At 70.5% G+C, this 55,692-nt stretch carries 54 protein-coding genes and 1 pseudogene (1 of these 55 only partly in view); 28 read left to right on the forward strand and 27 right to left on the reverse strand.

Annotation, left to right across the window (positions count from 1 at the left end; all coding sequences use genetic code 11):
* Positions 1–110 precede the first annotated feature (110 nt).
* Positions 111–665: an SgcJ/EcaC family oxidoreductase gene (locus tag AB0B45_RS46685; RefSeq protein ID WP_358144790.1), complete on the reverse strand. Its 555-nt coding sequence runs from the start codon at positions 663–665 to the stop codon at positions 111–113.
* Here AB0B45_RS46685 and AB0B45_RS46690 point away from each other — a divergent pair.
* Positions 636–788 carry a hypothetical protein gene (locus AB0B45_RS46690; protein ID WP_358144679.1) on the forward strand — a complete coding sequence of 51 codons (153 nt, stop codon included), beginning with the start codon at positions 636–638 and terminating at the stop codon, positions 786–788. The two genes, AB0B45_RS46685 and AB0B45_RS46690, sit on opposite strands and share 30 nt — an antisense overlap.
* On the opposite strand, the gene AB0B45_RS46695 is transcribed toward AB0B45_RS46690, so the two are convergent.
* Positions 779–1,654 carry an NAD-dependent epimerase/dehydratase family protein gene (locus tag AB0B45_RS46695; protein WP_358144681.1) on the reverse strand — a complete coding sequence of 292 codons (876 nt, stop codon included), beginning with the start codon at positions 1,652–1,654 and terminating at the stop codon, positions 779–781. The genes AB0B45_RS46690 and AB0B45_RS46695 overlap by 10 nt on opposite strands.
* A 129-nt stretch (positions 1,655–1,783) precedes the next feature.
* On the opposite strand from AB0B45_RS46695, the gene AB0B45_RS46700 reads away from it, so the two are divergent.
* Positions 1,784–2,320 carry a MarR family transcriptional regulator gene (locus AB0B45_RS46700; RefSeq protein ID WP_358144682.1) on the forward strand — a complete coding sequence of 179 codons (537 nt, stop codon included), beginning with the start codon at positions 1,784–1,786 and terminating at the stop codon, positions 2,318–2,320.
* A gap of 307 nt (positions 2,321–2,627) precedes the next feature.
* Positions 2,628–3,227, forward strand: a pseudogene (locus AB0B45_RS46705) (hypothetical protein); the annotation flags it as partial.
* Positions 3,228–3,298: 71 nt separating this feature from the next.
* Here AB0B45_RS46705 and AB0B45_RS46710 read toward each other — a convergent pair.
* On the reverse strand, positions 3,299–6,190 hold the full coding sequence (locus AB0B45_RS46710) for a DUF11 domain-containing protein (RefSeq protein ID WP_358144683.1): 2,892 nt from the start codon (positions 6,188–6,190) through the stop codon (positions 3,299–3,301).
* Positions 6,191–6,668: 478 nt separating this feature from the next.
* Between AB0B45_RS46710 and AB0B45_RS46715 the strand changes: the two genes are divergently transcribed.
* The 3 genes from AB0B45_RS46715 to AB0B45_RS46725 all read left to right on the forward strand — a co-directional run bounded on the left by AB0B45_RS46715 (position 6,669) and on the right by AB0B45_RS46725 (position 9,565).
* Positions 6,669–8,216 carry a serine hydrolase domain-containing protein gene (locus AB0B45_RS46715; protein ID WP_358144684.1) on the forward strand — a complete coding sequence of 516 codons (1,548 nt, stop codon included), beginning with the start codon at positions 6,669–6,671 and terminating at the stop codon, positions 8,214–8,216.
* Positions 8,217–8,244: 28 nt separating this feature from the next.
* Positions 8,245–8,646 (forward strand): SDR family oxidoreductase, encoded by a 402-nt coding sequence (locus tag AB0B45_RS46720; RefSeq protein WP_358144792.1) that lies wholly within the window; start codon positions 8,245–8,247, stop codon positions 8,644–8,646.
* Positions 8,647–8,731: 85 nt separating this feature from the next.
* Positions 8,732–9,565, forward strand: a complete 834-nt coding sequence (locus AB0B45_RS46725; RefSeq protein ID WP_358144685.1) for a citryl-CoA lyase — start codon at positions 8,732–8,734, stop codon at positions 9,563–9,565.
* Positions 9,566–9,580: 15 nt separating this feature from the next.
* Here the strand turns inward: AB0B45_RS46725 and AB0B45_RS46730 are convergent, their stop codons facing one another.
* A complete protein-coding gene (locus AB0B45_RS46730) occupies positions 9,581–13,255 on the reverse strand; it encodes a hypothetical protein (RefSeq protein ID WP_358144688.1) in 3,675 nt (1,224 codons plus the stop codon).
* A 177-nt stretch (positions 13,256–13,432) separates the two neighbouring features.
* On the opposite strand from AB0B45_RS46730, the gene AB0B45_RS46735 reads away from it, so the two are divergent.
* Positions 13,433–13,858: a hypothetical protein gene (locus AB0B45_RS46735; RefSeq protein WP_358144690.1), complete on the forward strand. Its 426-nt coding sequence runs from the start codon at positions 13,433–13,435 to the stop codon at positions 13,856–13,858.
* A 60-nt stretch (positions 13,859–13,918) separates the two neighbouring features.
* Here the strand turns inward: AB0B45_RS46735 and AB0B45_RS46740 are convergent, their stop codons facing one another.
* Both AB0B45_RS46740 and AB0B45_RS46745 read right to left on the reverse strand, forming a co-directional pair.
* Entirely contained in the window at positions 13,919–14,299 is a 381-nt protein-coding gene (locus AB0B45_RS46740) for a GNAT family N-acetyltransferase (RefSeq protein ID WP_358144794.1), read from the reverse strand.
* A 114-nt stretch (positions 14,300–14,413) separates the two neighbouring features.
* Complete coding sequence (locus AB0B45_RS46745; RefSeq protein WP_358144691.1) at positions 14,414–15,748, reverse strand: hypothetical protein; 1,335 nt, start codon at positions 15,746–15,748, stop codon at positions 14,414–14,416.
* Between the two features lie 910 nt (positions 15,749–16,658).
* On the opposite strand from AB0B45_RS46745, the gene AB0B45_RS46750 reads away from it, so the two are divergent.
* The 3 genes from AB0B45_RS46750 to AB0B45_RS46760 all read left to right on the forward strand — a co-directional run bounded on the left by AB0B45_RS46750 (position 16,659) and on the right by AB0B45_RS46760 (position 19,320).
* Positions 16,659–17,495 carry an aminoglycoside phosphotransferase family protein gene (locus AB0B45_RS46750; RefSeq protein ID WP_358144692.1) on the forward strand — a complete coding sequence of 279 codons (837 nt, stop codon included), beginning with the start codon at positions 16,659–16,661 and terminating at the stop codon, positions 17,493–17,495.
* 275 nt (positions 17,496–17,770) lie between these two features.
* A complete protein-coding gene (locus AB0B45_RS46755) occupies positions 17,771–18,094 on the forward strand; it encodes a YciI family protein (protein ID WP_358144694.1) in 324 nt (107 codons plus the stop codon).
* Complete coding sequence (locus AB0B45_RS46760) at positions 18,091–19,320, forward strand: DUF6596 domain-containing protein (RefSeq protein WP_358144696.1); 1,230 nt, start codon at positions 18,091–18,093, stop codon at positions 19,318–19,320. Before AB0B45_RS46755 ends, AB0B45_RS46760 begins: the two co-directional genes overlap by 4 nt.
* 186 nt (positions 19,321–19,506) lie before the next feature.
* On the opposite strand, the gene AB0B45_RS46765 is transcribed toward AB0B45_RS46760, so the two are convergent.
* Positions 19,507–20,277 carry a class I SAM-dependent methyltransferase gene (locus AB0B45_RS46765; protein WP_358144698.1) on the reverse strand — a complete coding sequence of 257 codons (771 nt, stop codon included), beginning with the start codon at positions 20,275–20,277 and terminating at the stop codon, positions 19,507–19,509.
* Between the two features lie 358 nt (positions 20,278–20,635).
* Between AB0B45_RS46765 and AB0B45_RS46770 the strand changes: the two genes are divergently transcribed.
* From AB0B45_RS46770 to AB0B45_RS46785, 4 genes are all read left to right on the forward strand, one after another.
* Positions 20,636–20,863: a hypothetical protein gene (locus AB0B45_RS46770; RefSeq protein WP_358144699.1), complete on the forward strand. Its 228-nt coding sequence runs from the start codon at positions 20,636–20,638 to the stop codon at positions 20,861–20,863.
* Positions 20,860–21,303 carry a hypothetical protein gene (locus AB0B45_RS46775; RefSeq protein ID WP_358144701.1) on the forward strand — a complete coding sequence of 148 codons (444 nt, stop codon included), beginning with the start codon at positions 20,860–20,862 and terminating at the stop codon, positions 21,301–21,303. The genes AB0B45_RS46770 and AB0B45_RS46775 overlap by 4 nt, the downstream gene beginning before the upstream one ends.
* Positions 21,304–21,563: 260 nt before the next feature.
* Positions 21,564–22,907 carry a serine hydrolase domain-containing protein gene (locus AB0B45_RS46780; protein ID WP_358144702.1) on the forward strand — a complete coding sequence of 448 codons (1,344 nt, stop codon included), beginning with the start codon at positions 21,564–21,566 and terminating at the stop codon, positions 22,905–22,907.
* A 105-nt stretch (positions 22,908–23,012) separates the two neighbouring features.
* Positions 23,013–23,528 (forward strand): hypothetical protein, encoded by a 516-nt coding sequence (locus tag AB0B45_RS46785; RefSeq protein ID WP_358144704.1) that lies wholly within the window; start codon positions 23,013–23,015, stop codon positions 23,526–23,528.
* Here AB0B45_RS46785 and AB0B45_RS46790 read toward each other — a convergent pair.
* Genes AB0B45_RS46790 through AB0B45_RS46800 form a run of 3 tightly spaced genes read right to left on the reverse strand, consistent with a single transcriptional unit; the run spans position 23,525 to position 27,500 of the window.
* Positions 23,525–24,259: a nucleotidyltransferase domain-containing protein gene (locus AB0B45_RS46790; protein WP_358144706.1), complete on the reverse strand. Its 735-nt coding sequence runs from the start codon at positions 24,257–24,259 to the stop codon at positions 23,525–23,527. The two genes, AB0B45_RS46785 and AB0B45_RS46790, sit on opposite strands and share 4 nt — an antisense overlap.
* Positions 24,256–24,903 (reverse strand): nucleotidyltransferase domain-containing protein, encoded by a 648-nt coding sequence (locus tag AB0B45_RS46795; protein WP_358144708.1) that lies wholly within the window; start codon positions 24,901–24,903, stop codon positions 24,256–24,258. The genes AB0B45_RS46790 and AB0B45_RS46795 overlap by 4 nt, the downstream gene beginning before the upstream one ends.
* The gene (locus tag AB0B45_RS46800; protein WP_358144710.1) at positions 24,900–27,500 is read right to left on the reverse strand and encodes an MXAN_6230/SCO0854 family RING domain-containing protein; all 2,601 of its coding nucleotides are present in this window, start codon (positions 27,498–27,500) and stop codon (positions 24,900–24,902) included. Before AB0B45_RS46800 ends, AB0B45_RS46795 begins: the two co-directional genes overlap by 4 nt.
* 210 nt (positions 27,501–27,710) lie before the next feature.
* Between AB0B45_RS46800 and AB0B45_RS46805 the strand changes: the two genes are divergently transcribed.
* Genes AB0B45_RS46805 through AB0B45_RS46815 form a run of 3 tightly spaced genes read left to right on the forward strand, consistent with a single transcriptional unit; the run spans position 27,711 to position 30,406 of the window.
* A complete protein-coding gene (locus tag AB0B45_RS46805) occupies positions 27,711–29,516 on the forward strand; it encodes an AMP-binding protein (RefSeq protein WP_358144712.1) in 1,806 nt (601 codons plus the stop codon).
* A gap of 40 nt (positions 29,517–29,556) precedes the next feature.
* Complete coding sequence (locus tag AB0B45_RS46810; RefSeq protein ID WP_358144714.1) at positions 29,557–30,162, forward strand: LysE family translocator; 606 nt, start codon at positions 29,557–29,559, stop codon at positions 30,160–30,162.
* A gap of 10 nt (positions 30,163–30,172) precedes the next feature.
* Positions 30,173–30,406, forward strand: coding sequence for a hypothetical protein (locus tag AB0B45_RS46815; RefSeq protein ID WP_358144716.1), 234 nt, complete (start codon positions 30,173–30,175; stop codon positions 30,404–30,406).
* Positions 30,407–30,454: 48 nt separating this feature from the next.
* Here the strand turns inward: AB0B45_RS46815 and AB0B45_RS46820 are convergent, their stop codons facing one another.
* Positions 30,455–31,312, reverse strand: coding sequence for a hypothetical protein (locus tag AB0B45_RS46820; RefSeq protein ID WP_358144718.1), 858 nt, complete (start codon positions 31,310–31,312; stop codon positions 30,455–30,457).
* Between the two features lie 34 nt (positions 31,313–31,346).
* Between AB0B45_RS46820 and AB0B45_RS46825 the strand changes: the two genes are divergently transcribed.
* Complete coding sequence (locus tag AB0B45_RS46825; protein WP_358144720.1) at positions 31,347–31,919, forward strand: CGNR zinc finger domain-containing protein; 573 nt, start codon at positions 31,347–31,349, stop codon at positions 31,917–31,919.
* Between the two features lie 38 nt (positions 31,920–31,957).
* Here the strand turns inward: AB0B45_RS46825 and AB0B45_RS46830 are convergent, their stop codons facing one another.
* Positions 31,958–33,103 carry an MFS transporter gene (locus tag AB0B45_RS46830; RefSeq protein ID WP_358144721.1) on the reverse strand — a complete coding sequence of 382 codons (1,146 nt, stop codon included), beginning with the start codon at positions 33,101–33,103 and terminating at the stop codon, positions 31,958–31,960.
* A 12-nt stretch (positions 33,104–33,115) separates the two neighbouring features.
* On the reverse strand, positions 33,116–33,610 hold the full coding sequence (locus AB0B45_RS46835; RefSeq protein ID WP_358144723.1) for an FBP domain-containing protein: 495 nt from the start codon (positions 33,608–33,610) through the stop codon (positions 33,116–33,118).
* 47 nt (positions 33,611–33,657) lie between these two features.
* Here AB0B45_RS46835 and AB0B45_RS46840 point away from each other — a divergent pair, with 47 nt between their 5' ends.
* Entirely contained in the window at positions 33,658–34,245 is a 588-nt protein-coding gene (locus AB0B45_RS46840) for a TetR-like C-terminal domain-containing protein (RefSeq protein WP_358144725.1), read from the forward strand.
* A gap of 70 nt (positions 34,246–34,315) precedes the next feature.
* Here AB0B45_RS46840 and AB0B45_RS46845 read toward each other — a convergent pair whose 3' ends face one another.
* Complete coding sequence (locus AB0B45_RS46845; RefSeq protein WP_358144726.1) at positions 34,316–35,047, reverse strand: SDR family oxidoreductase; 732 nt, start codon at positions 35,045–35,047, stop codon at positions 34,316–34,318.
* 85 nt (positions 35,048–35,132) lie between these two features.
* On the opposite strand from AB0B45_RS46845, the gene AB0B45_RS46850 reads away from it, so the two are divergent.
* Positions 35,133–35,714, forward strand: coding sequence for a TetR family transcriptional regulator (locus AB0B45_RS46850; RefSeq protein WP_358144728.1), 582 nt, complete (start codon positions 35,133–35,135; stop codon positions 35,712–35,714).
* A 151-nt stretch (positions 35,715–35,865) separates the two neighbouring features.
* Here AB0B45_RS46850 and AB0B45_RS46855 read toward each other — a convergent pair whose 3' ends face one another.
* On the reverse strand, positions 35,866–36,441 hold the full coding sequence (locus AB0B45_RS46855) for a TetR/AcrR family transcriptional regulator (protein ID WP_358144729.1): 576 nt from the start codon (positions 36,439–36,441) through the stop codon (positions 35,866–35,868).
* Positions 36,442–36,529: 88 nt separating this feature from the next.
* On the opposite strand from AB0B45_RS46855, the gene AB0B45_RS46860 reads away from it, so the two are divergent.
* The 4 genes from AB0B45_RS46860 (at position 36,530) to AB0B45_RS46875 (ending at position 41,014) form a co-directional block, all read left to right on the forward strand.
* Complete coding sequence (locus tag AB0B45_RS46860; RefSeq protein WP_358144731.1) at positions 36,530–37,438, forward strand: NmrA/HSCARG family protein; 909 nt, start codon at positions 36,530–36,532, stop codon at positions 37,436–37,438.
* Positions 37,435–38,589 carry an LLM class flavin-dependent oxidoreductase gene (locus AB0B45_RS46865; protein WP_358144733.1) on the forward strand — a complete coding sequence of 385 codons (1,155 nt, stop codon included), beginning with the start codon at positions 37,435–37,437 and terminating at the stop codon, positions 38,587–38,589. The genes AB0B45_RS46860 and AB0B45_RS46865 overlap by 4 nt, the downstream gene beginning before the upstream one ends.
* A gap of 440 nt (positions 38,590–39,029) precedes the next feature.
* Positions 39,030–40,295 carry an MFS transporter gene (locus AB0B45_RS46870; protein WP_358144734.1) on the forward strand — a complete coding sequence of 422 codons (1,266 nt, stop codon included), beginning with the start codon at positions 39,030–39,032 and terminating at the stop codon, positions 40,293–40,295.
* Between the two features lie 371 nt (positions 40,296–40,666).
* On the forward strand, positions 40,667–41,014 hold the full coding sequence (locus AB0B45_RS46875) for a hypothetical protein (protein WP_358144736.1): 348 nt from the start codon (positions 40,667–40,669) through the stop codon (positions 41,012–41,014).
* A gap of 129 nt (positions 41,015–41,143) precedes the next feature.
* On the opposite strand, the gene AB0B45_RS46880 is transcribed toward AB0B45_RS46875, so the two are convergent.
* On the reverse strand, positions 41,144–41,551 hold the full coding sequence (locus tag AB0B45_RS46880) for a PASTA domain-containing protein (RefSeq protein ID WP_358144738.1): 408 nt from the start codon (positions 41,549–41,551) through the stop codon (positions 41,144–41,146).
* A 237-nt stretch (positions 41,552–41,788) separates the two neighbouring features.
* Here AB0B45_RS46880 and AB0B45_RS46885 point away from each other — a divergent pair, with 237 nt between their 5' ends.
* Together AB0B45_RS46885 and AB0B45_RS46890 are read left to right on the forward strand one after the other, a co-directional pair.
* The gene (locus tag AB0B45_RS46885) at positions 41,789–42,277 is read left to right on the forward strand and encodes a hypothetical protein (protein WP_358144740.1); all 489 of its coding nucleotides are present in this window, start codon (positions 41,789–41,791) and stop codon (positions 42,275–42,277) included.
* An 899-nt stretch (positions 42,278–43,176) separates the two neighbouring features.
* The gene (locus AB0B45_RS46890) at positions 43,177–43,647 is read left to right on the forward strand and encodes a pyridoxamine 5'-phosphate oxidase family protein (RefSeq protein WP_358144741.1); all 471 of its coding nucleotides are present in this window, start codon (positions 43,177–43,179) and stop codon (positions 43,645–43,647) included.
* Between the two features lie 83 nt (positions 43,648–43,730).
* On the opposite strand, the gene AB0B45_RS46895 is transcribed toward AB0B45_RS46890, so the two are convergent.
* From AB0B45_RS46895 to AB0B45_RS46935, 9 genes are all read right to left on the reverse strand, one after another.
* Positions 43,731–44,492: an SDR family oxidoreductase gene (locus AB0B45_RS46895; protein ID WP_358144743.1), complete on the reverse strand. Its 762-nt coding sequence runs from the start codon at positions 44,490–44,492 to the stop codon at positions 43,731–43,733.
* A 218-nt stretch (positions 44,493–44,710) separates the two neighbouring features.
* Positions 44,711–45,367, reverse strand: coding sequence for a hypothetical protein (locus AB0B45_RS46900; protein ID WP_358144744.1), 657 nt, complete (start codon positions 45,365–45,367; stop codon positions 44,711–44,713).
* 229 nt (positions 45,368–45,596) lie between these two features.
* Positions 45,597–46,028 carry a DNA-binding protein gene (locus tag AB0B45_RS46905; RefSeq protein WP_358144745.1) on the reverse strand — a complete coding sequence of 144 codons (432 nt, stop codon included), beginning with the start codon at positions 46,026–46,028 and terminating at the stop codon, positions 45,597–45,599.
* Positions 46,029–46,092: 64 nt separating this feature from the next.
* Positions 46,093–46,572, reverse strand: coding sequence for a nucleoside deaminase (locus AB0B45_RS46910; RefSeq protein ID WP_358144747.1), 480 nt, complete (start codon positions 46,570–46,572; stop codon positions 46,093–46,095).
* 202 nt (positions 46,573–46,774) lie between these two features.
* A complete protein-coding gene (locus tag AB0B45_RS46915; RefSeq protein ID WP_358144749.1) occupies positions 46,775–47,485 on the reverse strand; it encodes an SRPBCC domain-containing protein in 711 nt (236 codons plus the stop codon).
* Between the two features lies 1 nt (position 47,486).
* Entirely contained in the window at positions 47,487–48,083 is a 597-nt protein-coding gene (locus AB0B45_RS46920) for a helix-turn-helix domain-containing protein (protein ID WP_358144750.1), read from the reverse strand.
* 32 nt (positions 48,084–48,115) lie between these two features.
* Complete coding sequence (locus AB0B45_RS46925; RefSeq protein WP_358144752.1) at positions 48,116–49,315, reverse strand: RNA polymerase sigma factor; 1,200 nt, start codon at positions 49,313–49,315, stop codon at positions 48,116–48,118.
* Position 49,316: 1 nt separating this feature from the next.
* Positions 49,317–49,658, reverse strand: a complete 342-nt coding sequence (locus tag AB0B45_RS46930; protein ID WP_358144754.1) for a YciI family protein — start codon at positions 49,656–49,658, stop codon at positions 49,317–49,319.
* 77 nt (positions 49,659–49,735) lie between these two features.
* Positions 49,736–50,725 carry a helix-turn-helix domain-containing protein gene (locus tag AB0B45_RS46935; protein WP_358144755.1) on the reverse strand — a complete coding sequence of 330 codons (990 nt, stop codon included), beginning with the start codon at positions 50,723–50,725 and terminating at the stop codon, positions 49,736–49,738.
* A gap of 96 nt (positions 50,726–50,821) precedes the next feature.
* On the opposite strand from AB0B45_RS46935, the gene AB0B45_RS46940 reads away from it, so the two are divergent.
* Entirely contained in the window at positions 50,822–51,700 is an 879-nt protein-coding gene (locus tag AB0B45_RS46940; RefSeq protein ID WP_358144756.1) for an NAD(P)-dependent oxidoreductase, read from the forward strand.
* A 182-nt stretch (positions 51,701–51,882) separates the two neighbouring features.
* Positions 51,883–54,162, forward strand: coding sequence for an ATP-binding domain-containing protein (locus tag AB0B45_RS46945; protein ID WP_358144757.1), 2,280 nt, complete (start codon positions 51,883–51,885; stop codon positions 54,160–54,162).
* 43 nt (positions 54,163–54,205) lie between these two features.
* Here AB0B45_RS46945 and AB0B45_RS46950 read toward each other — a convergent pair whose 3' ends face one another.
* A complete protein-coding gene (locus tag AB0B45_RS46950; protein WP_358144759.1) occupies positions 54,206–54,985 on the reverse strand; it encodes a GNAT family N-acetyltransferase in 780 nt (259 codons plus the stop codon).
* 25 nt (positions 54,986–55,010) lie between these two features.
* Positions 55,011–55,692 carry the 3' portion of an MFS transporter gene (locus AB0B45_RS46955; protein ID WP_358144762.1) on the reverse strand. The gene runs 452 nt beyond the window's last position, so only the last 682 of its 1,134 coding nucleotides appear in the window; its start codon lies off the right edge, out of view; the stop codon is at positions 55,011–55,013.

The raw sequence follows: 55,692 nt of genomic DNA on the forward strand, positions 1-55,692 counted from the left end.
ACACAGTCCTCGCCGATCAGGTCGGTGAGCAGGTCGGGGTCGTGGTCGATGAAGGCGCGGTTGAAACGGTCGATGACCTCGGTGGTGGTACGGAACGACATGCTGACACCTCATAGATAGAACGGTCGGTATAATGATGGATTAACATAGACTGGTTGATCTGCTGTCAACCGCTGGAAGGCGCCGTAGGGCGGTGCGGGCCGGGCCGCCAGGGCCGCACCGCCCGGCCCGTGGCCGCCGGGCGCGGGTTCCTCGACCCTGGCTTTGGACCGTCCTGTCTCGCCGCCCATGCCCGGCGGGTCTGGCCTTCTTCTCTGCGCGGCGGCGATCTTCCACTCCCCGTCGTCCTTCGCCAGGATGTAGAAGGGCCTGCCCTCGGGCTGGTCCTCGATGGTGCCGTCGAGCTGGACCGGCCGCTGGCGGACGTTGACGGCCGCCACGTCCGGGCGGACGAACAGGATGCGGACGACCTCGTAGCTGGCGGTCGAGTGCTTCATCGCGCTGGGCAGGACCTTGTAGGTGAACGTGTTGATCTTGCCCCAGCCCGACAGGCGTTTGCCGTGGCCGGTGGTCCAGACGGGGTCCTGGGTGCGGGACAGGCTCATGAACGCAGCGGGCAGTTCGTTCTGCTGGGCGTGCTCGACGTCGGTGACGAGCTGGACGATCGCGTCGACCTCGGCCTGCTACGCGTCGGCGGTGCCGAAAACCTGGATGCTCATTGCCTTCTCCTCATGGACAAGCGCTGTCGTGGTGCTGATCCGGGGGTGGTGCCGTCGTCCTACCGGTAGGAGCCTTCGCCGAGGTCGGCGATCGCGCCGTCGCGCTGGGGACGCCAGCCGAGCTTGTCGCGTGCGGCGTCGCCGCTGACGCTCTGGTCGAGGGCGAGGGCGTCGGCGAACAGGGCACCGAGGGCCTCACGCGCCTGGTCGAGCGGCCAGCCCTGCGGTTCCGCCTGGACGCCGGCGGCGCGTCCGGCCGCGGAAGCGAGGTCGTGGACGGCGACCGCGGTCTCGGTCACACCGTGCCAGAGCGACCCGGCGGGCGCCCGCTCCACTGCGGCGACGAACAGGTCGGCGAGGTCGTCGACGTGCACCATGGGCCAGCGCACCGCCTCTTCCCCGACGAACCTCGGCGCCGCGTGTTCGCGGGCCAGGCTGACCAGGAGAGCGGGAATGCCGCCACCCCGGCCGTGCACGATGCCCGGGCGGATCACCAGGGCGCGCACACCGCTCTCGGCGGTGTCGAGCACCTGACGCTCGATCGTCGGCCGGTATCCCACGATCGGGATGGGGTTGGCAGGGGTGTTCTCGTCAACGGGGCCGGGCCCGGTGGCTCCCAGCACCCAGACACCGCTGGTGTAGACGAAAGCCCGCCCGGTGCCGCGCAGCGGATCCGTCAGCGCGGCGATCGCAGCGGCGTCAGTCTCGGCGTCTCCAGTGGGCGTCGCCATGTTGATCACGGCGTCTATGTCGGGGGTCACCGCCTGGGTGAGCGAACGCGGATCGGTCAGGTCGCCGACACGCTGTTCACGTCCGTTCTCCGGGCGGTCGTCGGTGGCGCGGGTCAGTTCGACGATCTGGTGTCCGGCCTCGTCCAGGTGGTCCGCGACCGCCGAGCCGAGGTAACCGCTGGCACCGACAAGCAAGATCTTCATCAAGGTCTCCTCGAAAATTTCGATGTCGAAAACTTAAACCACGGCGTTCACAATAGTCAAATCCTTCGATGTCTAAGTGTTAGCCTCTGTGCAAGCCCACGCTCAGGACAGCTCAGGACAGGACTCACGATGACGACCGACGAACCCCACGACGGAGTGGACGTGATCATCAGCCAGTGGCGGACTGCGCGGCCCGATCTGGACTGTTCACCGATGGAGATCATCGGTCGCTTGTCCCGGGTCTCCCGCCTCCTCGAACGCGCCATCAGGGACAACTTCTCCGTGCACGGCATCGAGCCCTGGGAGTTCGATGTGCTGGCCACCCTGCTGCGCTCCGGGCCGCCCCACGTCCTCAGCGCCGGCGAACTCAGCGCGGCGGCGATGGTCAGCTCGGCCGCCCTGACCAACCGCATCGACCAGCTCGAGAAAAGGGGCCTGGTCGTCCGCGCCGTCGATCCGGCCCACCGGCGCCGCGTCCTGATCTCCCTCACCGATCAAGGGCTGAGCCTGGTCGACAGGCTCGTCGAGCATCACGTCGCCAACGAGCGGCGGCTCCTGGAGGGCCTGAGCTCCGCCGACCGCGACCAGATCCCCGTGCTCCTGCGCCGCCTGCTCGTCTCCCTCGGCGACACGGGGCCGGACACGTCCTCTCGGCATCGGCTGTGAAGCGGCGCCATGACATCACGCCGACTCCTCGGTCACATGATTAGGCGTTGTTTGCGGGACCGGGTTCCCGCGTGTGGCGCGGGGGTGGAGGCGGCGTTGTACGGGAACCGTCTATCCAGGGTCGTTCGACACCCCACTGCGGTTCTCCGAAGGCCTTACCGGTCTGGTGGCGGCGAACCTCCGGGGAAAGACCAGCGCTCTGGAACTGGTGACGTGGTGCCTGCGCCGCCAAGTGAGCGTCGATGGCCTCGACCACCACGGCGGCGGTCCGCGCGTCGCGCAGATCGTTCGGCTGGTGCAGCGCAGCGGCAAGGCCCGGCTGTTCGACGGCCGCAGCGGTGAGCCGTTCCAGTATCCGATCGCGCTCGGCTACATCCACATCCTGAAGCTGCTTTACCTGGTCGACGACAAGATTCACGCGCGGTCGACCGGTCCGTACTCGATGATCACCCAGCAGCCGCTCGGCGATAAGGCGCAGTTCGGTGGACAGCGTTTCGGCGAGATGGAGGTGTGGGCGCTGGAGGCCTACGGCGCCGCTTACGCCCTGCAGGAGCTGCTCACCATCAAGTCCGACGACGTTCTCGGCCGGGTGAAGGTCTACGAGGCGATCGTCAAGGGCGAGAACATCCCCGAGCCCGGCATTCCCGAGTCCTTCAAGGTGCTCATCAAGGAGATGCAGTCGCTGTGCCTCAACGTCGAGGTGCTGTCCAGCGACGGCATGTCGATCGAGATGCGCGACACCGACGAGGACGTCTTCCGCGCCGCGGAAGAGCTCGGAATCGATCTGTCCCGGCGTGAGCCGAGCAGCGTCGAGGAGGGTCTGAGCGCCTTACGGCTTCTGAGCGACGCCCACGATCGCCATCCGGGGCACCTCCGCCACGAACAGGCCAACCGGACGGACGCGTAACGGCCTGCCGTACTCCTGGCGCCGTTCCTGAACGCGTGAGAGGGCCGGAACCCGGCCCTCTCACGGGACGGTCAGTAGACTTCGATCTTGTTGGCGTTGATGTCGTCCAGGATCGCGATGATCCCGCTGTAGCGGGCGGCCGTGCCGGAGTCCACCGGCAGGGTCAGGGTCTCCTGGGCGTACAGCGCGGCGCCGCGGACGTTGCCCAGCTGCAGCGGATCCGTGATCGCCGTGCCGGCGTTGATGCGCCGGGTGGCCACGTTGAAGTACGTGCCCAGCAGGTGCTCGGCAAGCACGCTCTTCGGCTCGTTGTGGCCGCGGAAGGCCGTGGTGATCTCGGCCGCTGACAGAGCGCCGCTCTCGTCGGTGTCGTAGCGCTGGTCGGTAGCCTGGACGCGGGCCAGGAACTCGGCGGTCCACAGCTCGTCGTGGGTCTTCCAGAACCCCTTGGAGCGCGGGTCGCGGGTGGGCGGCACGGCCGTCACCGTCGTGGTGGCCGAACCGTTGACCGGGTCGAAGGTGCAGGCGCCGGTGGTGTTCTTGTAGGCAACCGAGACCTCGGCGGTGTAGGTCGTGCCGGGCAGCGCCAGCAGCGTGGGCCGGGCGGTGAAGACGATCGTCCGTTCACCCGAAGTGGCCGCGAGGGCGCCCACGTCCCAGGTGAGCTTGCCGCCCGTCACCGTGGTCGGCTTGGGTCCGCTGCCCTGGTCGAGGGCCTTGCTGTAGTAGACGCCGTCGGGAAGGGTGGCGATGACGGTGACACCGGAGGCGGCGCCGCCGCCGGTGTTGGCGTAGGTGATCGTGTAGGTGATCGCTTCACCGGCATTGACCGCGGGTGTCGCGGTCAGGCTCGCCGTCAGCACCGGGGCGTGCACGGTGGTGGTGGCCGCGGCAGTGTTGTCGCTGACGTACGGGTCGGGGATGCCCTTCTCGTCCACGCCCTTCACCGTGACGGTGTTGGTGAGCTTCGTGCCGTCGGCCGTCGCGCACGGCACCTGGTAGGTGAACTTCGGCGTGATCGTGTCGACCGCGCCGGCGGTCAGGTCGGGCAGGGAGCGTTCCTGCTTGACGCCGTCGGGCAGCGTGTCGGTGAGCTGGACGCTCTTGGCCGTCTCGGGGCCGAGGTTGGTCACGGCCACGGTGTAGCCGACGGTGTCGCCGCCCGCCGCCTCTTCCTGGTCGGCCGTCTTGGTGACCTTGAGGTCGGCCTTCTGCGACATGGCCAGGACCGTGCTCTCGGTGAGCTCCCGAGGCATTCCCGGCCGGGCGCCGTCGAGGAAGAACGTGCCGTTGAGCCGGGGGTTGTACTGGATGTTGGCCCAGTCGTCGAAGCCGTCCAGCTGCTGGTCGGCGCTGGCGGCGCTGCAGCCGAACTCGTTGGCCGGGTCGATGGACTCGATGAAGTTGATGTCGGCCTCGATGTCGGTCTCGTTCGGGCCGTTCTTCTCGTTCCAGTCGAGCGGGAGGCTGTTGGCCGTACGCACCCGCAGCTTGCCGCCGACGCCGTAGACGGTGTCCCGGCCGGGTTTCGGTGTGCCGCCCACCCCGTTCTTCTCGTTGAGGTGCTCCTCGTCGAGGACGCCGAAGGCGGTGCCCCGGGCCGTGCTGGAGTAGTCCAGCGGCCTGTCGGTGTCGTTGTTGGCGAACTGGAGAGTGTAGTTCATCACGCTGAGATAATTGGGCTTGCAGTTGGTGATGTCGTCGCCGCCGTGTCCCAGGCCGAGCGTGTGCCCGAGCTCGTGCATGAACGTGGCGGCCTCAGCATTCCTGCGGCCCTGGATGGCGCTCATCGACGTGCCGCCGAACGATTGGAGCGTCACCAGGAGGTCGTTGCCGCCCCGCGGGGCGGTGCCCGACCATTCGGCGATGCCCGACGACTCGTTGTCGTCGTTGGTCGTGGAGTCGTACTCGACCGTGTCGCCGAAGATCGCGTAGCGGAATGCCTCGCGCTTGGCCGCCAGGATGTCCGCGCAGTCGGGGCTGTTGCGATCGGCCACGGTACCGAAGTGGCCGTCACAGGGAGCGCTCTTCTTGCCCGACTTGAGATCGTTGAAGTCGTCCTGGTCGTTGGATCCGTCCGTCTCGAAGAGAAGCTTGGACACCAGCGGCAGATTGCTCTCGTCGACGGCCGCGTGCAGGTTGACGCCGCGGTACAGGGTCTTCTGTTCGGGCGGCGCGTTGGGGTCGGGATTGGGGTAGGGGTCGACGGGCGCCTTGGCGAAGGCCGCGATGACGTCGTCGAGCGCGCCGTTCTGCGGCGCCCGCCCGTTCATCGCGTCCACCTCGACGAACAGGTCCTTCCGGTACGGCACGGCGCCGTACGGCGGATCGCCCAGAGGCAGCTCGACCGCGCCCCCGTTGACGTTGAGCCCCTGGCCCGGCGTCTCCCACGTGTTCATGAGGCCGTCGCCGTCACTGTCGGCCTCCCTGGCCACGTTGAGGCAGTGCGGCGTGGTGATGGTGAAGTAGCCGCGTGCGGAGTCCTCCCCGGAGGTCTCACTCTCCCCCGCCAGCGTCGGCATGCCCGCACCCTGCTGCTCGGTCAGGTTGCCGCCGGTGAAGACGCAGGTGTCCAGGTTGAACGACAGGTCCAGGTAGTCGCCCGTCTTGGCCCAGTGGATGACGTCGTCCTGGCTCAGGTCGTCCTGGTCCCACAGCTCGAGATGGATGGGGACGGAATTCTGCGAGGTGTCGACGGCGACCTTGTGCACCCAGTTGGTACGGAAGTCGGACCCGTGGGCGCAGCAGTAGGCGTCCTTGCCGTCCCACAACTCCTCATTGCCGATCTTGAACTTCGGATAGTAGTCGTTGCCGCAGGCCTCGCCCACACCCTCATCGCACGAGAGCTCGACGACCCGGTAGAGGTGGACGGTGACCTCCACCGTCGCGGCCTGGGCGGGAGCAGTGCCGAGATACGCCAGCACCAGGAACGACGCGACGAGCGCGCGCAGTAACAGACGCATGTTCCCCCCTCGGAAACGGAAAGCACGGCGAACGTATCCGGAGGATCACGCGCAGTCATGAGTACACCCCTACTCACCTCTCCCTCAGCGACCTCTGATCGATCGTTGAGAGAGCTTCCGACTCGGCCGCCCAGAATTCTGGGCATGACAGATATCGCACGTTGCTCGCCGCCACCGCCCTGCCCACCGCCGCCGAGGCGCGGGTCTCGGGCCCGTTCCGGCTCGGCGTCGCCTTCGGTGACCCTCCCGGACGGGATGGTGCTCTGAACGCGGCTCGCCGTGGATCCCGTTATCCGGTACATGCTCAGACCAGCCTGGCCGGACATGATGACGATGACCTGCGGGGATGTGGTGGCGCGGTGTGTTTCGGGCGTACTCCGGCTGTCCCCCCACTTGGTCGCGCAGGCCAATGTCCAGGCCATCTACTTTGCGTGTTCCGACAAACTTGGGCGCTTCACCCCCTGCGACCATGTCGGGCATGGATGTCGCAGAGAGGTTGTCTGACCTGGTGCACTCGTCGGTGCGGCCGGGGGGTCCCGGGCTCGCGATCGGGGTCTACTCCGACGGAAGGCTGATCCGCCACGCCGCTGCCGGAATGGCAAGCGTGGAGTTCGAGGTGCCGATCGACAGCGGGACGCGGTTCGACATCGCGTCGATGAGCAAGCAGTTCACGGCCACGGCAGCCCTGCTGCTGTGCCGCGACGGGCGGCTCTCGCTGGACGACGACATTCGCAAGCACCTGCCGGAGCTCGAGCTGTCCGTGCCGGTGACCGTCGCCCAGTGCCTGCGTCACACCGGTGGCCTGCGAGAGTGGCTGTCCCTGTCCATGCTGGCCGGCCGGTCGCTGACCCGGATAACGCAAGCCCAGGCGCTGGCCTTCGTCGCCGGGCTGGCCGAGGTCAACTTCGAGCCGGGCACCGACTTCTCCTACTCCAACACCGGCTACATCCTCGTGACATCCGCCATCGAACGGATCACCGGGCAGTCGTTGCGCGCGTTCACGACCGAGCGCATGTTCGCCCCGCTGGGCATGACCGACACCCACTTCCGTGACGACAGCCAGGAGCCGCTGGCGAGGTACGCCTACGGCTACGGCGTCTCGGAGCAAGGGGCGCGCCGCGCGGACACCGAGGAGTGCGCCGTCGGCGATGGCATGATCGTGACCAGCGTCGCCGACCTGGGGCCATGGTTCGGCTTCCTCCACGACGGCCGGGTCCTCGGCGCTGACATACGCGACGCGCTGCTCGAACGGGACGACACGGATGCTCCGTATGCCCTCGGCATCTACCACACGACGGTCAGCGGGCAGCCCGCGTTCGGCCATGCGGGCGGCGCACCTGGCTACCACTCTCAGCTGCTCCTCCTGCCCGAGCAGGGCATCGGCATCGCGGTGCTGACCAACAACACCTCGATCGACCCCGGCAGGGTCGGCTACCAGGCGCTGCGCCTGGCCGCCGGGCTGCCCGACGAGGCCGAGCCCGCCCTCATCGCAGACCAGGCGGCGGCCGAGGCGCTGAGCGGGTTCTGGTGCGACTCGGGCACCGAGACGACGTTCCAGGTCGAGCAGGCGGACGACGGCAGGATCACGCTGACCGGCGGCGGCCACCTCTCAGGCACGTTCGCGCTTACGAGTGACGGGACCTGGCACGGTGAGGACAACCGGCTGCACGTGATCGATGGCGAGATCATGGCGGGGTCGATCTACGCCCCGGGACGGGCCCGCGCCTTCCTGCCCTGTGCGGCGCCGGTCGAAGGCGCCAGGCTGCCCGCGGCCGTCTACCTCAGCCCCGAGGTCGGAACCCTGGCCACGATCACCGACGAAGGTGTCCTGGAGCTCGGGCTGAGCCTGGTGGCGCTGATCGAGCCGGCCCCCGACGGCTGCTTCTCCGCCGGCATGGCCACCCTCCGCCCGGACGGCGACGACCTCCTGGTCAGTGTCCCCGGCACGTACCGGCTGCGGTTCGTCCGCCAGCCCGACGGCGCCCGCCCGGTCGGTGTGCCGCCCGGGCTCAACCTCACGACCTAAGCGCGTACGAACTGACGCCACGGTGCTGGTGAATGCCGCCGCCCAAGGCTCAGGCTCGATCGTCAACGTCACCTCCATGTCGTCCAGGAAGGGCTACGCCGGCCGGTCCGACTTCGCCGTCGGCAAGGCCGGCGCGCACCTGCTCTCCCACTGCCTCGCCGACGAGCTCGGCCCCTCCGGCATACGGGTCAACTGCGTGGCGCCCGGCTGGATCGCCAGCGAGGTGCTCGACGAATGGATGCGCACCAGGGCGGCGGCCGAGGGCGTGCCGTTCGAGGAGATCCGCGACCGCGACGTGCGGGCCATGGCCCTGCGCCGCATCGCCACCGAGGAGGAGGTCTCGCGCGCGATCATCTTCCTCGCCTCCGACCAGGCCAGGGCCGTCACCGGCGCCACCATCGACGTGAACTCCGGCCAGCTGTTCACCTGACCGGCGACCTGGTTACCGTGGAGGGTGACGGCACCCCCGGCGTCGCCATGCACCTGCCGCCTGCCGGAGAGGAGCACGAGCCCGGATGAGCCGCTACCGCACGTCCATCGGAAGCTCGGACGAGAACACGATCACACTGCTGGGCCACGACCTGCCCGGGGAGCTGATGGGCCGGGTCGGATTCGGCGAGCTGGTCTTCTGGCTGGTGGCCATGCGCCGGCCGACGCCCGGCGAGCTGCGGCTGTTCGAGGCGGTGCTGATGGCGCTCGCCGACCACGGCTTCACGCCCGCGGCCATCACGGCCAGGCTCACCCTGACCAGCGCCCCCGAGTTCTACCAGGGCGCGCTCTCGGCGGGGCTGCTCGGCGGCGCCTCGCGCTTCCATGGCGCGGCCGAAGACTGCGCGCGGTTCCTCTCCCACGCCCTCGCGGAGGGCCTGGACGCCCCTGAGGCCGTGGCCGCCCGCAGGCACATCCCCGGGCTCGGCCATCCGGTGCACACGAACGGCGACCCGCGAACGCCGGTGATCTACCAGATCGCCCGCGAAGAAGGCCTGTACGGCAAGCACATGCGCTTCCTCGAGGAGGTCGCCGCATGCCGTCCCGACGAGTCGATCAACGGCGCGGGAGCATGCGGCGCTGCCCTCGCCGACCTGGGCTTCCCCGTCGAGGTCATGCGCGGCTTCGCCCTGCTCGCCTGTACGGCGGGCCTGCTCGGCCACCTGGCCGAGGAGCAGCGCCGCCCGATCGGCCCGGACATCTACCGCGACATCGAACAGTCCGCGGACTACCTGGATCCGGAAGAACAGGTTGAGGTACCGGTCGGCCACGGCGAAGGCGCCGCGCACGGTGCCGGCGTTGCTCCTGCCGAACGTGGTGGGCACCATGCTCCCCGCGTCGAACTCGATGACCGCGGGTAGTGCGGGCCGTTCGTCTCAGCTGGGGTTCGGGCAGGGTGGCTGGAACGGGACGTCAGCCACATGCTTCCGCCATTCCGCCTCGGTGATCGCGTCCCCCGACTCCCGGCAGACCCTTGCCGCGATCCGCGCCGGATCCACCTCCCACAACCGCACATCGCCTCCGGCGCTGACCAGCGTGCTCCCGTCCGCGCTGAAGGCCAGGTCCGTGTAACTCTCCCCTGGGCTGTTGACGGCGATGTGGCCACGCGGGCGCGCCGGGTCCGTGATGTCCCAGAGCCACAGCTGGCCCGCCCCGGTCCCCACCGCCAGGACTTTGTCGCGCGGGTCGAAGGCCACGGCGAAGATCCTGCCGTCGGGCCCGGTCAGCGGCGCGCTCACGAGAACGGGCTGGGCCGGGCCGGTCACCTGCCACAGCCTGATGGTTCCCGAGGCGTTGCCCGCCGCGAGCATCGTGCCACCGTGGCTGAAGGTCACCGACCGGACGTCGTCTCCCATCCCTGTCATGAGCGTCGCGCCGCGTACCGGTCGGGCCGGGTCGCGCACGTCCCACAGGGCCACCACGCCACCCTGCGTCGCCGTGGCCAGCCTGCGCCCGTCCGGGCTGAACGCCACGGCGAAGACCTGCCCGGAGTCCGGGCTGAGCGTGCCGAGCGCCCGCAACGTGCGCGCGTCCCACAGGTGCACCGTGCCGTCGTCGCTGCCGGCCACCAGCAGCCTGCCGTCCGGGCTGAACGCGACACTCTGGATGAGCGCGGTCGGCCCGAGCAGGGATGCGCGGCGAACCGGCCGCCGCGGGTCGGTGATGTCCCACACGAGCACGGCGTTGCCGAGGCGGGTGCTGCCTGCCAGCGTGCGCCCGTCCGGGCTGACGGCGACCGTACTGCCCATCCTGTCGTACGGCGGAGGCGCGGTCAGCGGCGGGCTCACCGGCACGGGCCGGCGTCCGGCCACGTCCCAGAGCCTGATGTCACCCGCGGCGGCGGCCAGCAGGGTGGAGCCCGCGCGGAAGGCCACGTTGTCGATCGGGTGCTCGGTGGCTTCGATCATCGGACCCGGCAGGTCCCACACCCTGGTCACGCCGTCGGCCCCGTTGGTGATGACGAGGCGGTCGCCGTTCCTGAACAGCACGGCGGTCACCGGCTCGGGGTGCGGCAGGGCGCTGACGACCCGCCCGGAGGCCACGTCCCACACCCGGGCGGTGTTGTCCGCGCTCCCGACTCCGAGCAGCCGGCCGTCCGCGCTGAAGGAGACCACGTTGATCCACACGCTGACCTCGGCGACCAGCGGTTGCCCGAACGGCTGCGGCCGGTCGGCGCGGGTCGTGTCCCACAGCCGCACGGAACCGTCGTTGCTGCCGACGGCGACCAGTTTGTCGTGGTAGGCGATGGCGTTCACCCGGCTCGGCAGTGCCAGCGGCGGCCCGGCGCGCCTGACGGCAGTGGGGTCGCTGGTGTCCCACAGCTGTAGCGCGCCGGCCGTGCCGGTGCCGTTGCCCGCGGCCAGCACCCGCCCGTCGGGCCGGAACGCGAGAGCGCGGACGGCGCCTTCGGGGCCGGTGAGCGGGGGCCCGAGCGTGGATGTCCGCAGGTCCAGGAGCCGGATCGTGCCGTCGCGGCTGCCGATGGCCAGGGCCTGCCCGCCGGGGCTGAAGTCGAGCGCGTAGACGGTGTCGGCCGGGCCGCTCACCGGGCCGCCCAGCGGCCGCGGGTGCGCGGGGTCGGCGACGTTCCAGAGGCGGACGGTGCGGTCCTTGCCGCCGGTGGCCAGGACGCGGCCGTCCGGGCTGAACGCAACCGCGTAGATGGGGCCGGCGTGGCCGGTGAGCGGGGCGCCGACCCGTGTGGGGCGGCGCGGGTCGGTCAGGTCCCACAGCAGCACGGTGCTGTCGGTGACGGCCGCGCCCGCGGCGGCCAGCAGCCGTCCCGACGGGGAGACGGTCACCGCCTGGAGCGCCCGGCCCGGACGGACCAGCCGGGTGACCGCGGGCGCGCCGGCGACCTCCACGAGTCCGGACCGCGCCTCGAGTGTCGGCGCGATGCGATGGGCGGCCACCGCCAGCTGGGCGGCGAGCACGGGATCGGTGCCCCGCAGCCGTGCCGCCGTCATCGTCATGGTCCTGGAGATCGCCACGTCCCGCGCCTGGTCGGCTTCGACACGTTTCCACTGGGAGTAGGCGGCCAGGCCGCCGGCGAGTACGGCAAGCACGGCCAGCGCCGCCAGCAACTGGTAGAGGTGGCGGTTCCTCCGGCGGTGCTGCTGGACGCTCACGTCGAGAAACCGCTGCTCCAGCGGGTTCAGCTGGGCGCGGTGCGCCGGATCGCCGGCCCATTCCCGCGCCGCCTCCAACTGCCCGCCCCGGTAGAGCACGCCGGAGTCGCGTTCGCTGGACTCCCATAATCGGGCGGCTCTGGTGAGCTGCCGGAACACGCGCAGCCCAGCCCGGTCCGCGTCGATCCATGACCGCAGCCGTGGCCAGGCGGACAGCAGGGCCTCATGGCTGATCTGCACGGTGTCCGCGTCCACGGTCAGCAGCCGGCGCTCCACGAAGTGGTCGAGCACCGGCTCGACCTCGTCGGCCAGCTCGTCGCGCCTCACTTTGCGCCGGGTGTCGGCGGTGTCGGTGCCGAGGTGGGTCAGCCGCAGGAACAGCTGCCTGGCGAGCTCCTGCTGGTCGGCCGTGAGCTCGGCGTAGACGGACTCGGCGGTGGTGGCCACCGCTGCCTGGAGACCGCCGCTGGCCCGGTAGTGTTCCACGGTCATCCTGCGGCCACGGCAGTTCTCCCAGGTGGCCAGGAGCGTGTGGGACAGCAGCGGGAGCGCGCCCGCCTCGTGCGGGGTGATCTCACGCAGGAGCAGTTCGACCAGGCCGGAGTCGATGTCGACGCGGGCGCGGCGGGCCGGCCCCTCGATGGCCTGCCGCAGCTGGCTTTCCGTCATCGGGCCGACCACGAGCTGGCGGGACTGCAAGGCGCTCGCCAACGCCGGGTAGCGCAACGCGTGCGGGTAGAAGTCCGCCCGCATGCCGACCACGACCGGAGTCGTGCCCGCCAGGTCCGCCAGCTCGCCGACGAACCGCAGCCGGTCGCCGTCCTGCATGTCGGCGGTGAAGATCTCCTCGAACTGGTCGACGATCACCACCCCGTCCGCCGGCTCAGGGAACGGGCGTTCGCCGGGGGTCAGCAGCACCCAGGACGGCAACGCGGGAATCAGCCCGGCGCGTAACAGCGACGACTTGCCCGACCCCGACGGCCCCACCACCATGGTCAGCCCCGGCGACATCTGGTCGACCAGCCGCCGGGTCAGCTCCTGCCGTCCGAAGAACCAGTCGGCGTCCTCCGGTCGGAAACACTCCAGCCCCCGGTAGGGCGGCACCTGATCGTTCGGCCGTGGGCCTGGGACTCGCCGTACCCGCAGCAGCGCCAGCACCCACCGCTCGCGCGCTTCCGGTTCCGTGACGCCGCACGTGATGAGGACCTTCTCGTACTGATCGGTTTGCGAGGCGAGCGGCACGTTCGCCCCGCGGAACCACCCGCCGAGCGTGCCGTACGGCATGTCGACGGCCTTGCCCAGCTCCCTGATCGTCTTCCGGGCCGTGTTGCGCAGCAGCGTCAGCTCGCGGGCCAGATCCTCACGAGTGACGACCCGGTCAGGGTCGGGCCGGGCGACGTCCTGATCTGAACCATCGGTCATGCCACCCTCCGTGGAGCTGGCGCAACATCGCCCCAAGTGTGACGGACTCATGAATCCTGTGCGAGCTTGTGCGGAGATTCCCCGGCCCGTGGTCGCACACCTCGCAAGCCGCTTTCACTGGCCTTGTCCAGCAGCCACAACCTGCTCACGAAGCAGGCCGACAGCACGGGGAGAGAAATGCACAACCGCATCAAGCGAGCCCTGGTCGTGCTCGCGACGTCGCTCTTAGCCGCCACGGCGCTGTTCGCCGCCGGCCCGGCGCCGGCCAGTGCCGAACCCTGGGGGTGGCGCTGGTGCGCCCCCAGCTACGTCGTCCTCGACTGCGTCGTCAACCAGGCCGGATCGCGGTCCGGCAGCATCGAGCCGCACAACCCCGAGGGCTGGCTCCACGTGAAGTACAACTCGGCGACCGCGGCGGCGTGCTACCTGCACTTCTGGTACACCGACCGGACCACCGGGTCGGAGCGCTACTTCGGCGGCCGGTGGGCGTTCCCGTACCGGAGATCCACCGACATCACCGGGCTCAACCCGTCGCGCTTCTATGACGTCCGCGTGTCGGCCGTCAACTGCGCCGCCTACGTGCGGGTCCAGAACTACACGTAGAAACTACAAGTAACAATCGCGAGGGACAGCCCGGGGCGGGCGGACCTGCCCCGGGCTCACTCACGCCTCCCTGCGGTCGGGTCCGGCGGCCGGTTCCCTCTCGCCGGCGGCCGCCGTGACCGGTGTCCATGGGCTGGCGCTGCATTGCCGGTATCGCTGGTAGAAGCCCCTGGCGTGTGCGTACTGGCCGGTGGTGAACCAGGTCAGCTCTGGGTGACGGGCCTCCAGCCGGCGTAGGGCGAGGGTCCCGAGTCCGCAGAACTGCCAGTCGGGCGAGAAGCTGATCTTAAGGAGGAGACCGACGCCGCACGGCTCGCATACCTCGTATCGGACGTGGCCGAGCGCATGTTCATCAGCGGCGACGATCGAGAACTCGTAGAAGGAGGTCTGGGCGTCGGAGGGCAGCCTCGGGCGGCTGGGCTGGGCGATCGCCTGCGTGATCGGCCTTCGAGGAGGCTGGGGGCAGGAATTGGCGCTAGGAACCTGATCTTCGTTTCAGTTCGATGACGAGGGGTGTTTGCCCTGGTGGGTGGGTGCGGCTTCGCCCCCGGCCGCTCAGCGGATGGCGCAGAGCTGGACGCTGTCCTGGTCGCCGCCGGAGTCAGGCCGATCCGCTCCCCCCGCATACCGGACCCAGTCCGCCCTGCTGAGCTGCCACTGGGACGTGGAGCAGACGAACCCCGCCGGGTCGGCGGCGATCGCCGCCAGGTCATGCAGATCCCACAGCGAAAGCCCCCGGTCAGGGCTCGCCATCAAAGCGATACGGCCGTCGGCGTTGAGCGCCACGGAACCGACGTCCTGCGAATGTCCCCGCAACCTGGCCGGCTGGACCGGCCGATGAGGATCGGAGAGATCCCAGAGAAATCCAGTCCCGCCGGCCCCCGCCATCAAGGCCGTTTTCCCGTCCGGCGTCACGGCCACGTCGTACATGTCGATCGGAGGCACGTCCAGCGCGGCCGTGTGGACCGGGCGTGCGCGATCATCCAGTCTCCAGACATCGGCCCGGCCCGCGTTCGCCACGACGATGGTCCGCCCGTCCGCGCTCATCGCCGTCGCCTCCGCGAAGTCCTCGGGAAGGGCCGGCTCGGCCTTCTTGACCGGATGCGCGGGATCGGCCAGGTCCCAGACCGTCACACGTTCGGATTCGCTGGTGACGGCGCTCCGGCCGTCCGCGCTCAGTGCCACATCCCGGATGTCCGAAGCATGCGCCTGCGTCGACGACAGCCGCCGGGGATGAGAAAGGTCAGTCAGGTCCCACAAGGTCATCGCGCCGGCGAAGTCCCCGATGACCGCGATACGGCCGTCGCGGGACAAGGCCAGCGCCTCGACGCCCTGGTATTCGCCCTTCCCCGGTGCGGGCAGCGTGGCCAGGCGGGCCGGACGGTCCGCATCGGTCAGGTCCCACACGCTGGTGGTGCCGTCGGCGTCGCCGGTCAGCGCGGTACGCCCGTCGAACGACAGCGCCAACGCCCGCACGTCACCCTCACGCTCCTCCTTCAATTCCACCGGCCGTGATGATTTCTTGTCGTCGAGCCAGTCTTCGACATTCAAGGCGTACACGCCGTCCTCGTCGGAGAACAGCGCCGTCTTCCCGTCGCCCGTGAGGGCCACGTCCAGGACGGCGTGCGGATTCAGGGTGTACACGTCGGTGCGGCGCCACTCGACCAGCGTGTCGATCAACGCCGCCCGCGTCTGCTCGTCCGAGTGGATTTTGACCGCGGCCAGCCCGAGATTCCGCGCGCGAGCACCGTCGTCCTCGCGCAATTCCGCGGCGGCCAGCGCGAGCCTGCGGGCCAACGCGACCCGCTCGTGCGCCTTGGCCTGGTCGTGTTCGCGTTTCACCCCGTATCCCGCCACCCCCACGGTGACCACCAGTAACGCGGCGAGCACGAGGGAAAGAGCTCTCCCTCGGCAGCCTCTCCGGGACGGCTCGCTGGGGGGCTGCGACGACACCACGACCTCATTTCCATCGGACCAAGCTCCACGACTTACAGCGGCGCATACTTCTTCTCTGCGACGTGCGCCCACTCCTGCTTGCAGCCGGAGAAGAACCTCGTACCCCATCCTCTGCACTCACAGCAGTGGAATTCCATGATCATCGCTATTTCTGCACTCAGCCTCCTCGAAGGCCGATCGCTTCCGATCTGGCGTTGACGGCCGCGGCGTACAGGCTCCAGCCCAGGTTGGTATCGAGGGTGGCGATGGTGATCTCCGCCCAGCCGGAGTACGTGGCAGGCCTGCGCGATGTCGGACCAGGAGGATCCGTCTGCGCGCAGGCTCTGCACCGCGTGGCGCAAGGCCGTGTCGTAGCGTAGGCGCGCCTCAGCGAGCGTGTCGAGTTCGGCCGACTGTGGGCTCACCTGCACGGGCGGGGCCGTTGAGGTGCCGAACCGCAGCGCCAGCGCCTGGCGCGCGCTGGCTTGGAGTTCACACAGCGTACGGCCGTGGACGACGACGTCATGCGCACCGGCCCGCGTGATCCACCGCCGTTCCCGTCGAACGGCCGGCAGGACGATGGCGCCCCCGTCGGCCGCGAGTTCGGCCGTGGATACAGCTCACGACGGTACGGGAGACCGACACCCACGTCCTGTACGAGGCCGCCGCCCGCCAGTTCGTGCTGCCACGCGGAGACCTGCCGGCCGCGTGGCTGACGAGGTCATCACGATCCTGGAGGCGGGCGCGTGACCGAATCGACGCCAATGGATCAAGTTCGACTCCTCGCTAACGTGACCCGTGCTCGTCAGGGCAAGACCAACAGCCGAATGCCGACAGCGTCGGAACCTGTGAACGGAGTGTCCTCATGGCCGACCCGAAACGTGACGTCGACCAGCATGATGAAGAGTCGCTGATCGGTGACGGCGTCACCCAGGGGATCGTGCGGGTGGGGGACACCGTTCGCCGCCCGGTCCGGCCCTTCACCATGACGGTCCAGGCATACCTGGCGCACCTGCACGCCGCCGGTTTTTCCGCGGCTCCAGTCCCCCTCGGTCTCGACAGCCAGGGACGCGAGATGTTGTCGTTCGTTCCCGGTGACGTTCCCCGCGAGCCGCTTCCACCAGAAACGGCGGGGGAGGAGGTCCTGATCGAACTGGCGCGGCTCGTCCGGCGACTGCATGACGCCGCTCAGGCTTGGGTGCAGCCCGCAGACGCCGTTTGGGGAGGAATCCCCGGGGCACAGAGCACGGCTTCGACTCCTGACGGCGAGCCGCTGCTGGTTGGCCACCGCGACTACTGCCCCGGCAACGTTGTCTTCCGTGACGGTCTGCCTGCGGCGCTCATCGACTTCGATTTGGCCAAGCCGACCACAAGGGTCGACGACATCGCCAACGCGCTCTACTACTGGGCGCCGCTTCTGCACCCCAAGGACAGGGCGCCCGCCTTCATCGACCTCGACATCCCTCACCGCGTCGCCGTGTTCGCCGATGCCTACGGCATGACCGCCGATCAGCGCCACGCACTGGTTCCCGCGGCGACGCGCATGATCGGCCGCTTTCACGTCAACATGCGCGCCGCGGCCCAGACGGATCCGGCGTTCAACCGCATGTGGGACGAAGGGGTGAAGGATCGGTTGCCCCGGGCCGAGGCCTGGATCCACGACGAAGGCCCGGCCATCACCGCCAGGCTCACCGGCCGGTGACAGTTACCGCTGGTAGTCACACCCGGCGTGTGACTACCAGGTTTAGTTGGCGACTGTGAAGCATCCGACCTTGGAGTTCAACGTTGGTTCCAAGCGATGGTTGGCGGCTGCTCCGAGGCTTACTTGGCGGAAACGTACACGATCTTCGGTCGCGACCCGCCGAAAGTTCCTCGAAAGAAATCCGGGAGGCGGCGTCGGATCAGGACAGAGGTGTTCGTAGTAGGGGTGAGTGGTCGCCCGCGAGGGGTGCCCCGAACCACAGGAGATGATCCGAGATGCAGTACATGGTTTCCGTGATCTTTGACAAGGCCGGCTTGGCCACCCCGGACGAGATGGCTGCGATCGACGTGTTCAACGACCGGCTCGTAGCCGAAGGCCACTGGGTCTTCGCCGGCGGTCTCGGGGCACCCAGCACGGCCACTGTGATCGACAACCGGGGTGGGGAGGCGCTGTTCACCGACGGGCCCTTCGTGGAGTCGAAGGAGTTCCTCGCCGGCTTCTGGATCATCGAGGCCGCGGACCTCGACGTGGCGCTCAAGCTCGCCGCTGAGGGGTCGAGGGCCTGCAATCGGAAGGTCGAGGTGCGGCCGTTCCTGTGAGCGTGATCGACGTCCGGGAGGCGATCACCCAGGCCCACCACGAGGAGTGGGCGCGGGTGGTCGCCGCCTTGACCAGGCGTTTCGGTGACCTCGACATCGCCGAGGAGGCGGCGGCCGAGGCGTTCGCGACCGCCGTCCAGCGGTGGCCGGCCGACGGCGTACCTCCCAATCCCGGCGCCTGGCTGACCACGACCGCCAACCGCAAGGCCATCGATCGGATCCGGCGCGAGAACAAGCGCGACGACAAGCAGAAGGAGGCTCAGATGTCGTACGACGACCCGCCCGAGCCTCTTGGCCCGATCGATGACGAGCGGCTCCGGCTGATCTTCACCTGCTGTCACCCGGCGCTCGCGATGGAGGTCCGCGTGGCGCTGACGCTGCGCATGGTCGGCGGTCTGACCATGGCCGAGATCGCCCGTGCCTTCCTGGTGCAGGAGAGCGCCATGGGGCAGCGGATCACCCGCGCGAAGGCCAAGATCAAGGCGGCTCGCATCCCCTATCGGGTGCCGTCCGCGGAGGATCTCCCGGGACGCGTCTCCGGTGTACTCGCCGTCCTCTTCCTTGTCTTCAACGAGGGCTACCTGGCCACCGGCCCCGACACCGATCCCGTACGTCACGACCTGACCGCCGAGGCGATCCGGCTCACGCGCCTGATTCGTGCCCTCATGCCGACCGACGGTGAGGTGGCCGGGTTGCTGGCGCTGATGCTTCTCACCGAGGCCCGCCGTACCGCCCGGATTTCGCCGAGCGGCGAACTGGCCGCCCTCGACGAGCAGGACCGTGGGGCCTGGGACGCGGCGCTGATCGCCGAGGGCCATCGGCTGGTACGCGAGCGCCTGGCCGCCGGTGTGGCTCCGGGTCGCTACCAGATCCTCGCAGCGATCAACGCCGTGCACACCTCCGCCCGCGACGTACGCGACACCGACTGGTCGCAGGTCGTCGCCCTCTACGACCAGCTCGTCCGCCTCGACCCCTCGCCGATCGTCGCCCTCAACCGGGCCATCGCGGTCGCCGAGCTCGACGGCCCGGAGGTGGCACTGGCGGCCGTCGACCGTCTCGAGGACGCGTTGGCGGGCTATCACGCCTACTACGCGACGCGCGCCGACCTGCTGCGTCGGCTGGGCCGCAGTCAGAAGTCGCGCGCGGCGTACGACAAAGCCATCGAGCTTGCAGGCAACACCGCCGAGACCGCTTACCTGACACGCCGCCGCGACCAGCTGGGGTAGTGCCCCAGCCGCCAACCAAGGCTGGGACCGCCAACTAAAACGGGGAGTCACAGTCGCGACACCCGTTTCGCAGGCACACTGGCCAACTCAAGCGCTAAACCACAGGACATGTGACTGAGCGCTTCAGTTGGCGGGAATCGCCCGCTGAAACGCTAAGTCACCACAACTGATCGTTACGAGGTGCCGTTAGTCGGCTTCTAGAACGAAGAACAGGAAGCTCAGGAACCTCGTGCGGGTGAGCTCGAGCTCGCGGAACTTTTCGGGGAACAAATCGCGGGCTTCCGGCACAAACGGCGGTTCGCTGATGACGCTGATGCGAAAGCCAGCCGTGGTGAAGGCGTCGGTCATCGCGTGCAGCGGCCGCTCCCAGAAGCTCATCTGGGCGGTCTGTCCACCCATGGTCCATTCTTCGGTCCGGTTACGGGTCTCGAAATAGTTGATCTTGTCCCCGGCCATGTGACGCATGAGGGTGGTGACGAAAGGATGGTCGACCGAGACGAGGAGTCGGCCGCCAGGTCTCAGTACGCGTCGCAGCTCGGCCAGGGTCGGTCCCCAGTCTTCCAGGTAGTGCAGCACCAGGGACGCGATGACGTCGTCGAACGCGTCGTCGGGGAAGGGCAGTGGGCTGGTCAGGTCGGCGACCCGCAGGTCCGCGTCGGCGCCCAGCCGCTGTCGGGCCATCTCCAGCATCCCGGCACTCGCGTCGATGCCGGTGACGATGGCGCCTCGATCGCGCAGTTCGGAGAACAGGGGTCCTGAGCCGCAGCCGGCGTCGAGGATCCGCCGGCCGGTCACGTCCCCGGCGAGCTCCAGCATCGCGGGCCGCTCGTAGTACGCGTTCAGGAGGCTGGCCTCGTTCTCGGCTGAGTACCCCTCGGCGAGACGGTCATAGTCGTTGAATCGGGACGGATGTGCGGTCTCAACATGGTTTTCGGGCGTACTAGGCATGCGGGCCATTTTGGCCCACCGGTCTCGGCAGCACAGACGTACGGTCCGTTTGCCGTGGCTGAGGGCTTCAATCGGCGGAAATCGCCACCTTACCTAGTAACGGTCTACTCACGTTGCGCTGAAGTCGCGAGAGTCTGATTCCTTGACGTGCTGAGCTAACTACATGCCGTTATCTGCCGGTGTGTTCGAGGTCTGCGATGAGGCGATCTGGTATCACCGGGCGCGCAAAGCCCGCCAACTCAAGCGCACATCCGCCAACTGAAGTGCTAATTCGCCAACTGAAGCGCTAAGTCACAGGACATCGCCCCGATGAGAGTTCCAGCATCATCAGCAGTATGACGATCGGCTCGCTGAGCTACCCTGAAGTATGACTCAACGGATCACGGTGTCACTCCCGGACGATCTCGCAGCTCGCGCGAAGGCCACGGGCAACGCCTCGGCTTACGTAGCCGAGGCTCTGCGGAACCAGAGCCGCCTCGAGCGGGACATGGCCATTCTCGCCGAGCTCTGGGGAGAAGGCTGGGACGCCGGCATCTCCGACAGCGACCGTGAGCGGGCCTCCCACCTGCACGGCAGGGAGATCGAAACCGCGTGAGCTCAGATGACGCCCCCGGTCTGAGCGGACATGTCCTCGATCTCTCCGCGCTCACCCACCTGGCAGCCGGCGAGTCGATGTACGGCCGTGAAGTGGTCCGCCAGGCGGCGGTGTACGGCGTCACTCTTCTCGTCCCTGTCCTGGCGGCCCAGTATCTGGCCGCCTACCACGCAGGCAAGGGCAGTGCCCTGCTGAACCTGTCGATCATCCTGATCGCCCCGTTCGACTCTGTGCATCTGGCCGTCACTACGCCGTTCACCGAGACGCTGGACCGCAACGCCCGCCGCTTGTCGACGGACTTGACCGAGCGCGAGCGTGTGCTCACCGTACTGGTGGCCGCGCACGCCATCCACCTTTCCCAAAGTCGTGGATGGCGGCTGCTGACAGCAACGCCCTCGCTGTATGAGGGCATCGACGTGCGCACCGAGATCCTGCCCTGACCCCTTGCCCGTTGGGCAGGGCGACGGCCCCCGCTCGCCGCCCGCGCGGCCTCATCGATAGTGGTCACCCGCACGCTGTGGCAAACACGGGGCCCACCGGGAATGAGTAGCCTCTACTCAGCCCGATCACCCGGCCGATCCGCAGGGCCGATCCGGATGACGCGGGCCTCCCCGCCGCTGGTCGGTGGCGACGAACCCGGTCGCGCTTTTGGTGCGGCGGCCCAAAGCCCCCTGAGCCCCGAGCCCGCACGATGGGGTTCATGGCTGATCTCACCGACCTGCAGAAGCTGCTCGACCACGAGGGCGGGGCGCTCGGCGTTCCCGGCGCGGCCGTGGGCGTGATCCACTGCGGGGACCGGCACGTCCTCACGACCGGGGTGAACAGCGTCGACGCGCCCGCGCCCGTCACCGCCGACACCCTGTTCCAGATCGGCTCGACCACCAAGACGGTGACCGCCACCGTGATCATGCATCTGGTCGAGCGGGGCGAGCTCCGGCTGGACGGGCGGGTGCGCGAGTACCTGCCCGACTTCCGGCTGGCCGACGAGGCGGCGGCGGACGCGGTCACCATCGAGCACCTGCTCACTCACACCGGCGGATTCCTCGGCGACATCGACGACGGCCTGAGCTGGGGCCCCTCGGCGCTGGCCGACGCCATCGCGGCATACGCCGAGCTGCCTCAGCTGTTCGCGCCTGGCAGCATCGCCTCCTACAGCAACGCGGGTTTCCGGCTGCTGGGCAGGATCGCCGAGGTGGTCTCCGGCCTGGCCTACGAGGAGGTGGTCCGGCGCGTGGTCCTCGAACCGCTGGGCATGACCTCCAGCTTCTTCTTCCCCTGGGAGGCCGCGACCAGGCCGCACGCCGTCGGCCACGTCGCCGACGAGAGCGGCCCGCGCGTGGCGCACACCTGGGGCCTGTACCGCGAGGCCATGCCCGAAGGCGGGCTGCTGTCGTCGGTGACCGACCAGCTCCGCTACGCCGCCTTCCACCTCGAGGGAGCCGGCGCGGGCCAGGCCCCGCTCACCCGGGAGACCCGCGCGCTGATGCAGCGCGACCGGGTGGCCTGCGGCGTCCCGTGGAAGGCGATCGGCCTGCCATGGCTGATCGACGAACGGGCCGGGCTGCGCCTGGTCACCCACGGCGGCAGCATCGGCAACATCCAGGTGTCGGCCTTCGTGCTCGCTCCCGAGCACGGCTTCGCGGTCACCGTGCTCGCCAACGCGGGAGCGGGCAAGCGGCTCGGCGAGCTGGTGCTCGGCTGGTGCCTGGAGCACCTGCTCGGCGCGGCGCAGGAGGAGGCGGTCCTCGCGCTCAGCCAGGACCCTCCCGCCCGGGAGTACGACGGCGGCTACTACGCAGGGCAGTGGACCTTCCAGGTGAGAGCGGAGGGGGCGAGGCTGCGGGTCAGGATGGAGCTCGACGAGGAGCTGGTCGCCGCAGGGATCCCGGCGCTGCCGGAGCTGGAGCTGGCCTTCCTGGCCAGCGAGCGCGACACGGTGGTCATCGTCGCCGATCCCGCCCGGCCGGCCGGGCGCTTCCTGCGTGACGACAGCGGCCGGATCGCGTTCCTGCACCTGGGCGGGCGGGCGGCACAGAGGCTGTAGCGGGCGAGGAACGACCCCGGAGCGGCCGGCTCAAAATGGGATGAACCAGAACGGCGCAGCGGTCATCCAACCCGTTGAACGACTCAACACCACAAGGGGATCACGATGACGCACAAGAGGCTCGGCCGCTCGACGCTGGTGGCCGCGCTCACGGCAGGGGCGCTGCTGGCGGGCCTCGCGCCCGCGGCGCTCGCCGAACCCGCCAGGCGCGCGCAGGACGCGCTGGGCCCGTACGGGCTCGGCGGCGTCCAGCTGGGCATGAGCGCCAAGGACGCCACGGCCACAGGCAAGGTCGTGCAGAAGACGCGCGCCGGCGCGTGCTCGGGCTGGGATCTGAAGGCTCACCCCTCCGGTCGCGACGGCGTGGGCATGTGGATCTCCAAGAAGCTGGGCGTGGCCATGATCTTCGCGCCCGAGGGAGTGAAGACGCCTCAGGGCATCGGCCTCGGCTCCACCCAGAAGCAGCTGAACAAGGCCTACCCCAAGCTGAAGCGCGCCGCCAGCGGCTTCCCCATCGCCAAGGTCCCCGGCAACCCGAAGGCCTACTACTACTTCCTGCTGTCGAAGAACAAGATCTACGAGATGGGGCTCGCGCTCTCGAACCAGGACTGCGCCAACTAGCGGCCGAGCCGCGTCCGCACCACTAGGTCGTGGAGGGCCTCGCCCGCCGAGGCCGCCTCGGGCAGGCGCGCGGCCTCGCGCTCCTCCTCCAGCCGCGCCGTCATCCGCGCGACGTCGTCGGCGGCCGACGCGAGAGCGGGCGCGGGCCCGTGCTCGGCCTCCCTCTTGGCGGCCACCAGCTCGGGCAGGTACGCGGGGCCGTACTCCAGCAGCCTGGTCAGGTCGGCCTCCAGCGTTCCCGTCCGCATCAGGTGGATGCCGGTGGCCAGGACCCTGAAGGTGTAGAGCAGCGGCTTGAGCTCGCCGCTCTTGCCGAACAGCCGCCACTGGGTGCGCGCGAACCCCAGGTAGTGGTGAGCGTGGTGGCGCGTCAGGCACCCCGGCGCGAGCGCGAGCAGCTCCTCGTGGACCGGCGAGGACGCCATCACCAGCGGCGACAGCAGCTGCTCCAGCACGTACCCGTTGCGCCGCAGCAGAAGCCCGCAGAATTTCGCGAGGTCGTGCGTGACCAGGTCGACCTCGACGCCTGAGCGGGTCCACGACCTGTCGATCGTCTCCTCGCCGCCCCGCAGGCCGACGACCTGCTCCACCGGCAGCACGTGCACGCCGCGCAGGTCGACGTCGGAGTCGGCCGAGGGGAACCCGTACAGGTGCGCGCCGCTGACCGTCGCGAAGGCCAGCGGGTACGGCTGCTCACCGGCCACCTCGGCCAGCCATCCGGGAAGCGTCACAGGTGCGCCCTCCGCATCTCGATCAGGAACTCCTCCACCGCCGCGCGGTCGGGCGCGGCGGGCAGCACGCTGCGCGGCAGCGCCCGCTCGAAGGCGGCCATCAGCGAGGCGCGCCACCGCCGCAGCTCCTCCCACGACACCCGACCCTGCCTGACCTCGAGCAGCCGCTCGCGGTAGGCGCCGACCTCCACCAGCGGCTCGCCGTGCTCCACCAGGTGGATGCCGCTCAGCAGCAGCCTGATCATGTGCATGGCCTGTTTCCACTTGGGCGCGGCGGGGTCGAGGCGGCGGAACTGCGCGTCGGCGTAGCGCGCGAACGTCTGGTGGGCACGCTGCGACACGAACGCCCCGCGCAGGTCCAGCAGCCGCCTGCCCGCGGGAGTGACGACCTCGGCCAGCGGCGACCACAGCGTCTCCAGCACCGTCGGGTTGGCCTCCAGCGCCAGCACGCAGAACCGCTCCACCTCCCACGAGAACTGCTCGGGCAGCGGCCCGTCGCGGTGGGTGGGCGGCCTGTCCAACCGCCAGAACGCCTCGGTGGGCGCCACGAACACGCCCCTCCTGTCGGTGTCGGAGGCCGGGGTGTCGAGCCCGTAGGCCCGCGACCCGACGATCACCGACAGGATCAGGTCGTCCTCGCTCACGTGCCCGCCCCGAGCCCGCTGATCAGGTCGGCGGCGTCCATCCTGCGCACCTCGCCGAGCCCGCCGGGGAACAGGGCGTACGCCTGGGCCTCGGGATCGAGCTCCACGTCACCGGTGACCAGCGCGGCCCACTCCACCTCGGCGAAGCCGTCGGTGTGCTCGACGCCGCCGGCGCGGGCGGCCAGCCGGTCGGCGAACGCGCGGACCGGCTCGTCCTCGCGCCGCTGGAAGCGCAGCACGCGCTCGCCGCGCCGTACCAGCACCGAGCGGGCCCGCGCGGCCGCGTGCCAGCACGCGACCTCCCACAGCGTCACCCGCGCGCCGGGCCCGAACGCGCTCTCCATCGCCACGCCCAGCCTGGCCAGCTCGACCGAGCTGCCGGCCACGCTGTGGAAGCGGCCGCCGGCCGACAGGTTCAGGTCGGCCCAGCGCATCGTGCCCGCCCACAGGTCGGCCACCAGCGGCACCAGGATCTTGGCCTGGCCCGCCAGGTCGAAGCGCTGTTGTACGGCGAGCGGATCGAACAGCCCGCCCGGCGAGCGCATGAACCCGGCGAACCCGCGTACCAGCTCCTCGAACGGCACGTCGTTGTAGCTGAAGACGACCGGCACCACGTAGCGGCCGCCGAGCTTGGCCAGCTTGCCGACGTCGAGGTCGACGAACTCCGAGGAGCCCAGCGGCTCGGGCGCCGAGGTCAGGTCACCCGAGTGGACGACCGCGTCGCCGCCCAGCCGCAGCCGGGTGTAGTCGCACAGGCCGACGAACTGCCACCTGGTGTCGAACACCGCCACCGACAGGTCGAGGTCGACGCGGGTGCCCGCGGGCTCGGCCCAGTGCAGGAACAGCCTGACCACCTGCTCGGCGGGGATCGGCTGCACGCTGCCGCGCGTCAGCCGTACCAGCGCCGTGGTGGCGGCCCGCTCGGAGGTGGGCGCGACCAGGTCGGCCAGCCCCTCGTCCAGCAGCACGTGCGACAGGGCGGGCAGCCCGGCCGCGCGACGCAGCAGCTCGCCGGAGATCAGCTCAGTGGCGATCGCGCCCGCCGCGGCCGGGAGCGGCGCGCGCTCGTCGTCGCGGGTGTGGAAGCGCGCGCTGCCGCCCCTGGGCAGGAACAGGCGGGTACCGCCGGGAGGCGTGCGCAGCTGGCCGAGCGCCGAGATCAGCACGCCGGGCGCGATCGAACGCAGCGCGGGCTCCAGCGACCCCGCCACCAGCTCGGGCGAGAGGCGGAGCAGCTGGCTCAGGCGGCGGCCCAGCTCGCCGGGACGGCGCGCCAGCAGGGCCAGCGCCCGCTCGCCTTCCTTGGCGGCCAGCGCCTTCTCCACGTGCGTGCCGAACGTCGTCACCCGCAGCCGCCCGTCGCGCACGACCAGCAGTTCGGGACGGCTCTCCGCACGCTCCAGCAGCGCCGCGCCGAACGCGGTCGCGGGGTCGAGCCTGGTGCCGCGCAGCGCCGCGAAGGCCAGCGCCGCGTCAGGGTGGCGGGCGTGGTGCTCGTGCGGGTGCAGCACCTCGGCCATGTGCTTCCACTGCTCGCCGTGGCGTCGCAGATCCTCGATCAGGTACGGCAGCGCGAAGCCGTCCAGCGCGCCGAGCAGCGTCCTGCGCAGCCGCCTGGGCAGGGAGATCCGCCGCGCGGGCCGTACCCGAAGGCCGGGGTCGGCGCCCATGAGCACGTACATCAGCCTGAGCACATCGGTCGCCGTGCCCAGGTGGCGGGCCAGCAGCTCCTCGGCGGCGCCGAGGTCGGGTCGGGCGACCCTGAGCGCGGGGGCGGCCCCTGGCTTGCCCGGCGCGACCCGCTTGGTCGGCACGGGGCTCGGCGCGGTGAGCGCGGCGGCCAGCGCGATCGCCCTGGTCTCCTTGACAGGGACGGCCTCGGGCAGCCAGTCCGCCGACAGCGGCCAGTAGGCGTCGAGCAGCGCCAGCAGGTCGTCGCGGTCCTGCACCGGCATGGGCGTCTGCCGCGACAGCATCGAGACGGCCAGCTCGCGCGCGGCGGCGGTGGCGTCACGGCACAGGTGGAGCAGCGTGGTGTCGAAGGTGGCCGCGCCTGCGCCGCGCTCCCGCCTGGCCGTGGGGATCAGGAAGGGGTCGGCGGGATCGATCCTGCGGTGGCAGATCGGGCACGCGCTGAAGTCGGAGCCGTCCCAGCAGGAGCGGCACACCAGGTGCGCGCACGGCGCGACGGCGTGCACGGTGCCGGTCTTCCCGCACAGCACGCAAGGCCGCCGCGGCTCCTGCAGCAGCAGGGTGAAGACGCGGCGCACGAGGAAGTCGCCGGTGTCCCTCGGCACGCTCTCGGGGAACTTCCTGAACAGCGGCACGTGATGGACGTTCGCGCCGAGCCTGGCGGCGGCGGCGTGGAGCAGGCTCCTGCCCGCCCTGGCCAGCTCGGGCACCGGCAGCGCGGCGAGCGCCTGACGCAGCTCGGCCGACAGCAGGAAGCCGTACTGCAGCAGCTCGCCCTCCAGCGCGGTGACGCCGTCAGCGGCGCTCACCTTCTGCTTGGGCGTGGTCCATCGCGAGTCGGCGGCCATGAGGTCTGGCGCCACCAGGTTTCTCCTGCGCAGCAGTACGTCAGCGGGTCCGATCACGGGGCACCTCCTCGCCTGGGCATGAAAAAAGGGTGGAGAGCGGAAGCGCTGGGAGCCTTGAGGTTAAGGAGAAGGAAGCGCGTCCAGGAGCCACCCTTGATCGTTCACCTTACCGGCGGAGTCGGCTGATGTCGCCTGATATATCCCGGGGCACGAGTTCCGGGGGCCCGGTGCTTGCGCGCGCGGGGTCAGCCTTGATCTGATCGAAGGGTGAACGAGCTTGACTGGGGTGCCGCCGCGCGCGGGATCACCTGGGACGTCGAACCGCGCACCGTCTTCGCCGAAGGGCGGTGGTTCCCCGACGGGCGGCTCAACACCTGCTTCAACGCCCTCGACAGGCATGTCGCCGCCGGCAGGGGCGAGCAGGCCGCGCTCGTCTACGACAGCCCCGTCACCGGGGTCAAGCGCGCCTACAGCTACGCGGCGCTGCGCGACGAGGTGGCCAAGGCCGCCGGCATGCTGCGCGACCTGGGGGTCGGCAAGGGCGACACCGTCGTGATCTACATGCCGATGGTGCCTGAGGCGGTCATCGCGATGCTGGCCTGCGCCAGGCTCGGCGCGGTCCACTCGGTGGTGTTCGGCGGGTTCGCGGCGGCGGAGCTGGCCGTGCGCATCGACCACGCCATGCCCAAGGTCGTGCTCAGCGCCTCGTGCGGGATCGAGGTCAGCAGGGTCGTGCCGTACAAGCCGTTGCTGGACGCGGCCATGGCGCAGGCCGCGCACCGCCCCGACGCCGTCGTCATCGTCCAGCGGCCCGAGCACCCTGCCGAGCTGCGTGAAGGCGAGCACGACTGGGCCTCCTTCGACAGCGAGCCCGCCGACTGCGTGAGCGTCGCGGCGACCGACCCGCTCTACATCCTCTACACCTCCGGCACCACGGGTTCGCCCAAGGGCGTGCTGCGCGACAACGGCGGCCACGCCGTGGCGCTGCACTGGAGCATGTCGCACGTGTACGGCGCCGCCCCCGGCGAGGTCTTCTGGGCCGCCTCCGACGTCGGCTGGGTGGTCGGCCACTCCTACATCGTCTATGGGCCGCTGCTGGCCGGATGCACCAGCGTGCTGTACGAGGGCAAGCCGGTCGGCACTCCTGACCCCGGCGCGTTCTGGCGGGTGGTCGCCGAGCACGACGTGCGCACGCTGTTCACGGCGCCGACCGCGATCCGCGCCATCAAGAAGGAGGACCCCACCGGCTCCTACCTGCGCAAGCACGACCTTCGCCACCTGTTCCTCGCCGGTGAGCGGCTGGACCCCGACACCTACCACTGGGCGACCGACCTGCTCGACGTGCCGGTCATCGACCACTGGTGGCAGACAGAGACCGGCTGGCCTGTCGCCGCCAACTGCGTCGGCATCGAGACCCTGCCCATCAAGCCGGGCTCGCCCACCAAACCCGTCCCCGGCTACGACGTGCGCATACTCGACCACACGGGCCAGGAGTGCCCGCCGGGGGTCGAAGGTGCCGTGGTGATCAAGCTGCCGTTGCCGCCCGGCTGCCTGCCCACCCTCTACCGCGACGACGAGCGCTTCCACACCGCTTACCTGTCGCGCTTCCCCGGCTACTACCTGACAGGCGACGGCGGCTACTTCGACGAAGACGGCTACCTGTTCGTCATGGGCCGCACCGACGACGTCATCAACGTCGCGGGCCACCGCCTGTCGACGGGCGCGATGGAGGAGGTCATCGCCGCTCACCCCGACGTGGCCGAGTGCGCGGTGATCGGCGTCGCCGACGCGCTGAAGGGGCAGCTCCCGCTCGGCCTCGTCGTGCTCAAGGCCGGGGCCGACCGCCCGGAGGAGGAGGTGGAGGCCGAGCTGGTCGCGCTGGTGAGAGAGCGGATCGGGCCGGTGGCCGCCTTCCGCAGGGCGATCGTCGTCGCCCGGCTGCCCAAGACGCGGTCGGGCAAGATCCTGCGCGGCACCATGCGGGCCATCGCCGCGGGCGCCGACTACCAGACGCCCTCCACGATCGAGGACCCGGCTGCGCTGGAGGAGATCGCCGAGGCGATCGGCAGGTAAACGCGTTGCCCTCCGGGGCGCCCGCCGCCATGATCGGGACATGTATCTGATCGCATTCATCGGAGCGTGCGTGCTGGTGGCGATGGTCCCCGGTGTCAGCACCGCGGTCATCCTGCGCCAGACCATCAGGGCGGGCAGGGGATCGGGGCTGGCCGCCACGCTCGGCAACGAGACCGGCATCCTGCTGTGGGCGCTGGCCGCCGCCTTCGGCCTGTCGGCGCTGGTGCTGGCATCCGAGCTGGCCTACGACATCATGCGCGTCGCGGGCGCGGTGGTCCTGGTCTACATGGGCGTGCAGTCGCTGCGGCGAAAGGACCACGCCGAGGTCGAGGTCAAGGCCGTCGACGGGTGGCGCAAGTCCTACCTCGCGGGGTTCGGCACGTGCCTGGCCAACCCCAAGGCCGCGGTGTTCGCGATGTCGTTCCTGCCGCAGTTCGTGCCGGAGGGGCGGAACGTGCCGCTGACCCTGATCACGCTGGCCTTGGTGTGGGTGCTGGTCGACACCGTCTGGTACGGCGCGGTCATCTGGGCGGTGGCCAGGGCCAAGGCGGTTCTGGGGCGGCCTGCCGTACGGCGGCGCCTGGAGCAGGTCTCCGGCGTGGTGCTGATCGCGCTGGGCGTGCGGTTGGTGGTCGACGCCCGATAGCGTGGGTGGCATGACGAACGACCTGGCGACCCTGGTGCGGCAGACGGAGGACGACGATCCCCTCATGGCGCTGCGGGCCACCGCCGCGCTGCGTCGCGAGATCGAGCGCATGGAGGCGGTCCAGGTGCGCAGGGCCAGGGTCAACGGGCTGGCGTGGTCGATGATCGCCGACGCGATCGGCGTGACCAAGCAGGCCGTGCACAAGAAGTACGGCGGGCGGGGCCTGCTCAGCGGAGGGATGTAGCGACCTCCGCCAGGCCGCCCGCCCGCGCGGGAGCCTGCCAGGCCTGTCCTAGTCGGGGGCCTGGACCGTGCCGATGCCCAGCGTGCTCTGCATGGGCAGCATCCCGGTCTCGAAGATCGCGCCGAGGAACGGCAGGCTCAGTTCGGCCAGCCTGGCCGCCCGCTCCTCGCCCAGTGCGAGCCACGGCCCCCCGGCGAGCTGGTCGGTCATGCGCTCGACCTGCTCGCGCAGCGCCCTTCCCGCTTCGGTCGCCACGCCTTCGGCGTCGACCAGGCCGCGCGAGGCGAGCCGGTCGCGCGCGGCCGCCCACTCCTGCTCGCTCCAGCCCCTGCCGGCGAAGTTGGCGGCAGGCGCCGCGCCGATGGCGGCGAAGGAGACCAGCGCCTCGCAGCCGTCCAGCCCCGCCGCCTGCAGGGCCGCCAGGTGGCCGTCGCCCCGGTGCTCACGCAGCACCGTGTAGGCCTGCCAGAGCGCCAGGTGCGGCTCGTCCGGCCAGGGCAGGTCGAGGTTGGCGGCGGCCATCGGCCTGCCCGGGACATCCACGCTCTCGGCGGTCCGCATGGCCAGCTCGGCCGCTTCCCGCTGGTTCACCCGCTCGCCCAGCAGGTCGCGCAGGGTCCTGTCCATGCCGCGCAGCCTGGCCTCCAGCGCCTGCTCGGGTGTGGCCGTCTCCCAGATGCCCGGCACGTGCTCGGCGATCATCGCGGGGCTGAAGCTGTAGTAGGCGGCGGTGACCTGGTGCAGCCCCGCCCTGCCGAGGGCCGCGGTCCGCCAGGCGAAATAGCTCGGCCAGCGCGACTCCACGTCGTAGCCCAGCTTGGCGGCCTCGTCGAAGACCTGGGGTGCGAAGTAGACCGCCGCGTGGACGGGTTCGATCTGGTGCCACATGCGCCGGGCGAGAGACATCTGCAGAACCTCACTGTCTAGGTACGATATGCCAGTGACGATAGACGGATGGCGCATCACTGGTCAATCCCAAATAGACAGTTATGTCGGGGGGAACGCCGAGCTGGCGGTGTTCATGGTCAACACCCTGGTGGTGACCCGCGCGCACGGCCGCCAGGTGGAGCCGCCACGAACGGGGGAGGAGCGGCGCGCGGCCCTGGCCGCCGAGCGCCCCTCCGCCACCCGGCTCAGCCCCGCGGACGCCGACGCGCTGGCCGCCGCCGCAGGGGTGCTGCGGTCGCTGTTCGCGCCCGACGCCTCGCCGTCGGCGCTCAACGACCTCCTGGTACGGCACGCCGCGGTGCCCAACCTGCACGGCGATCCGCCCAGGCTGGCCTTCCACCGGCTGGAGGCCTCGCTGGGCGACGCCTGGATCGCCCAGGCGGGCACCGCCCTCGCGATGATCATCGGGGTGGGGCAGGGGAGGAGGCTGGGATCGTGCCAGGCCGACGGGTGCGACCTGGTCTTCGTCGACACCACGCGCAACGCCTCGCGCCGCTTCTGCGGGCTCTCCTGTCAGAACCGCGCCAAGGCGACGGCCTATCGCGCCCGGCGTGGATCTACTTAGTAAAGGGCCTCGGGTAGGTCATGGAACCGGTGGAGCGGTCAGGCCGCGGGCTCTGGCCGGCGCAGCGAGACCGCCGACGCCGACATGAACACGCACAGCGCCACGGGGATGGTCAGCGCGAGCGGCAGCCCGACCAGTTCGGCCGCGCCGCCGATGATGACGGGGCCGAGCACGAGCCCCGCGTACCCGAGCGTCGCGACCTGTGCGATCGCCTCGCCCGCCCGCGCGGGGTCGTGGTTGCCCGCCGCGGAGAACACCTGCGGCACCATGGTGGCCAGGCCGAGGCCGAAGACGCCGAACCCGGCGATCGCCACGGCAGGCTGGGCGACCAGCAGCGCAAGTCCGAGCCCGGCCGCGGCCAGCAGTCCCGACCAGCGCACCAGCGTGACGGGTCCGAAGCGCAGCGCGAGCCGGTCGCCCGCGAACCTGCCCGCGGTCATCGCGGTGGAGAAGGCGGCGAACGCGATCGCCGCGAGTCCGGTCGCCGCGCCGAGGTCCTCGTGCAGGTAGACGGCGCTCCAGTCGCCCGCCGACCCCTCGCCGAGCAGCCCCGCGAAGGCCATCGCCCCCATGAACGCCACCCTGCCGTGCCACCGGCCCCGCCTGGCCCGGCGCCTCTCGTGGTGGGTGGGGGCGGAGGGCAGCAGCGAGCCCTTCGCCAGGACGGCCGGCACCGCCAGAGGGACGGTGACCACGGCGAACGTGATGCCGGGGGAGACCTCCAGCCACGCGGACAGCGCGCCCGCGGCGGCGCCCAGCAGCCCGCCCGCGCTGTACATCCCGTGGAAGGAGGACATCAGCGGCCTGCCGTACGCGCGCTCCACCTCGACCGCGTGCGTGTTCATCGACACGTCGAGCGAGGCGTTGACCAGCCCCCACACGAACAGCGTGACGATCAGGACGGCCAGGTTGGGGGCGAACCCCGCGGGGATCATCGCCAGACCGCAGGCCACCCCCGCGGGGACGACGACCCGGGCGCTGCCGAGGCGGTCGGTGACGCGCCCGGCGAACTGCATCCCGGTGACCAGGCCGACGGCGACGGCGAGGAGGGCCAGGCTCAGCTGGCCGTCGCTGAGCTGCAACGACTGCTTGACCGTGGGGATGCGGGCGGCCCACAGCCCCGAGACGACGCCGAGCAGGGCGAAGAAGAAGCAGACGGCGATCCTGGCCCGGCGTGCGATCACTCCGTGAGTCTTTCAGACGAGCACCTTGCCGACGAAGTCCGACAGCTTGGTCCTGGTGCGCTCGATCTGTTCCTCCACCGAGAGCGACTCCTCCATCCTGCCGCCGGGGTCGGGGCTCTTCACGCCGCGCACGTAGAGAGAGCAGGCCAGGTCGGTGCAGATGTAGACGCCGACGGAGTTGTTCTGCCGCCCGGCCTCGCCGGCCCTGCGCGCCGTCATCAGCGAGACGCCGTTGCCCGGATGGGTGGTCAGGCACAGTGAGCACATGCTGCGCTGCAGGAAACCGCGCTGCTGTGCGGGAAAGCGGAGCGCGACGCCGACGAGCTGGTCGCCCTGCTCTGCCACGATGTAGCTGCGGTCGGGCGCGCCCAGGTCACGCCAGCCGAGGAAGTCCAGGTCGTCCCATGGCCTGTCGGCGAGATCACGTGGAACGGCCAGGCGCTTGGCCTCGCCTTTGGAACAATTGACGAACGACGCGCGGATGTCCTGCTCAGTGAGTTGCTTCATGTCGCGAACGGTACAGTTTCCTAGGAGTATTAGGCAAAGGGGTTTCGGTGGCGCGTGCTGGGCTCACAACCGACCGTGTGGCGCTCGCCGCGGCCGATCTCGCGGACGAGATCGGCTTCGACAAGGTGACGATCTCGGCGCTGGCGCGCGGGTTCGGGGTCAAGGACGCCAGCCTGTACTCCCACGTCAGGAACCTGCAGGATCTGCGCACCAAGGTCGCGATGATCGCGGCCCAGGACATGGCCGACCGCATCGGGCCTTCGGTGGCCGGCCGGGCCGGCAAGGACGCGCTCGTGGCCTTCGCCCACGCCTACCGCGACTTCGCGCTGGCCCATCCGGGACGCTACGCCGCGGGGCAGATCCAGCTGGAGCCTGAGCTGGTCGCGCAGTCGCAGGCGCACCAGCGCGTCTTGGCGACGTGCGACGCGCTGCTGCGCGGCTACGGCCTGGCCGAGCCCGACCTGACCGACGCGGTGCGGGTGCTGCGCAGCGCCTTCCACGGGTTCGTGAGCCTCGAGGCGATCGGCGGCTTCGGGCACCCTCGCGACGTGGGGACGTCGTGGGAGCGCGCCATCGACGCCCTCCACGTGATGCTGGAGCACTGGCCCAGCGCGCCATCGACGCCCTCCATGTGATGCTGGAGCACTGACGCAGCATGCTGTCGACGCCCTCCATGCGATGCCGCCACCGCCTGACCGTCGCCGGTCAGGCGGTGGTGCCCGCGTCGACCGTGATGGCGGCGCCGGTGATGTTCCTGCCGCCTTCGCCCGCCAGATGGGCGACCGTGGCGGCGATGTCGCCGGGGTCGCAGTAGCGGCCCAGCGCGGTGTAACCCCGCTCCTCCTCCGCCTCGGGGCTGTCGGCCGGATTCATCTCGGTGTCGGTCGATCCGGGGTGGACGAGGTTGACCGTGATGCCACGCGGGCCCAGGTCCCTGGCCAGGCCCTTGGTCAGGCCGATCAGCGCGGACTTGCTCATCGCGTAGAGCGTCCATCCCGGGTACGGCACGCGCTCGGCGAGACTGCTGCCGATGCTGATGATGCGCCCGCCGCTTCCCATGTGCCCGGCGGCCGCCTGGGCGAGGACGAACGCGGCGCGCGCGTGGACGGCCAGCGTGGTGTCGACCTCGTCGAGCGTCACCTCCTCCAGCGGTCCGTACGGGGCGATGCCGGCGTTGCTGACCAGGATGTCGATACGGCCGAAGGCGGTGACCGTACGCTCGACGGCCGCGACCAGCTGCGCGGCCTCGGACGCCTGCGCTTCGACGGCCAGCGCGCGGCCGCCGGCGGCCTCGATCTCCTTGACGACCGTGCCGGCGCGGTCGGCCGAACGTGCGTAGGTGATGACGACGTCGGCCCCTTCTGCGGCCAGCCGTACGGCGATGGCGGCGCCGATCCCGCGGCTTCCTCCGGTGACGAGCGCGACCCTGCGTGTCATGACGTTCTCCTTATCCGGAACTGGTTCCGCTTGAGCGTAAACCGGAACCAGTTCCGGTTGCAAAAAGGTCCAGTAGCCTGTGATCGTGAACGCCGTCGCGAACCCGCGGCGCGAGCGGGTCGACGCCGCGCGCAACCGGGTCAAGATCCTCGCCGCAGCCGCCGACATCGTCGCCGCTCAGGGTGTCGAAGGGTTGTCCATGGCGGAGGTGGCCGCGGCGGCGGGAGTGGGCGTCGGCACGCTCTACCGGCGCTTCGGCGATCGCTCGGGGCTGGCGTACGCGTTGATCGACGAACGGGAGCGGGAGTTCCAGCAGGCCTTCATCGAAGGACCGCCGCCGCTGGGGCCTGGGGCTGACGCGCTGGAGCGGATGCGCGCGTTCCTGCACGGGTTGACCGACAGGACCGTGGAGCAGCTGGACCTGTTGCTGATGGCGGAGACCGCCTCGCCGTTCGCCAGGTTCGGCGGCGCCTACGCCGCCTACCACGCTCACCTGTCGATGCTCATCGGGCAGGCCGAACCGGGGGCCGACGGCTATGTGCTGGCCGACGCGCTGCTGGCGCCGCTGGCCGCGCCGTTGCTGGCCCACCGGATGCGCACGTGCGGGGTGACGGCCGAGCGCGTGAAGGCGGGGCTGGACGGCCTGCTGGCCGCTTTCACCGCCTGACCTGTTCCTCTCCGGCCGTCTCGCCGGTCCCGAGATCGGTTGACGGGTCGTACCCCGTCGGGGTGGTTACGGCGTGCGCCCGGGCGTACGCCGTTGAACCGAGGTCGGTTACGGCGTGCGCCCGGGACCTACCCCGTGGCGGCGAGGTCGGTTACGGCGCGCGCCCGGGGCGGACGCCGTTGAGGGCGAGATCCAGGAGCCGGCCGGCCTGGGTGGCGCCGTCCGGCTCCTGCTCACTGGCCAGGGCGATGGCGTTGGCGAGTGTGAGCAGGTCCACGATCTCGACGTCCGCCCGCACGGCGCCGGCCTCGCGGGCGCGGGCCAGCAGCTCCCCTCCCGCGTTCGTGATCATCGTGTGACAGGTGGCGCCCAGCGTGGGATCCCCTTCGAGGGAGCCGCGCATCAGCGAGGTGGCGAGCCCCCTGTTGGACACGGCGTGCGTGACGACGGCGCGCAGCCAGACGACCAGGGCGCGCCCGGTGTCGGGATCGGCGGCCAGATCGTGCGCCTCGGCGCACAGCGTCTCGACCTTGTCGCGGAAGACAGTCTCCAGCAGCGCCTGCCTGGAGGGGAAGTGCCGGTGCAGGGTGGCAGAGCCGACACCCGCGCGCCGGGCGATCTCCTCCAGGGACGCCTCGGCTCCGTCCTGGGCGATGGCCGCGGCGGCCGCGGCGAGGATCCGCTCGTAGTTGCGGCGCGCGTCGGCGCGCATGGGCCGCTCGGGCATCGGGACTCCGGTGGGCTTGCTAAACGGGGTGGTTCTCCGTATCGTACTCGAACTGTAAGTGGAGGAGCCCCCCGTTTAGGAGTTGCTTGTGAAGAGATCCATCGTGGTCGTGGGCGCGACCGGCCTGCAGGGCCGCGCCGTCACGGCACGGCTGCTCGCCGCCGGATGGGACGTGCGGGCCATGACCAGGAACCCGGACGGCCTCGCCGCGAAGGCCCTGGCCGAGGCCGGCGCGCGGATCGTGCGCGGCGACATGGAGGACGTCGCCTCCCTGATCGCGGCGGCCGAGGGAGCCCACGGGATGTTCAGCGTCCAGCCCACCGTCGGTTCCCCGGGAACGGCGGCGGACTTCTCGGCGGAGGACGAGGTCCGCTGGGGACGAAACGTGGCCGAAGCGGCACGCGCCGTCTCGGCGCGGCACCTGGTCTACACCTCGGTCGCGGGCGCGGGCCGCCACGAGAGCGAGAGGCTGCCGAGCAACGTGGTGAACAAGTCGCTGATCGAACAGCACATCGCCGCCCTCGCACTGCCCGCCACGATCCTGCGGCCTGTCTCCTTCATGGAGAACTACACCGGCGGCTACCACCTGCGTGACGGCGCGGTGGCCACCCCGTTCGCGGCCGACGTCCCGCAGCAGGTCATGGCCGTCGACGACCTGGGCGCGTTCGCCGCCATGGCCTTCGCCCGGCCTTCCGAATGGATCGGCAGGGCGGTCGATCTCGCGGGGGACGAGCTGAGCCCGGTGCGGATCGCCGCAGCCGTCTCGGAGGCGATCGGGCGGCCGCTGCCGTACGTGGAGATCCCGATCGAGGTGGTCAGAGAGGTCGGTGAGGAGTTCGCGTTCGCCTACGAATGGCTCAACGAGCGCGGCTACCGGGCGGACCTCGCTCTGACGCGCCGGCTGCACCCGGAGGTCATGGATCTGCGGACGTGGCTGGCCAGGTCGGGGGCGGCGCAGATCGCTTCGTACCTGAACGCCGCCGAGCAGAGCCGATGAGCGGCCGATGGCCCGGCCTCGGGCGGGTCGGCATCTGGGCGGGCGACATGGACGGCTACCCCGCGGCCGCCGCGAGCGAGGCGGTGGCGGCGATCGAGGACCTCGGCTACGGCACGCTGTGGTTTCCCGAGACGACCGGCAGGGAGGCGATGGCGCAGGCCGCCATGCTGCTGTCGGCCACCAGACGGATCACGGTCGCCACCGGGGTCGCGAGCATCTACGCCCGCGACCCGGTGACCGCCGCGGCGGCGCAGCGCACGCTGGACGAGGCGTTTCCCGGCCGCTTCCTGCTCGGGCTGGGGGTCAGCCACCCCGCCCTCGTCACCGACGTGCGCGGCCACCCCTTCGGGCCTCCGGTGGCGGCCATGCGCGACTACCTGGACGGCATGGACGCCGCCCCCTTCGGCCCACCCCCACCCAGGCCTCGCCCATCCGCCCTCTCGGAGGCACCGCTGTCCGCTCCTTCGGGCGCACCCCCATTCGCTCCTTCGGAGGCACCGCCGTCCGCTCCTCTGCCACCCACCCTGGCGACGGCGGCGCACCCCGAACCTCCGCCGCCCGCTCCCTCCGGAGCACCCTCACCCGCTCCTCGCTCACCTGCTCCGGTGGGCCCGCCGCCTTCAGGGGTTGCCGCCCCTCCAATGCCTTCGCCGCCCGGACCATCCGGCCCACAGCCTTCGCGCCGGGTTCTGGCCGCGCTGGGCCCGAAGATGCTCGCACTGGCCGCCGAGCGGGCGTGGGGCGCCCACCCTCTCGGTATGCCGGTAGAACACACCCGCGACGCGAGAAGGATCCTCGGGCCGGACGCCCTGCTGGCGGTCACGCAGTTCGTCATCCTCGATCCCTCCCGGTCGCGCTCGGCTGACCTGGCACGAGCTCACGTCGCCGCGGCGATGCCCAACCGGCGTTCCCTGCTGCACGGCCTGGGCTACGAGAGCGCCGCCTCCTTCGAACCCCGCGACTCCCTCGATTCCCTGGACGACCGGCTGGTCGAGGCACTGGTGGTCACCGGCGACACCGACGACGTGGCCCAGCGCGTCCGCGAGCACCTCGACGCCGGCGCTGACCACGTCAGCCTCCACGTGCTGACCGACACCCCGCAGCACCCGCCCCTACGCCAGTGGTCCGAGCTCGCCGGGCTCTCGCTCTGACGGCCCGCATCAAGCGGCGACGCGGGTTGACGCGGCCGCCTGACCCGCGAATCTGTAACGGGAGCGAGCCGCCATCTCGCTCCCCGTGGTCAGCTCCACGTGATCCAGCCCTCGTGCGGCCAGGTCCGCGTGATCCCGCCCCCGGAGCCATCCCCGCCTGACCCTCCCCCCGGGAGTCGGGCCGTGGCATCCCGCCCCCGGCGTCGAGGCCGTGCGATCCGGCCTCCCGGGATCGGTTCGCGTGATCCTGCCCTCCCAAGGCGGGCCCCGTGTGGCCGCTCCTGGGGTCGGGATCGCGGGGTCAAGGCCCCGGCTCCAAACCGCGTATTCCGGACATACAAACGATTTGTGCCACAGCTGGCGCACCAACGATGCTTGGCGGTGCGATCGCCGCCCCGGCGGGCTCGCGACCGAGGTCTTCGCCGTCCAGTGAGGTGAGTGTGCGTCTGCCGTCCGGCGACCCCGTGACACGCCAGCCCGTCGCGGGCCGTCGCCTGGTCCTGCTCCTGGCTGTTACCTGCGGGGTGGCCGTGGGCAACGTCTACTTCCCCCAGGCGATCAGCCCCCTGATCTCCTCAGGTCTGCACGTGCGGCCGGACGCGGCCGCCCTGGTGGTCACCGCCGTGCAACTCGGCTACGCGCTCGGCATCTTCCTGTTGGTGCCGCTCGGTGACCGGCTGCCGCACCGTCCACTTGTCGTCACCCTGCTCGGCCTGACCGGACTGAACCTCCTCGCGGCCAGCGCCGCCCCCGCGCTGCCACCTCTCGTCGGCGCGGGCGTCCTCGTGGGCGTCACGACGGTGATCGCGCCGATCGTCGTCGTCCTGGCGGCGGGCCTGGTGCCCGACGATCGGCGGGGTGCGGTCACCGGCACGCTGCTGAGCGGCTCGATCGGCGGCATGCTGCTGTCGCGCGCCTTCGGCGGCAGCGTCGGCGAGTGGCTGGGCTGGCGGGCGCCGTACCTGATGGCCGCGGCCGCGGCGCTGCTCCTGGCGACCGTTCTGGCCTTCGCGCTTCCCGCGACGACCCCGGCCTCGAGGCAGCGCTACCCCGCGCTCCTCGCCGAGACGCTGCGCCTGCTGCGCAGCGAGCCGGACCTGCGCCGCTCCTGCTTCTACCAGGCGACGATCTTCGGGGCCTTCACCGCCGTCTGGACCGGCGCGGCCCTCCTGCTGACCAGTCCCACGTACGGCATGGGCGCCCAAGCCGTCGGCGTGCTGGCCCTGGTCAACGTGGGAACCATGCTCAGCACCCCTCTCGCGGGCCGTCAGGTCGACAGTCGAGGCCCCGACAGGGTGAACTTCGTCTGCATGCTGGTCGTGATCGCGTCGGCCGGTGTCCTGAGGGCCGGCGGCCTCGGCGGTGCGATGGGCCTGGTGGCTCTGGGCCTGGGCACGCTCATGCTCGACGTGGCCATGCAGTCCGGCATGATCGCGAACCAGGTGCGCATCTTCGCCCTGCGCCCCGAGGTGCGTAGCCGATTGAACACCGCGTACATGACGTGTGCGTTCCTCGGCGGCGGCTTGGGATCGTGGTTGGCGGCACGTGCCTTCACCCAGTTCGGCTGGCAGGGGGTGTGCGCCCTGGTCGCGGTGCTCGCCACACTTGCCCTGACCCGCCATCTCCTTCACCGCCGGCACCCCGCCTCCGCCGCACCGGCGCCGCCCCCTCTCGTCGGCTCCGGCTCCGGCTCCGGCTCCGGCTAGGGCTTTGGGTCATGGTCCGGCGTGCTTCCACCCGCAGATCCGTGACGGCATGAGGGTCTTCGGTTCCCACTCAACCCAGGGCATCCACATCTCCAGCGCGCTTCGCCATCGGGCTTAGCCGTCGGGCCTCGCGTTCGCGCTGGCGCTGCGGCGAGGCAAGGTGATCCACGGCTACATCGAGGAGTACGGCCACGAGTACGACCTGACGCTCAAGCCCGGCTCGTCGGCCGTCCGGACTGGGACCTGAACTCGGGCGGCGGCGTCCGCTCCGTCTCGGTCGGGTCGGGCCTCACCGGCTTCCACGTCAACCTGCTTCCCCTGGACGCCCCCCACAAGGACCGCGCCGACGCCGAGTCGCCCGCGAGCAGGCCGTGCATGACTGGTACTCGTCGACGGCGTTGCTGAAAGCCGGCGCGCAGGCGCGGTGGCATGGGGAGCCGCAGTCGCAGATCACCAAGGCGCAAGGCGAAGCGATCGCAGCGCTGCTCACGTCGTTGCAAGAGACCCAAAACGCGTCACTGACCTTCAGCAACATCCTCGTGTTGAAAGTCGACGGGGTGCCGCTGGTGCGGGAACTGACCCCCGAGCAGGTCGAGCACATGCAGAAGAACCCGCAGCTGTACACCGACCCGCAGCCGGCCCTCGGCGTCCTTGACGTGGGCCTCACCGGAGTTCAGGAAATCGGGCCGGATGACAATCCGCGGGCCGTCGCCACGTAAGTCCGCTGATGGACACACCGGAGGGAGAGCGCGTCAGCGAGTACGCCGCGGCGGCGCGGAGTTGGTGGAGCGGAACACCCAAGCGGCAGAAACGAGCGTTTACGGAGATGCGACGATGACGGTGCTGGATCATTCCCCGTACTTCTTGGCGTAGAGGACGACCTTGGTGCTGGTCGAGACGCGTTTGCCGGCGGCGGGGGTCTGGCGGACGACCACCCAGTTGCGGTCGAACACCTGCAGCCTGCGCTGGCCGGTGGCGTCCTGGTCGTCGAGTAGGTAGAAGCCGGTGGCCTGCAGCTCGTCCTGGGCGGCCTGCAGGTTCATGCCGACGACGTCGGGTAGGCGCTTGCGCTCGGCCGCGCTGTCAGTGAGCGCCGCAGACGGCTTGGCAGCCGGCGTGGTGGTCTCCGCGGGGTGCGGCGGCGTGGCGGTGACGGTGACTTGCGTGGCGGCCGGTGGCGTGCCGGTTGAGCAGCTGGCGGCCAGGCCGGCGGCGGTGACGATGGCGGCGCTGGTGAGCGCGCTAGTCAGGCGCATAGTGATCTCCCAGGGGACGACAGGACAGGGGGGCTGCCCTCACAGTAGGTCACGTGGAGTTAATGGGACGCTACCTTTAGTTGATGGAGAGGTGAGGGTGATCAGCCGACGAACCCGCGCCGGCGAACTCGGCCTGGCGTTGGAGATCTTGCTCCAGCTGGGAAGTTTCGAGCCAGGCCACTATGAGCGTCCCCCTTCTGGTGAAGGTGGATGGCGATTCGTACAGGGTGAGGGCTGATGGTGGCCTGCCGGGAGGGCCAGCGCCAGGTTCTGCTGAAGCGTGCGGACGACGCCGAGAAGCTCGCCGCCGAGCTTCCAGAGCGAGCGTCCCGGCTGCTCGCCATTGCGGCCGGATACCTTCGGGAGGCGGCAGCCGTCTACGACATCGACCCGACCCTCGTCGGCGACCCGACCGGCCGCGAACGCGACCTGGACCTCATAGCGGATCTCGGTCGGCAGTTCGTGGCCCTGGTGCGGCAGGCGTGCCGGCCTGAGCATCCGCGATGGCCGGTCGTCGACCGGTGGGCGGAAGCCGACGCCCTGGCCGGGTGTCTTCCCGTCCTGGTTGAGCAGGCGCGAGCTGTCGCTCGCCCGGACCACGACACCACTGAGGGCTCGGCGGAGATCTCGCAGCGCCGGCTGGCGGCCGTGCACGGCCAGGTGTGGGCGGCGGGCGAGCAGTTGGAGGCGGCGGTGAGGCGGGCGGCGTCGCTGCCGTACCCGTAACCGCGTGTCGCCGAATTGGTGGCGCTCGCCGGCCAGATCAAGCGGCATGCCGATGCGCTGGAAGCCGTGCGATACGGCCCACCCGGCGAAGATCAACGCGGGACGATCGGGGGATGAAAGCGATGCCGCCGCGCAAGCGCGCTGGTCAGATGCCTCTGTCCCCGGAGCTGATCGAACGTGGGGAGCGTGTCTTGGCTCTGGAGCAGGATCTGGGCATCGAGGTGAAGCCGTGGCTGTGCCCTGCCGATTTGCAGGCGGGCGTGAGAGCCGGTTCGGGCGGTGCGGGCCCGTCTGCGGCATCAGTTGGGGGATGCTTCTGGACCACGGCACGTCGTGGTGGCGGGGAGACCATCTGTTCGCGGTCGTCTCCGAGCCGTACGAGGCGACCGGCGAGGACGTCGCCGCGCTGACCGCGAGCTGCGCCCCCTATGGCCTGGACGTGCTGATCAGCGCCGAGCACGCCGTGCATTACCCGCCGTACACGCCGCGCCGGGGAGCACGTGCCGCAGCGCGACGAGCTGCCTTCGATCAGGCGCGCTGGGCACCGTCGCCGCTATCGTCGGCTTCGCCTACTTCAGAGGTGTACCACCCGAGATCGCTGGGCTGGATCTTTACTGCGGTGATGAGTGTGGCGCTCACCCACCCATTCGCAAGTTTGCGATACGACAACCGCCTCTTCGAGCATCGCGAACAGGCCACTCTCACCTACGAGAAGCAGGGAGCAGTCGGCCAGCGCTCGCCGCCAAGCGGAGGCGGACACTGCTTGGACTTTCCGGGCGTACGTCCGGGCACACCAGAGTGTGTACGCCGTGTGCTCGCGTCTCGCGGGGGAGCGCCGCGCTGCCGTTCCCGGGTCTCGCTTGTGTGGAACTGTTGGTGGCGTGGTGCACGATGGCGGCATGAGTTCGTGGCATGAGTTCGAGAAGCAGGCGCCCGCCCTGGCGGCGACGGTGCGGGGGCTGCTTGATGCCCACAAGCACAAGACACTGGCCACCATCAGGAAGGACGGCTCGCCGCGCATCAGCGGCACGGAGGTCGACTTCAAGGATGGGGAGCTGTGGCTGGGCTCGATGCCGGGCGCGATGAAGGCGCTCGACCTGCGGCGTGATCCGCGGATGGCCCTGCACGCGAGTCCCACGACGCCGGATGAGGCCAACCCGTCCCAGTGGGAGGGCGACGCGAAGCTGTCGGGGAGGGCGCTCGAGGTCACCGATCCCGAGGTGCTTGCCAGGTTCGAGATGCCGGGGGAGGGGCCGCACCTGTTCAGGGTCGACGTGACGGAGGCGGTGTGGACCAGGGTCGAGGGCGACCTGCTGGTGATCGACATGTGGCATGAGGGCCGCGGCGTTCAGCAGGTGAAACGCAAGTAAGAAATCTACTTTGTAAAGGCGTCGGGCTGGGTCAACGACCCTGACGACACCCCAACCAACCCCTCACCTGCCGAAACGGTGCCTCAGTGCACCGAGAAGCCGCCGTCGACGTAGAGGATCTGGCCGGTGATGAACGCGGCCGCCTCGCTGGCCAGGAAGACGGCGGCGCCTGCGAAGTCGGCGGGCACGCCGTTTCGGCCGACCATGTGGCGGGCGGCGAGTTCATCGACGCGTCCGGGAATCGACTGCGCGGGCTCGGTGAGCGGGGTGAGCACGAAGCCCGGAATGATCGTGTTGACCCGCACGCCGTACCGTGACCATGCCTCGGCCTGGGATCGGGTAAGGCCTGCGATGGCCGCCTTGGCCGCGCCGTACACGCCGCTGTCGCCGAAGGCGCTGATCGTCTGCTGGGAGCCGATGTTGATGATCCGGCCCCAGCCCTGGTCGACCATGTGGCGGGCGACGTGCTGGCCGAGGAGGTAGGGGGCGGTGAGATTGACGGCGATGGTCTGCTCGTAGTCGGCGTCGGTGAGGTCGGCCATGGGCTTGCGGATGTTGTTCGCCGCGTCGTTGACCAGGATGTCGATCTCGCCCGCCTGGACGCACACGCGGTCGACGTCGGCACGAAGGCCGAGGTCGGCGCTAATCCACGAGGCCTTGACGCCGTGGGCGTGGAGTTCGGCGGTGGCCTCCCGCAGTTCTCGTTCCCTGCGGGCGACGATGGTGACGTCGGCGCCCGCGCGGCCGAGGGCTTCGGCGATCATGTAGCCGATGCCGGAGCTGCCGCCGGTGACCAGGGCGGTGCGGCCGTGGAGGGAGAAGAGCTCGTGCAGATAGTCGGACACGAGCCGACAAACTATCAGTCACGGCAACCCCCGCTCGTCAGCGGGTGGACGCCGCTGACGGTAAGCATGGCGGCTGCTTCAGAGCCGGGATTGCCTGTTCAAGGCCAATCCTCGTGATCGAAAGCCACCGTCAAGGGGTCGCGCCGTCATACTGGCATCTGCCGGAATCCGCGTGAGAGGACCCGGTGCGACGGGGGCAGGTCGCACCGGGCGATGTCCTACTCGCAGGTCTTCGTTTCCAGAGCGCAGAACTTGACCGCGGGGTAGCGCGGCGACGACTTGTCCAGCAGGGGTTGTGGCTTCTTCAGCAGGTGAAGGTCGAAGAAGGCGCGGACGTACGTGCGGGTGATCTCCAAGGATCGGACCCCGGGCAGTTCGGCGCCGCCGTCCACGCCGAGCTGGTCCGCCAACGGAATGATGTCGGTGAAGGACTCGTGCACCGCGCCGGTCAGCAGCAGCCAGCGCTTCCATCCGGCCAGGAGCTTCCAGTCGCGCTCCCAGGTGTCGGCCGGGCCGCCGGCCCCCGGGGTGTACGTGGCGGGCTTGCCCAGGAACATGAACGGCCGCGACAGCTCGCTGCCGAGAATCCCTACGGGCGTGGTGCCGTCGATGTCGATCCCGGCGCGGAGCCGGGAGTCCTTGACCATCGCGGCGATGGTGCTTGCGCCGCCCGCGGAGTGGCCCGCCATCGCGATCCGGGACGGGTCGATCAGCGAAGCGCCCTTCCACTTCGGGCGTGGCCCGGTCAGCTGGTCGAGCACGAAGGAGACGTCGGCCGCCCGGCTCTTGGACAGCTTCGTGAACAGCGTTTCGTCGTGGTCGCCCTCGCAGGGGACACAGGTGGTGACCCGTCCGTCGGGGAAGGTCGTGGCCACACTCTCGTACGTGTGATCGATTCCGGCGACCACATACGTACGCGGGCACCGAGCCGCGAAACGTCGTCGTCACCATCACCGAGAACGAGTCGATCGACTGGTCGTTCGGCTACGCCGTGGCGCAGTACGCCGAGGCCGGCCGCTGAGGGCGACGACGGCTCGCGAAGCCACCCGCCGGCACGACCGTCGGCGCCGGCCTGGTTCCGGAGGGACGCAGGCCGCTTGACCGCTATGCGGTCTCGTCGGTGGTGGTGCGGTCGACCAGTCGTTCGTAGCGCTGCCTGGCGGCCTGTGGGGTGCCGAGTCCGAGGCCGAAGGCGATCTCCGGCCAGGTCATGCCGCGTCCGCGTGCCATCTGGAGAAGCCCGGCCTCCAGCTCGTCCATTTCCCCTCGGGCCAGGGGGACGAGGCTCAACGCGGCGGTGATGTCGGCCTGGTCCACCTCCGGCTCGCCGTCATCGAGCTGTGCGGCGCCGCTGAGCAGGAACGAGACGAGCCTGACGGCTTCGTGCGGCCCGATGACGGACGCATGCGCCTGTCGGGCGCGCTGCTCGTCGGTGGCCGCGTGTCGTGCGGCGATGCGGAGCAGGGACGCGTAGACGCGGTGTGCCCGCGCCTGGTCCGGACGCGCGGGAGTGAAGGGGTCGGGAGTTGATGACATGCGACCAGCATGGCGCCACACACGAGCCGTTGTCAACTAAACGTTGTGAACAACTTGTTTGCAATCAGGACGCCCCGTGGAAGCGGCGGTGCAGCTCGCGCACCTGCTCGGCGAGGCCGGGAACCGGGCCCTCCACCACCAGGTCGGGGACCACCTCCCGGATCGGCAGGGTCCGCACCGGAGGCGCGGGCACCCCCAGTTCGGCGAGCCAGCCGGCCAGCTGCTCGGACGAGGCCACGTACACGATGCGGCCGAGACCGACCCAGCCGTGCGCCGCGGCGCACATCGGGCAATGCTCACCCGAGGTGAACACGGTCGCCGCCGCTCGCTCCTCGGGGGTCAGGTTCGCCGCGGCCCAGCGCGCCAGCTCGAACTCCGGATGGCGCGTCCTGTCGCCGGAGGCCACGTGGTTGTGGTCCTCTCCGAGGACGGTCCCGTCGGCGGCGACGAGCACGGAGCCGAACGGCTCGTCGCCCACCTCCAGGGCCATGGCCGCCAGCTCCACGCAACGGCGCAGGTGCCGCAGGTCGGCGTCGTCCACCATGATGACCTCCCCGACGTGTGATCTTCATCGCCATGCTAGGCCTTCGGGCGGCGGGCAGGGGCGCCGGAGTGGTCGCGCACCGGTTCGCGGGCCCGGCCTGGACGGTCACCCTGGTGCGATGCGCGAGGCCCACGCTCGACACCCGGGGGCCTCGCCAACCCGAAGGTGCCGGACCCCCTGATGGGGTCCGGCGCCTTCGGCGTCAGGAGGCGTGTTCGGCCAGCCACGCGGTCCACGCGCGGTCGGCCTCGTCGGCGTCGGCACCGGGGGTGAACAGGTGGTGCTGGGCGACGGTCTCGCCGCCGAAGCCGTTGACGAAGCGGTACATGGCGTCGTCGGTGCGGATGCCCAGGGTCTGGGTGTTGGTGTAGTAGACGACGCCCGAGGTGGGCTGCCGTCCCGGCGGGGTGATGGTGATCGGGTCGCCGGCAGCGGGGTCGCCGAGGCCCGCGACGAGGCTGTTGTAGTCGGTCGGCCCGAAGGCGGTCACGGGTACGGCGGTGCGCCCGGTGAAGTGCGTGAGGTACTCGGCGAGGGTGGCGTAGAACAGCGCCAGGCCGGTGGTCATGGCCTCGAACTCGTTCTCCCAGTTATCGCCCGGCAGGAAGCCGCTGGTGACGACGCGCACGACGGTGCTGGCTTCGGAGCGGCCCTCGATGAGGAACTCGTAGGCGATGAAGCGGCCGTCGTCGGCGACGGGCGCCCTGGCGGCCAGGTGCTTGCCCGGTTCCCACACGGTGATGGCATTGGCGGGGTTGTAGTCGCCGAACGCGGTGCGGATGACGCCGTCCTCCACCTGGTTGCGGCCCATGAACCAGGAGTCGATGCCGGGTCCTGTGGTGATGGCGTCCCATACCTGTTCGGGGGTCGCCTCCAGGGAGAGCTCGTGCTGGAGCTCGAACTCGTGTGACATGTCAGGACTCCTGGGTGTGCTGGTTGACGCTGGGATGGACGGCGACGATGACGCGGTGATCGCGCCCGCCTTCGGCGGATTCGTCGTGGTACTTGCTCACGAGAGCGGAGACGGCGTGGGTCAGTTCCTCGGCGAAGGCGGCGCGGTCGGCGGCCGAGGCGAAGCGGACCTGTCCGTCGATGGCGAAGGTGGCCACGCGCTTGCGGGCCTTGGCCGCGCCGGTGATGAGCAGGCCGACGTCGCTGACGAGCCTGGCGGCGATGGCCAGCAGCCAGCGGGCCGACAGGCGGTCGGGCGCGCGGCTGGGGTCGGGCTGGACACTGGCCAGGGCGCGGGGGGAGATGACGTAGGAGGAGGCGGTGGCGCGCATGACGCGCTCGGTGACGTTGCCCTTCCTGCGCTCTTCGACGAGCTCGACCAGACCGTGCTTCTCGAGGGTCTTGAGGTGGTAGTTGATCTTCTGCCGGGGCAGGCCGACTTTCGCTGCCAGCGTGGTGGCTGAGTTGGGGTCGGCGAGTTCGGCCAGGAGCCTGGCGCGTATCGGGTCCAGCGAGGCCTCGGCGGCCGCGGGGTCCTCGATCACCGTCACGTCGAACATGCCTCCCACTCTCTCACCGACAATATTTCTTGTCAATGATGAGGGAGGCTGTCGGCCTGGCTCTGGAGGAAGGAGCGCTCGGCGTCGTTGCCCGCCAGGGCGATCGCCGCCGCGTAGGCCGTCCCGGCCTCCCCCGTGCGGCCGAGGCGCCGCAGCAGGTCGGCGCGGATGGCGTGGAAGAGGTGGAAGGCGCCCAGATCAAGCTCGTCGACCAGCTCCAGCGCCGCCGCCGGCCCGGTCACCTCCGCCACCGCCACCGCCCGGTTGAGCGCCACGACCTGGCCCGGCGCGATGGCCATCAGCTGGTCGTACAGGGCCAGGACCTGCCGCCAGTCGGTGGCGGGGCCGTCGCTGTGCACGGCGTTGATCGCGGCCTGGATCTGGTAGGGGCCGGGCTGGTCGCGGCGCAGGCAGGCGCGGACGATCGCCTGGCCCTCGGCGACGAGGTCGCGATCCCACAGCGCGCGGTCCTGCTCGGCCAGCCGTACCAGGCGGCCGTGGTCGTCGGCGCGGGCGGCGCGGCGCGAGTGCAGCAGCATCATCAGCGCCAGCAGCCCCCAGACCTCGCCCTCGTCGGGCATGAGCTCGGCCAGCAGTCTGCCCAGCCTGATGGCCTCGGCGCACAGCTCCTCACGCACCAGACGCCCGCCCGCGCTGGCCGCGTACCCCTCGTTGAAGATCAGGTAGAGGACGGCCAGGACGGCGCGCAGCCGGTCGGGCAGGTCGGCCTCGCGGGGCACGCGGTAGGGGATCCCCGCGTCGCGGATCTTGCCCTTGGCGCGGACGAGCCGCTGGGCCATGGTCGCCTCGGGCACCAGGAAGGCACGGGCGATCTCGCCGGTGCTCAGGCCACCCAGCAGCCGCAGCGTCAGCGCGACCTGCGCGGCGGGCGCGAGCGAGGGATGGCAGCAGGTGAAGATGAGCCGGAGCCTGTCGTCGTGCACGGGCCCCTCCAGCACGGGCTCGTCGGGGGCCAGCAGGAGCGCGGCCTGGGCGTGACGGTCCTGTCGCGAGGACTCGCGGCGCAGGCGGTCGATGGCGCGGTTGCGGGCGGTGGTGATGATCCAGCCGGCCGGGCTGGGCGGCATGCCCGTCTCCGGCCAGCGGCGCGTCGCCTCGGTGAAGGCGTCCTGGACCGCCTCCTCGGCGAGGTCGATGTCGCCGAAGTAGCGGACCAGGACGGCGACCGCGCGGCCGTACTCCTGGCGGAAGACGCCTTCGATGGTGGGCACGTCAGTCCTGGAGGGGACGGACCTCGATCGGCAGGGTGGTGGCGAGGGCGGCCTTGCGGCCCCATTCGAGGGCCGCGTCCAGGTCGGGCGCCTGGATGACGACGAAGCCGCCGATGTGCTCCTTGCCCTCGACGTACGGCCCGTCGGTCAGCAGCGGCCGGCCGTTCTGGGGGCGCACCACGGTGGCGGTGCCGGCGGGGTGCAGACGTCCGGTGAACACCCATGCGCCCGCGGCCTTGAGCTCCTGGTCCCAGGCGTCGACGTCGCGCATGATCGCCGCGAGGTCGCCGGGCGCGGGCGGCTCGCCGTCGGGCTGGTAGATGCTGAGCAGGTATCGCTTCATGATGACCTCCTGGATGTCTTGTCACCCTCTACACGAACGGCTCGCCGCAGGATCGACACCACGCTCGGGACAATCCGCTAGCTCGTCCGGGGGAAGGCGCGCCGGTAGTCGCTCGGCGAGACCCCGACCTGCTTGAGGAAGTGGTGGCGCAGGTTGTTGGCGGTGCCGAGGCCGCTGAGCTCGCCCACCTTCTCGATCGGCAGGTCGGTCGACTCCAGCAGGCTTTGCGCCCTGCTCAGGCGCTGGTTGAGCAGCCACTGCAGCGGCGTCATCCCGGTGGCGGCCTGCAGGCGGCGGTAGAAGGTGCGCGGGCTCATCGCGGCCTGCCGGGCCAGCTCCTCGACGGTGAGCGGCTGGTCGAGGCGGGCGCGGGCCCAGTCCAGGACGGGCGCCATGCCCCTGTCGTCGGTGGCTGGCACCGACAGGTCGATGTACTGGGACTGGCCGCCGGGCCGGTGGGCGGGTACGACCATGCGGCGGGCCAGCTGGTTGGCGACGTGCGCGCCGAGGTCGCGCCGTACGAGATGCAGGCACAGGTCGAGGCCCGCGGTCAGGCCCGCGCTGGTCAGCACGTCGCCGTCGTCGACGTACAGCACCGAGTCGTCGACCTGCACCTTCGGGTAGCGCTCGGCCAGCTGCGCGGTGTGCATCCAGTGGGCGGTGGCGCGGCGCCCGTCCAGCAGGCCCGCCTCGGCCAGGGCGAAGGCGCCGGTGCACAGCGACACCATGCGCGCGCCGGCGTCGTAGGCGCGGCGCAGGGCGGTGATCAGCGCGGGCGGCAGCGGAGCGCCGTCCTCGACGCAGGCGTCGGGCACCGACGGCACGATGACGGTGTCGGCGCCGGCGAGGTCGTCGAGGCCGTAGGGGGTGCGCAGCGCCAGTCCCGGTACGGCGGCGCCGTCCCGTCCTGTGGCTCCCGTCCCGCACAGCCGCAGGTCGTACCAGGGGTCGGCCAGGTCCGGCTGTGGTTTGCCGAAGACCGTGCACGGGATGCTCAGCTCGTACAGGTCCCACGAGGGGACGTCGATGTCCTCGGTCACGACCACGGCGACGGATCCAGCACCCATGGCCCCCAGCGTATGGCAGGAATTTGGTGGCGGCCGTCACCGGTGTCACTGTCGCGGTCCCGCTCGCCCTGCGAGCGTGGAGCAGGCAAACCGAACATGAAGGAGTGTTGTGACATGCGGGTGACCGTGATCGGACTGGGCTCGATGGGGTCGGCCCTGGCCGCCGCCCTCCTGGACAAGGGTGTGGAGACGACGGTGTGGAACCGCTCGGCGGGCAAGGCAGAGGCCCTGGCGGCCCGGGGCGCGCGGGTGGCGGCGACGCCGCGAGAGGCGGTCGAGGCCGCCGACCTGGTGATCGCCTGCGTCCTCGACTACGACGCGCTGCACGGCGTGCTGGATCCCGTCGCCGGCTCGCTCGAGGGCAGGCAGCTGGTCAACCTCACCTCGGGCTCTCCCGAGCAGGCGCGGCAGATGGACGGCTGGGCGCGCTCGCACGGCGCCGGCTACCTCGACGGCGCCATCATGACGACGCCGCCGGGGGTCGGCAGCCAGGAGATGATGATCCTCTACAGCGGCTCGGCGGAGGTCTTCGAGGCTCGTCGTGCGATTCTGGCGGCGCTGGGCGACCCCGTGCACCTGGGCGCCGACCCCGGCACGGCGTCTCTGTACGACGCGGCGCTGCTCGGACTGATGTGGGCGACGATGACCGGGTGGTTGCACGGCACGGCGGTGGTCGGCGCCGACAAGGTCGAGGCCACCGTGTTCACCCCGGTCGCGATCCGCTGGCTGGGCGCGGTGGCGGGCTTCCTGACCAGGTACGCGGCGCAGGTGGACGAGGGCCGTTACCCGGGCGACGACGCCACGGTGGACGTGCAGATCGTCACGATCGACCACCTCATCCACGCCGCACAGAAGCGGGGCGTCGACAACGCGCTGCCCGAGCTGCTGAAGGACACCATGCTGCGGGCCAGGGCGGCGGGGCACGGCTCGGACAGCTTCGGCAGCATCATCGAGGTGCTGCGGAGCCCCGCGTGAACAAGCCGCGTCGATCACCAGGTCGAGGAGCGTCGCGAGGGCGGTGAATCATGCCGCCAGGACGAACCGCTGGGGCGTGGCAGGGAATCGGCGTGCGGTGAGCCACCCGTCGGGTAAGCTCTCAAGATTAGGCACGCCAAACAGAGGCTGCTAAACCTCTACACCTGGAGGGTAACAGTCGCATGTCGATTCGTCAAGATGGAGTGACCGAGGCCATCAGGACCGAGCAGGTGCGCGTCACGATGCTCTACGGCAGGCTCGACGCCGCGAGGCGTCGGGCCGAGCAGACGCTGCGGGAGGTGTTCGGGCTCGGCGGCGCGGTGGCGAACGTGCAGGGCAGGGTCGAGCGCGAGGTCGCCGCCGCCGAGCAGGCCCGCCGGCTGTCCCGGCTGTCGGGGGTGGAGCGGGGCCTGTGCTTCGGCAGGATCGACGACAGGGACGGCGCCACCACCTATATCGGCCGCATCGGGCTGCGCGACGAGGAGCACGAGTCGGTGCTGATCGACTGGCGGGCCCCGGCCGCCAGGCCTTTCTACATCGCCACGCCCGGCGAGCCGGGCGGCCTGGTGCGCCGCCGTCACCTGCACCTGAAGGAGCGCACCGTCGTCGGCCTCGACGACGAGGTGTTCGACCTGGAGGGGATGAGCGACGGCGAGCGGCGCACGCTGGTGGGCGAGGCGGCGTTGATGGCGGCGCTGCGGCGCGGCCGTACGGGACGGATGGGCGACGTGGTGGCCACCATCCAGACCGAGCAGGACAGGGTGATCCGCTCGGGTCTGCAGGGGGCGCTGGTGGTGCAGGGCGGTCCCGGCACCGGCAAGACGGTGGCGGCGCTGCACAGAGCCGCCTACCTGCTGTACGCCCACCGCGACACGCTGGAACGGCGCGGCGTGCTCGTCGTCGGCCCCAACACCATGTTCCTGCGCTACATCGAGCAGGTGCTGCCCGCGCTGGGCGAGACGCAGGTGGTGATGGCCACGGTGGGCGAGCTGTTCCCCGGCGTGCGTGCCGTGGCCGCAGAACCCGCGGCGGTGGCGGTGGTCAAGGGCGATGTGCGGATGGCGCGGGTGGTGGCGGCCGCCGTACGGGATCGGCAGCGGGTGCCCGACGGCGACCTCGAGATCGAGGTGGACGGCACGCCGCTGCGGGTGGCGCACGAGCGCTGCGTGAGCATCAGGGACAGGGCGCGCGCGGTACGGCTGCCGCACAACCTGGCGCGCAAGCTGCTGGTCACCGAGCTGCTGAGGGAGCTGGCTCGCGACCTGCTGGCGGGGATGGAGGAGTCGCTGGCGCTGGAGAACTTCATGTCGGCCGAGGAGGCGGCCGAGCTGGAGCGCGAGCTGCCGGCCGCCCAGGACCCCTACACCGAGCAGGATCTGGCCTACGAGGCCGAGCGGCTGTGGTCGTTTCCTGAGGTGCGGGCGGCGCTGGAGGAGCTGTGGCCGATGTTGACGCCGCAGCGCCTGGTCGCGGAGCTGCTGTCTTCTGCCGAGCGGCTGGCCTCGGCCGCTCCCGACCTGGATTGGGAGGTGCTGCTGCGGCCCGCGGGCGCGGCGTGGACGGTCGGCGACGTTCCGCTGCTGGACGAGGCGGCCGAGCTGCTGGGCGAGGACGACGCCGCGGCCAGGGCGGCGGCGCGGGAGGCGGATCTGGCCCGGGAGGAGGCCGAGCTGTACGCGCGGGAGGTGCTGGTCTCCTCGGGTCTGGCGGAGGAGGGGCTGATGGAGGCCGCGGCGCTGGCCGAGCGCCACGACGGCGGCGGCGACGGGCTGACGACGGCCGACAGGGCGGCCGCCGACCGTACGTGGGCCTACGGGCACGTGATCGTCGACGAGGCGCAGGAGCTGTCGCCGATGGCATGGCGCGTGGTCATGCGCAGGGTTCCCGCCCTGTCGTTGACGGTGGTGGGCGACGTCGCGCAGACCGGTTCGGCCGCGGGGGCGCGCTCGTGGGGGGAGATGCTCGACCCCTATCTGGCCGGCAGGTGGCGGGAGGAGAGGCTGCTGGTCAACTACCGCACGCCGGTGGAGATCATGGAGGTGGCCGCCGACGTGCTGCGCGCCGTCGATCCCGCTCTGCTGCCGCCCGAGTCCGTACGGCAGGGCGGCGCTCGGCCGCTGGCCGTACAGGCGGGGCTCGATGAGGTCGCGGCGCTGGTGGAGCGGGAGCGAGGCGAGATCGGGGAGGGCAGGGTCGGGGTGGTGACCTCCGACGCCGTGCACGCGGCGGTGGCGGCGCTGCTGCCGGGCAGCGACGATCTCGACGCGCCCGTGGTGGCGTTGACGGTCACGCGGTCGAAGGGGCTGGAGTTCGACGCCGTGGTGGTGGTCGATCCGGCGGGGATCCTCGCCCAGTCTGCCAGGGACCTGTACGTCGCGATGACGAGGGCGACCAGGCGGCTGACCGTGGTCCACGAGGGCCCGCTGCCCGACGTTCTCGGACGGATGAAATCTACTTTGTAAAGGAGTGGGGCGGGCCGACCGGAGGTCGGCCACCATTCAAGGACTAAAGACTCTCTCCGAAAAACACGTGCGGCGTCGTGGTGGTCAAGGGGATGAAGCCGAGGCGTTCCAGGATGGGCCTGCTGTCGTCGGAGGCGTCGACCTGCAGGTAGCGGTAGCCGCGTTCGGCCGCGATGCGGGCGCGGTAGGCGACGAGGGCGCGGTAGATGCCGCGTCCTCGCCAGTCTGGTGCGGTGCCGCCGCTCCAGAGGCCGGCGAAGTCGGTGCCGGGGTGGAGGGTCAGGCGGGCGGCGCTGACGGGGCGTTCGCCTGCCATGGCGAGGACGGCGGCGATGGTGTGGGGTGCGTCGGCCAGCTGGGTGCGCAGGTGGTGGCCGAGGTGGGCGGGGCTGGTGCCGAAGGCCTGCTGGTGGACTTCCAGCATGAGTTCGATGTCGGTGGTGTCGGTGACGGGCCGCAGGTGGACGCCTTCGGGCAGGTCGATGGTGGTGGGCTGGTCGCGGATGTCAGCGGCCATGAGGGTTTCGGCGGGTTCGGGGGTGGAGCCTGCCGCCTGCAGGCGTTGGGCGAGGTCGGTGGGTTGGTCGTGGGCGTAGAGCTTCCATTCGAAGGCTCGGCCGGCGTAGTGGCGGAGTTGGTCGGCGATGGCGGCGTCGGCGGTGGTGTGGTCGAGGTCGGACCAGATGACGCCGTTCCAGCCGTGGGTGGTGCTGGTCTGGCGGAGGACCCCGTGGGTGAGTTCGAGGGTGGTGTGGGGGTCGTCGGGTTGGGCGTGTCGGCGGAGTTGGTGGTCGTGGAGGGCGAGGACGTCTTTGGGGTTCATGGGGTCGTTTCATGAGGGGTTGGTGTCACTGCCTGGTGTATCTGATCGAGGGAAGGATGCGCCAGGTGGTGGTGAGGATGAGTAGTGCCGTCCATGGCAGGGCGGCTGGTCCTGCGGTTTGCAGGGCGAGGCCGCCGGTCAGGGAGCCGGCGGCGATGCCCAGGTTGTAGACGGTGGTCTGCATGGAGGTGGCGATGTCGGCGTGTTCGGGGCCTGAGGCGCTGACGAGTGCTGTTTGCAGGAGGGTGGGGGCGGCGCCGAAGGCGGTTCCCCAGACGGCGGCGGCGGGTAGGAGCGCGGCGGGCAGGAGGGCGAGGGTGAGCATCGCGAGGGTGAGCAGGGCGATGGCGGTGTGGAGGGTGGCGCGGGGGTGGTGGTCGATGAGGGCGCCGGTGATCCAGATGCCGGCGACGGTGGCGATGCCGAAGGTGAGCAGGGCCAGGTCGGTGCGGTTGCCGGTGTGCTGGGCGTAGGGGGCGATGTAGGTGTACATGGCCTGGTGGGCGAGCAGCGCGAGGAGGGTGAGGGTCAGGACGGCTCTGATGCCGGGCAGGCGGCTGACCTGGCGCAGTGGGAGGTGGTGGGTGGGATTTTCGCCGGGGAGGTTGGGGACCTTCAGGCGTACCCAGGCCATGAGCAGGAGGGCGAGGGCTGAGAGGGCGGCGAAGGTGGTGCGCCAGCCGAGGGTTTGGGCCAGGGCGGTGCCG

Origin of the sequence: Nonomuraea sp. NPDC049152, assembly GCF_040648355.1 — a bacterium.
Taxonomy (GTDB): domain Bacteria; phylum Actinomycetota; class Actinomycetes; order Streptosporangiales; family Streptosporangiaceae; genus Nonomuraea.

Bases quoted from the DNA above. Each gene is read 5' to 3' on its own strand.
- AB0B45_RS46710 (WP_358144683.1), bottom strand. From the start codon at position 6,190: ATGCGTCTGTTACTGCGCGCGCTCGTCGCGTCGTTCCTGGTGCTGGCG.
- AB0B45_RS46945 (WP_358144757.1), top strand. From the start codon at position 51,883: ATGTCGATTCGTCAAGATGGAGTGACCGAGGCCATCAGGACCGAGCAG.
- AB0B45_RS46715 (WP_358144684.1), top strand. From the start codon at position 6,669: ATGGATGTCGCAGAGAGGTTGTCTGACCTGGTGCACTCGTCGGTGCGG.
- AB0B45_RS46835 (WP_358144723.1), bottom strand. From the start codon at position 33,610: ATGAAGCAACTCACTGAGCAGGACATCCGCGCGTCGTTCGTCAATTGT.
- AB0B45_RS46880 (WP_358144738.1), bottom strand. From the start codon at position 41,551: ATGCGCCTGACTAGCGCGCTCACCAGCGCCGCCATCGTCACCGCCGCC.
- AB0B45_RS46890 (WP_358144741.1), top strand. From the start codon at position 43,177: ATGAGTTCGTGGCATGAGTTCGAGAAGCAGGCGCCCGCCCTGGCGGCG.
- AB0B45_RS46725 (WP_358144685.1), top strand. From the start codon at position 8,732: ATGAGCCGCTACCGCACGTCCATCGGAAGCTCGGACGAGAACACGATC.
- AB0B45_RS46950 (WP_358144759.1), bottom strand. From the start codon at position 54,985: ATGAACCCCAAAGACGTCCTCGCCCTCCACGACCACCAACTCCGCCGA.
- AB0B45_RS46755 (WP_358144694.1), top strand. From the start codon at position 17,771: ATGCAGTACATGGTTTCCGTGATCTTTGACAAGGCCGGCTTGGCCACC.
- AB0B45_RS46905 (WP_358144745.1), bottom strand. From the start codon at position 46,028: ATGTCATCAACTCCCGACCCCTTCACTCCCGCGCGTCCGGACCAGGCG.
- AB0B45_RS46810 (WP_358144714.1), top strand. From the start codon at position 29,557: ATGTATCTGATCGCATTCATCGGAGCGTGCGTGCTGGTGGCGATGGTC.
- AB0B45_RS46935 (WP_358144755.1), bottom strand. From the start codon at position 50,725: ATGGGTGCTGGATCCGTCGCCGTGGTCGTGACCGAGGACATCGACGTC.
- AB0B45_RS46910 (WP_358144747.1), bottom strand. From the start codon at position 46,572: ATGGTGGACGACGCCGACCTGCGGCACCTGCGCCGTTGCGTGGAGCTG.
- AB0B45_RS46940 (WP_358144756.1), top strand. From the start codon at position 50,822: ATGAAGGAGTGTTGTGACATGCGGGTGACCGTGATCGGACTGGGCTCG.
- AB0B45_RS46780 (WP_358144702.1), top strand. From the start codon at position 21,564: ATGGCTGATCTCACCGACCTGCAGAAGCTGCTCGACCACGAGGGCGGG.
- AB0B45_RS46930 (WP_358144754.1), bottom strand. From the start codon at position 49,658: ATGAAGCGATACCTGCTCAGCATCTACCAGCCCGACGGCGAGCCGCCC.
- AB0B45_RS46820 (WP_358144718.1), bottom strand. From the start codon at position 31,312: ATGTCTCTCGCCCGGCGCATGTGGCACCAGATCGAACCCGTCCACGCG.
- AB0B45_RS46700 (WP_358144682.1), top strand. From the start codon at position 1,784: ATGACGACCGACGAACCCCACGACGGAGTGGACGTGATCATCAGCCAG.
- AB0B45_RS46920 (WP_358144750.1), bottom strand. From the start codon at position 48,083: ATGTTCGACGTGACGGTGATCGAGGACCCCGCGGCCGCCGAGGCCTCG.
- AB0B45_RS46865 (WP_358144733.1), top strand. From the start codon at position 37,435: ATGAGCGGCCGATGGCCCGGCCTCGGGCGGGTCGGCATCTGGGCGGGC.
- AB0B45_RS46915 (WP_358144749.1), bottom strand. From the start codon at position 47,485: ATGTCACACGAGTTCGAGCTCCAGCACGAGCTCTCCCTGGAGGCGACC.
- AB0B45_RS46770 (WP_358144699.1), top strand. From the start codon at position 20,636: ATGACTCAACGGATCACGGTGTCACTCCCGGACGATCTCGCAGCTCGC.
- AB0B45_RS46730 (WP_358144688.1), bottom strand. From the start codon at position 13,255: ATGACCGATGGTTCAGATCAGGACGTCGCCCGGCCCGACCCTGACCGG.
- AB0B45_RS46855 (WP_358144729.1), bottom strand. From the start codon at position 36,441: ATGCCCGAGCGGCCCATGCGCGCCGACGCGCGCCGCAACTACGAGCGG.
- AB0B45_RS46815 (WP_358144716.1), top strand. From the start codon at position 30,173: ATGACGAACGACCTGGCGACCCTGGTGCGGCAGACGGAGGACGACGAT.
- AB0B45_RS46735 (WP_358144690.1), top strand. From the start codon at position 13,433: ATGCACAACCGCATCAAGCGAGCCCTGGTCGTGCTCGCGACGTCGCTC.
- AB0B45_RS46750 (WP_358144692.1), top strand. From the start codon at position 16,659: ATGGCCGACCCGAAACGTGACGTCGACCAGCATGATGAAGAGTCGCTG.
- AB0B45_RS46695 (WP_358144681.1), bottom strand. From the start codon at position 1,654: ATGAAGATCTTGCTTGTCGGTGCCAGCGGTTACCTCGGCTCGGCGGTC.
- AB0B45_RS46765 (WP_358144698.1), bottom strand. From the start codon at position 20,277: ATGGCCCGCATGCCTAGTACGCCCGAAAACCATGTTGAGACCGCACAT.
- AB0B45_RS46785 (WP_358144704.1), top strand. From the start codon at position 23,013: ATGACGCACAAGAGGCTCGGCCGCTCGACGCTGGTGGCCGCGCTCACG.
- AB0B45_RS46845 (WP_358144726.1), bottom strand. From the start codon at position 35,047: ATGACACGCAGGGTCGCGCTCGTCACCGGAGGAAGCCGCGGGATCGGC.
- AB0B45_RS46885 (WP_358144740.1), top strand. From the start codon at position 41,789: ATGGTGGCCTGCCGGGAGGGCCAGCGCCAGGTTCTGCTGAAGCGTGCG.